This is a genomic window from Nonomuraea typhae, assembly GCF_009760925.1.
Classification (GTDB): domain Bacteria; phylum Actinomycetota; class Actinomycetes; order Streptosporangiales; family Streptosporangiaceae; genus Nonomuraea; species Nonomuraea typhae.
Genome location: NZ_VRLV01000023.1, coordinates 57,348 through 111,942 on the forward strand (window position 1 = coordinate 57,348; position 54,595 = coordinate 111,942).

General features: G+C 70.3%; 59 protein-coding genes (1 of these 59 running past the window's edge). 20 read left to right on the top strand and 39 right to left on the bottom strand.

Annotation, left to right across the window (positions count from 1 at the left end; genetic code table 11):
• The 5 genes from FVE25_RS50400 to FVE25_RS50420 all read right to left on the bottom strand — a co-directional run.
• A protein-coding gene (locus FVE25_RS50400; protein ID WP_157254531.1) for a glycoside hydrolase family 18 protein crosses the window boundary here: on the bottom strand, window positions 1–197 show its beginning. It extends 2,707 nt beyond the left edge of the window; 197 of the gene's 2,904 nt are visible here — the first part of the coding sequence; the start codon lies at window positions 195–197; its stop codon lies off the left edge, out of view.
• Window positions 198–776: 579 nt separating this feature from the next.
• Window positions 777–1,313: a hypothetical protein gene (locus tag FVE25_RS50405; RefSeq protein ID WP_157254532.1), complete on the bottom strand. Its 537-nt coding sequence runs from the start codon at window positions 1,311–1,313 to the stop codon at window positions 777–779.
• An 11-nt stretch (window positions 1,314–1,324) separates the two neighbouring features.
• Window positions 1,325–1,867, bottom strand: a complete 543-nt coding sequence (locus FVE25_RS50410; protein WP_157254533.1) for a hypothetical protein — start codon at window positions 1,865–1,867, stop codon at window positions 1,325–1,327.
• A 287-nt stretch (window positions 1,868–2,154) separates the two neighbouring features.
• A complete protein-coding gene (locus FVE25_RS50415; protein ID WP_157254534.1) occupies window positions 2,155–3,171 on the bottom strand; it encodes a toll/interleukin-1 receptor domain-containing protein in 1,017 nt (338 codons plus the stop codon).
• A gap of 29 nt (window positions 3,172–3,200) precedes the next feature.
• Complete coding sequence (locus FVE25_RS50420) at window positions 3,201–4,451, bottom strand: helix-turn-helix domain-containing protein (protein WP_157254535.1); 1,251 nt, start codon at window positions 4,449–4,451, stop codon at window positions 3,201–3,203.
• 308 nt (window positions 4,452–4,759) lie between these two features.
• Between FVE25_RS50420 and FVE25_RS50425 the strand changes: the two genes are divergently transcribed.
• The 3 genes from FVE25_RS50425 to FVE25_RS50435 all read left to right on the top strand — a co-directional run bounded on the left by FVE25_RS50425 (window position 4,760) and on the right by FVE25_RS50435 (window position 8,057).
• Window positions 4,760–5,620, top strand: a complete 861-nt coding sequence (locus FVE25_RS50425; RefSeq protein ID WP_157254536.1) for a G1 family glutamic endopeptidase — start codon at window positions 4,760–4,762, stop codon at window positions 5,618–5,620.
• A 597-nt stretch (window positions 5,621–6,217) separates the two neighbouring features.
• Window positions 6,218–6,541 (top strand): hypothetical protein, encoded by a 324-nt coding sequence (locus FVE25_RS50430; RefSeq protein WP_157254537.1) that lies wholly within the window; start codon window positions 6,218–6,220, stop codon window positions 6,539–6,541.
• Entirely contained in the window at window positions 6,519–8,057 is a 1,539-nt protein-coding gene (locus FVE25_RS50435; RefSeq protein ID WP_157254538.1) for a peroxiredoxin family protein, read from the top strand. The genes FVE25_RS50430 and FVE25_RS50435 overlap by 23 nt, the downstream gene beginning before the upstream one ends.
• A gap of 34 nt (window positions 8,058–8,091) precedes the next feature.
• Here FVE25_RS50435 and FVE25_RS50440 read toward each other — a convergent pair whose 3' ends face one another.
• On the bottom strand, window positions 8,092–8,922 hold the full coding sequence (locus FVE25_RS50440) for a S9 family peptidase (protein ID WP_157254539.1): 831 nt from the start codon (window positions 8,920–8,922) through the stop codon (window positions 8,092–8,094).
• Window positions 8,892–9,134 (bottom strand): hypothetical protein, encoded by a 243-nt coding sequence (locus FVE25_RS50445; RefSeq protein WP_157254540.1) that lies wholly within the window; start codon window positions 9,132–9,134, stop codon window positions 8,892–8,894. The genes FVE25_RS50440 and FVE25_RS50445 overlap by 31 nt, the downstream gene beginning before the upstream one ends.
• 131 nt (window positions 9,135–9,265) lie before the next feature.
• On the opposite strand from FVE25_RS50445, the gene FVE25_RS50450 reads away from it, so the two are divergent.
• Window positions 9,266–11,989 carry a helix-turn-helix transcriptional regulator gene (locus FVE25_RS50450; RefSeq protein WP_157254541.1) on the top strand — a complete coding sequence of 908 codons (2,724 nt, stop codon included), beginning with the start codon at window positions 9,266–9,268 and terminating at the stop codon, window positions 11,987–11,989.
• 175 nt (window positions 11,990–12,164) lie between these two features.
• Complete coding sequence (locus FVE25_RS50455) at window positions 12,165–12,533, top strand: YciI family protein (protein WP_157254542.1); 369 nt, start codon at window positions 12,165–12,167, stop codon at window positions 12,531–12,533.
• A gap of 200 nt (window positions 12,534–12,733) precedes the next feature.
• Here FVE25_RS50455 and FVE25_RS50460 read toward each other — a convergent pair whose 3' ends face one another.
• Genes FVE25_RS50460 through FVE25_RS50470 form a run of 3 tightly spaced genes read right to left on the bottom strand, consistent with a single transcriptional unit; the run spans window position 12,734 to window position 15,825 of the window.
• Window positions 12,734–13,987 carry an SGNH/GDSL hydrolase family protein gene (locus FVE25_RS50460; protein ID WP_157254543.1) on the bottom strand — a complete coding sequence of 418 codons (1,254 nt, stop codon included), beginning with the start codon at window positions 13,985–13,987 and terminating at the stop codon, window positions 12,734–12,736.
• A 15-nt stretch (window positions 13,988–14,002) separates the two neighbouring features.
• Window positions 14,003–14,839 carry an NAD(P)H-binding protein gene (locus FVE25_RS50465; protein WP_157254544.1) on the bottom strand — a complete coding sequence of 279 codons (837 nt, stop codon included), beginning with the start codon at window positions 14,837–14,839 and terminating at the stop codon, window positions 14,003–14,005.
• Between the two features lie 38 nt (window positions 14,840–14,877).
• Window positions 14,878–15,825, bottom strand: coding sequence for a DUF2218 domain-containing protein (locus tag FVE25_RS50470; protein ID WP_157254545.1), 948 nt, complete (start codon window positions 15,823–15,825; stop codon window positions 14,878–14,880).
• Between the two features lie 105 nt (window positions 15,826–15,930).
• Between FVE25_RS50470 and FVE25_RS50475 the strand changes: the two genes are divergently transcribed.
• Window positions 15,931–16,467: an ArsR/SmtB family transcription factor gene (locus FVE25_RS50475; RefSeq protein ID WP_157254546.1), complete on the top strand. Its 537-nt coding sequence runs from the start codon at window positions 15,931–15,933 to the stop codon at window positions 16,465–16,467.
• Here the strand turns inward: FVE25_RS50475 and FVE25_RS50480 are convergent.
• Window positions 16,464–16,850: a TetR/AcrR family transcriptional regulator gene (locus tag FVE25_RS50480; protein ID WP_157254547.1), complete on the bottom strand. Its 387-nt coding sequence runs from the start codon at window positions 16,848–16,850 to the stop codon at window positions 16,464–16,466. The genes FVE25_RS50475 and FVE25_RS50480 overlap by 4 nt on opposite strands.
• Between FVE25_RS50480 and FVE25_RS56720 the strand changes: the two genes are divergently transcribed.
• Window positions 16,803–17,294, top strand: coding sequence for an FAD-dependent monooxygenase (locus tag FVE25_RS56720; protein WP_219826009.1), 492 nt, complete (start codon window positions 16,803–16,805; stop codon window positions 17,292–17,294). The two genes, FVE25_RS50480 and FVE25_RS56720, sit on opposite strands and share 48 nt — an antisense overlap.
• On the top strand, window positions 17,209–18,081 hold the full coding sequence (locus tag FVE25_RS56725; protein ID WP_157254549.1) for an FAD-dependent monooxygenase: 873 nt from the start codon (window positions 17,209–17,211) through the stop codon (window positions 18,079–18,081). Before FVE25_RS56720 ends, FVE25_RS56725 begins: the two co-directional genes overlap by 86 nt.
• Here the strand turns inward: FVE25_RS56725 and FVE25_RS50495 are convergent.
• Both FVE25_RS50495 and FVE25_RS50500 read right to left on the bottom strand, forming a co-directional pair.
• Window positions 18,048–18,461 carry a hypothetical protein gene (locus tag FVE25_RS50495; protein ID WP_157254550.1) on the bottom strand — a complete coding sequence of 138 codons (414 nt, stop codon included), beginning with the start codon at window positions 18,459–18,461 and terminating at the stop codon, window positions 18,048–18,050. The two genes, FVE25_RS56725 and FVE25_RS50495, sit on opposite strands and share 34 nt — an antisense overlap.
• A 23-nt stretch (window positions 18,462–18,484) precedes the next feature.
• On the bottom strand, window positions 18,485–18,712 hold the full coding sequence (locus FVE25_RS50500; RefSeq protein ID WP_157254551.1) for a hypothetical protein: 228 nt from the start codon (window positions 18,710–18,712) through the stop codon (window positions 18,485–18,487).
• Window positions 18,713–18,875: 163 nt separating this feature from the next.
• On the opposite strand from FVE25_RS50500, the gene FVE25_RS50505 reads away from it, so the two are divergent.
• Together FVE25_RS50505 and FVE25_RS50510 are read left to right on the top strand one after the other, a co-directional pair.
• The gene (locus tag FVE25_RS50505) at window positions 18,876–20,585 is read left to right on the top strand and encodes a sensor histidine kinase (protein WP_157254552.1); all 1,710 of its coding nucleotides are present in this window, start codon (window positions 18,876–18,878) and stop codon (window positions 20,583–20,585) included.
• Complete coding sequence (locus FVE25_RS50510; protein ID WP_246268735.1) at window positions 20,582–21,235, top strand: response regulator transcription factor; 654 nt, start codon at window positions 20,582–20,584, stop codon at window positions 21,233–21,235. Before FVE25_RS50505 ends, FVE25_RS50510 begins: the two co-directional genes overlap by 4 nt.
• Before the next feature lie 678 nt (window positions 21,236–21,913).
• Here FVE25_RS50510 and FVE25_RS50515 read toward each other — a convergent pair.
• Both FVE25_RS50515 and FVE25_RS50520 read right to left on the bottom strand, forming a co-directional pair.
• Window positions 21,914–22,567, bottom strand: coding sequence for a TMEM175 family protein (locus tag FVE25_RS50515; protein ID WP_157254553.1), 654 nt, complete (start codon window positions 22,565–22,567; stop codon window positions 21,914–21,916).
• Window positions 22,564–22,740 (bottom strand): hypothetical protein, encoded by a 177-nt coding sequence (locus FVE25_RS50520; RefSeq protein WP_157254554.1) that lies wholly within the window; start codon window positions 22,738–22,740, stop codon window positions 22,564–22,566. The genes FVE25_RS50515 and FVE25_RS50520 overlap by 4 nt, the downstream gene beginning before the upstream one ends.
• A gap of 57 nt (window positions 22,741–22,797) precedes the next feature.
• Here FVE25_RS50520 and FVE25_RS50525 point away from each other — a divergent pair, with 57 nt between their 5' ends.
• Window positions 22,798–23,283, top strand: coding sequence for a MarR family winged helix-turn-helix transcriptional regulator (locus tag FVE25_RS50525; RefSeq protein WP_219826010.1), 486 nt, complete (start codon window positions 22,798–22,800; stop codon window positions 23,281–23,283).
• A gap of 170 nt (window positions 23,284–23,453) precedes the next feature.
• Here the strand turns inward: FVE25_RS50525 and FVE25_RS50530 are convergent, their stop codons facing one another.
• From FVE25_RS50530 to FVE25_RS50555, 6 genes are all read right to left on the bottom strand, one after another.
• The gene (locus tag FVE25_RS50530) at window positions 23,454–23,807 is read right to left on the bottom strand and encodes a hypothetical protein (RefSeq protein ID WP_157254555.1); all 354 of its coding nucleotides are present in this window, start codon (window positions 23,805–23,807) and stop codon (window positions 23,454–23,456) included.
• A 24-nt stretch (window positions 23,808–23,831) separates the two neighbouring features.
• Complete coding sequence (locus FVE25_RS50535) at window positions 23,832–24,236, bottom strand: hypothetical protein (RefSeq protein WP_157254556.1); 405 nt, start codon at window positions 24,234–24,236, stop codon at window positions 23,832–23,834.
• 167 nt (window positions 24,237–24,403) lie between these two features.
• The gene (locus tag FVE25_RS50540) at window positions 24,404–25,129 is read right to left on the bottom strand and encodes an AfsR/SARP family transcriptional regulator (protein WP_181019974.1); all 726 of its coding nucleotides are present in this window, start codon (window positions 25,127–25,129) and stop codon (window positions 24,404–24,406) included.
• Window positions 25,130–25,667: 538 nt separating this feature from the next.
• A complete protein-coding gene (locus FVE25_RS50545) occupies window positions 25,668–28,502 on the bottom strand; it encodes an AfsR/SARP family transcriptional regulator (protein WP_219826011.1) in 2,835 nt (944 codons plus the stop codon).
• Window positions 28,503–28,714: 212 nt separating this feature from the next.
• Window positions 28,715–29,572 carry a phosphotransferase gene (locus tag FVE25_RS50550; protein WP_157254559.1) on the bottom strand — a complete coding sequence of 286 codons (858 nt, stop codon included), beginning with the start codon at window positions 29,570–29,572 and terminating at the stop codon, window positions 28,715–28,717.
• Window positions 29,573–29,920: 348 nt separating this feature from the next.
• On the bottom strand, window positions 29,921–31,084 hold the full coding sequence (locus FVE25_RS50555; RefSeq protein ID WP_157254560.1) for an NAD(P)/FAD-dependent oxidoreductase: 1,164 nt from the start codon (window positions 31,082–31,084) through the stop codon (window positions 29,921–29,923).
• A gap of 77 nt (window positions 31,085–31,161) precedes the next feature.
• Between FVE25_RS50555 and FVE25_RS50560 the strand changes: the two genes are divergently transcribed.
• The 6 genes from FVE25_RS50560 (at window position 31,162) to FVE25_RS50585 (ending at window position 35,464) form a co-directional block, all read left to right on the top strand.
• Complete coding sequence (locus FVE25_RS50560) at window positions 31,162–31,734, top strand: TetR/AcrR family transcriptional regulator (protein ID WP_157254561.1); 573 nt, start codon at window positions 31,162–31,164, stop codon at window positions 31,732–31,734.
• Between the two features lie 12 nt (window positions 31,735–31,746).
• Window positions 31,747–32,298, top strand: a complete 552-nt coding sequence (locus FVE25_RS50565; protein ID WP_157254562.1) for a pyridoxamine 5'-phosphate oxidase family protein — start codon at window positions 31,747–31,749, stop codon at window positions 32,296–32,298.
• Window positions 32,298–32,627 carry a 2Fe-2S iron-sulfur cluster-binding protein gene (locus tag FVE25_RS50570; RefSeq protein ID WP_157254638.1) on the top strand — a complete coding sequence of 110 codons (330 nt, stop codon included), beginning with the start codon at window positions 32,298–32,300 and terminating at the stop codon, window positions 32,625–32,627. Before FVE25_RS50565 ends, FVE25_RS50570 begins: the two co-directional genes overlap by 1 nt.
• A gap of 220 nt (window positions 32,628–32,847) precedes the next feature.
• On the top strand, window positions 32,848–33,210 hold the full coding sequence (locus FVE25_RS50575) for a nuclear transport factor 2 family protein (RefSeq protein WP_246268736.1): 363 nt from the start codon (window positions 32,848–32,850) through the stop codon (window positions 33,208–33,210).
• A 533-nt stretch (window positions 33,211–33,743) separates the two neighbouring features.
• Complete coding sequence (fabG, locus tag FVE25_RS50580; RefSeq protein WP_157254563.1) at window positions 33,744–34,514, top strand: 3-oxoacyl-ACP reductase FabG; 771 nt, start codon at window positions 33,744–33,746, stop codon at window positions 34,512–34,514.
• A 14-nt stretch (window positions 34,515–34,528) separates the two neighbouring features.
• Window positions 34,529–35,464: an aromatase/cyclase gene (locus FVE25_RS50585; RefSeq protein WP_157254564.1), complete on the top strand. Its 936-nt coding sequence runs from the start codon at window positions 34,529–34,531 to the stop codon at window positions 35,462–35,464.
• Here the strand turns inward: FVE25_RS50585 and FVE25_RS50590 are convergent.
• From FVE25_RS50590 to FVE25_RS50635, 11 genes are all read right to left on the bottom strand, one after another.
• Window positions 35,421–36,221 (bottom strand): AfsR/SARP family transcriptional regulator, encoded by an 801-nt coding sequence (locus FVE25_RS50590; RefSeq protein ID WP_157254566.1) that lies wholly within the window; start codon window positions 36,219–36,221, stop codon window positions 35,421–35,423. The two genes, FVE25_RS50585 and FVE25_RS50590, sit on opposite strands and share 44 nt — an antisense overlap.
• 465 nt (window positions 36,222–36,686) lie before the next feature.
• Window positions 36,687–37,064 (bottom strand): EboA domain-containing protein, encoded by a 378-nt coding sequence (locus FVE25_RS57285; protein WP_181019975.1) that lies wholly within the window; start codon window positions 37,062–37,064, stop codon window positions 36,687–36,689.
• The gene (locus tag FVE25_RS56730) at window positions 37,061–37,192 is read right to left on the bottom strand and encodes a hypothetical protein (RefSeq protein ID WP_281367990.1); all 132 of its coding nucleotides are present in this window, start codon (window positions 37,190–37,192) and stop codon (window positions 37,061–37,063) included. The genes FVE25_RS57285 and FVE25_RS56730 overlap by 4 nt, the downstream gene beginning before the upstream one ends.
• A 366-nt stretch (window positions 37,193–37,558) precedes the next feature.
• A complete protein-coding gene (locus tag FVE25_RS56735; RefSeq protein WP_281367992.1) occupies window positions 37,559–37,693 on the bottom strand; it encodes a hypothetical protein in 135 nt (44 codons plus the stop codon).
• A 375-nt stretch (window positions 37,694–38,068) separates the two neighbouring features.
• On the bottom strand, window positions 38,069–39,412 hold the full coding sequence (gene accC, locus FVE25_RS50605; RefSeq protein WP_157254567.1) for an acetyl-CoA carboxylase biotin carboxylase subunit: 1,344 nt from the start codon (window positions 39,410–39,412) through the stop codon (window positions 38,069–38,071).
• Window positions 39,413–39,414: 2 nt separating this feature from the next.
• A complete protein-coding gene (locus tag FVE25_RS50610) occupies window positions 39,415–39,966 on the bottom strand; it encodes an acetyl-CoA carboxylase biotin carboxyl carrier protein (protein WP_157254568.1) in 552 nt (183 codons plus the stop codon).
• On the bottom strand, window positions 39,963–41,645 hold the full coding sequence (accA, locus tag FVE25_RS50615; protein ID WP_157254569.1) for an acetyl-CoA carboxylase carboxyl transferase subunit alpha: 1,683 nt from the start codon (window positions 41,643–41,645) through the stop codon (window positions 39,963–39,965). Before accA ends, FVE25_RS50610 begins: the two co-directional genes overlap by 4 nt.
• Window positions 41,642–41,899: an acyl carrier protein gene (locus FVE25_RS50620; protein ID WP_157254570.1), complete on the bottom strand. Its 258-nt coding sequence runs from the start codon at window positions 41,897–41,899 to the stop codon at window positions 41,642–41,644. The genes accA and FVE25_RS50620 overlap by 4 nt, the downstream gene beginning before the upstream one ends.
• Before the next feature lie 52 nt (window positions 41,900–41,951).
• Window positions 41,952–43,190, bottom strand: a complete 1,239-nt coding sequence (locus tag FVE25_RS50625) for a ketosynthase chain-length factor (RefSeq protein WP_157254640.1) — start codon at window positions 43,188–43,190, stop codon at window positions 41,952–41,954.
• Between the two features lie 8 nt (window positions 43,191–43,198).
• Complete coding sequence (locus FVE25_RS50630; protein ID WP_157254571.1) at window positions 43,199–44,467, bottom strand: beta-ketoacyl-[acyl-carrier-protein] synthase family protein; 1,269 nt, start codon at window positions 44,465–44,467, stop codon at window positions 43,199–43,201.
• Between the two features lie 514 nt (window positions 44,468–44,981).
• Complete coding sequence (locus FVE25_RS50635; protein ID WP_157254572.1) at window positions 44,982–45,893, bottom strand: MBL fold metallo-hydrolase; 912 nt, start codon at window positions 45,891–45,893, stop codon at window positions 44,982–44,984.
• A gap of 163 nt (window positions 45,894–46,056) precedes the next feature.
• On the opposite strand from FVE25_RS50635, the gene FVE25_RS50640 reads away from it, so the two are divergent.
• Window positions 46,057–47,625, top strand: coding sequence for an alpha/beta hydrolase (locus FVE25_RS50640; protein WP_157254573.1), 1,569 nt, complete (start codon window positions 46,057–46,059; stop codon window positions 47,623–47,625).
• 91 nt (window positions 47,626–47,716) lie between these two features.
• Here the strand turns inward: FVE25_RS50640 and FVE25_RS50645 are convergent, their stop codons facing one another.
• The 6 genes from FVE25_RS50645 to FVE25_RS50670 form a co-directional block, all read right to left on the bottom strand.
• The gene (locus FVE25_RS50645) at window positions 47,717–48,415 is read right to left on the bottom strand and encodes a sensor histidine kinase (protein WP_157254574.1); all 699 of its coding nucleotides are present in this window, start codon (window positions 48,413–48,415) and stop codon (window positions 47,717–47,719) included.
• A 161-nt stretch (window positions 48,416–48,576) separates the two neighbouring features.
• A complete protein-coding gene (locus FVE25_RS50650; protein WP_157254575.1) occupies window positions 48,577–50,112 on the bottom strand; it encodes a phytoene desaturase family protein in 1,536 nt (511 codons plus the stop codon).
• Between the two features lie 13 nt (window positions 50,113–50,125).
• On the bottom strand, window positions 50,126–50,881 hold the full coding sequence (locus FVE25_RS50655; protein ID WP_157254576.1) for an SDR family NAD(P)-dependent oxidoreductase: 756 nt from the start codon (window positions 50,879–50,881) through the stop codon (window positions 50,126–50,128).
• An 11-nt stretch (window positions 50,882–50,892) separates the two neighbouring features.
• Window positions 50,893–51,369: a hypothetical protein gene (locus tag FVE25_RS50660; protein WP_157254577.1), complete on the bottom strand. Its 477-nt coding sequence runs from the start codon at window positions 51,367–51,369 to the stop codon at window positions 50,893–50,895.
• Window positions 51,369–51,827 (bottom strand): MarR family winged helix-turn-helix transcriptional regulator, encoded by a 459-nt coding sequence (locus FVE25_RS50665; protein WP_157254578.1) that lies wholly within the window; start codon window positions 51,825–51,827, stop codon window positions 51,369–51,371. Before FVE25_RS50665 ends, FVE25_RS50660 begins: the two co-directional genes overlap by 1 nt.
• A gap of 388 nt (window positions 51,828–52,215) precedes the next feature.
• Window positions 52,216–52,800 (bottom strand): CGNR zinc finger domain-containing protein, encoded by a 585-nt coding sequence (locus FVE25_RS50670; RefSeq protein ID WP_157254579.1) that lies wholly within the window; start codon window positions 52,798–52,800, stop codon window positions 52,216–52,218.
• Between the two features lie 260 nt (window positions 52,801–53,060).
• On the opposite strand from FVE25_RS50670, the gene FVE25_RS50675 reads away from it, so the two are divergent.
• Complete coding sequence (locus tag FVE25_RS50675; protein ID WP_157254580.1) at window positions 53,061–53,294, top strand: hypothetical protein; 234 nt, start codon at window positions 53,061–53,063, stop codon at window positions 53,292–53,294.
• 69 nt (window positions 53,295–53,363) lie between these two features.
• Here FVE25_RS50675 and FVE25_RS50680 read toward each other — a convergent pair whose 3' ends face one another.
• Window positions 53,364–53,822 carry a hypothetical protein gene (locus FVE25_RS50680; protein ID WP_157254581.1) on the bottom strand — a complete coding sequence of 153 codons (459 nt, stop codon included), beginning with the start codon at window positions 53,820–53,822 and terminating at the stop codon, window positions 53,364–53,366.
• An 89-nt stretch (window positions 53,823–53,911) separates the two neighbouring features.
• Here FVE25_RS50680 and FVE25_RS50685 point away from each other — a divergent pair, with 89 nt between their 5' ends.
• Window positions 53,912–54,583 (top strand): TetR/AcrR family transcriptional regulator, encoded by a 672-nt coding sequence (locus FVE25_RS50685; RefSeq protein ID WP_157254582.1) that lies wholly within the window; start codon window positions 53,912–53,914, stop codon window positions 54,581–54,583.
• Window positions 54,584–54,595: the final 12 nt, after the last annotated feature.

Below are 54,595 nucleotides of genomic sequence, written 5' to 3' on the forward strand. Positions count from 1 at the left end.
TCGGGCATGACGTCGTGCAGTTCGCCCTTGGTGCGCTCCCGCAACGCGTCATCGAGTCGCATTCCCGCCTGGTCGATCTCTGTGAACGCCTGGCGGAACTGGTCGGCCAATTGCGGGTCCCCGAAGTCGTGGATGACGACCTGGTCCCCCGCCGTCGACCGAGCCTGCGCCGGAAGCGGGCCGGTGCTCCAGAGCACAACAGCAACAGCTGTGATACTCGCGATAAGAACGGTAAATAATCGAACCTGTCGTGCTCTGATGGGGTGGGCGAGACGCATCTTCCGTCCTTAATACAGCGGATCGGCGGATAGGATCCCACGCATCACAAACACACCGCAGGCATCTCAGCAGCCCGTGAGAGTTTGCAGGGAGCGCGGCCGGACGAGGGTAACATGAGGGCGAAGCCGCCATAATTCCCAACGTGCCCATATATCCAGCATTCTGAATACAGCACCCGAGCCCGAATCCCTGCGTCATCCGGCGCCGAAGCCTCTTCGAGTTGCCAGACGCCCCCCGAGGGGCTTGTCCAGATAACGGTGTTTCTCGATCTTTGATTAGTTATCGGGCGGTCGGGGTCAATCGGCCTTCAAAGGTGATGGCGAAGGCGTTCAGAGCCCGAAGGTCAGCGCGGTGTTCGCCGCCCGTGACCAGGCTCGCATGGTGACCATGTCCGTCAACGCCACGGAGCGGACCGGCCTGCCCCGGCCATCATGGCCGCCCTGTCCTGAACAGCCCTGTGCGGGGCGGCTCCGATGGCGCCGCCCCGCACAAGTCGATCACTCCTCGCAGCCGCCCTCGGTCTCGGCCTCGCAGAAGTCGCTGCCGGGACCGCCGAACGCCTGGTCGGATCCACCTTCGTTGCCGAGCAGGATGTCGGCGCCGCCGTTGCCGTTCAGAACGTCGTTGTCGGTGTTGCCCGAGACGAAGTCCTGAGCCGAGCCACCGAAGAAGGTGTCACGGCCGGGCCCGAGGAAGCCCCGTAACCTGAGCGAGGTGTTGTTGCGCACGGTGTCAGAGCCGCCCTGGCTGTTGACGAGGATGTTGGTGATCCCCGCGCTCGGGCACCTGACGGTGTGATCGTCCACCTTCGAGCAGACGGCGCTGCCCGCGAGCAAGGTATCCGCGGAGTTCCTGACGACCAGGAACCCGCCCTCCAGGTTGATGCTGATGTTGTCGGCCGCGTCCGCCGAGTTGACGGAGAGCTGCCCCGAGGAGGCGCCCACGTTGGTGAACGCCATCGCGGGGGAGGCCGTGAGGGCCACCAGGGGCATGGTGAACAGCGCCCCCATGAGTATCGCGTTTTTGATCTTCAATGCATTCTCCTTCAGGCTTGCTGTTCGCAGGAGTTCTCCGCCTCGGCGTCGCACAGGTCGATGCCTGCGCCGCCGAAGACCTGGTCGAAGCCCCCGCTGTCGCCGATGAGGATGTCGCTGCCGCCGTTGCCGTCGATGAGATCGTTGCCCTCGTCGCCGTTGACAAAGTCCCGGGCGCTGCCGCCGGAGTACTGATCGCCCTCCGGGCCGAGGAAGGCCCGAGTGGGCAGCGCCGTGTTGTTGCGGACGACGTCGGCGCCGCCCTGCGTCTGCACCTGGATCTTGGCGATCCCGGCGCTGGGGCAGCGGACGGTGCGGCTGTCGAGCCGCTGGCAGTTGAAGCTGGGCGTGTTCATGGTGTCCTTGAAGTTCCGGACGACCAGGAATCCGCCTTCGAGGCTGATGTTGATCTCGTCGCCGACGTTCCCCGAGTTGATCGTGAGCTGGCCACCGACGCCGCTCACGCTGGTGGCCGCCATCGCCGGGCTGGCGAACACGGCCATCAGGGGAAGGGCGAGCAGAGCCCCCGTGGTGAGTGCGCGCTTGAGTCTCATGGTTCTCCTTGATGAGTGATCGGCCCCCTGTCCGCAGGGAAGTACATCCCAATCACGCCGGAGAATGTGCGTCCAAAGACGCACTCGGAGACGGCCTTTTCCTGAGCCCGACGGGCCGGCCGCCCCGGAGCCGCTGCGGAGCATGGTCGGTGGCCGCGGGCGTCAGGACAGCTGGGTTCTGATCCACTTCTTGTGAAGCGATCACACGACGGAAGTGTCGGCAGGCGCACTGACCGGAGCCGCCGAGGACCGAGGCGGGCAGTGCGAGCAACGGGCACCGCCGTACGTCACGGCCGGCTCTGCCAGGTGACGAACTCGAGGGTGAGGCTTTGCGGGTTCGCCGGCCGGTAAGCCGCGATCTTGACCGACGCGATGTTCCCCTGCGCCGTACGCACACAGAACGACCCCCCGACGCCGACCGCGGCCAGATCGATCTGCCTGCTGGGCTTGGCGTCCAGCGCCCGGACGCAGGCCGCGCGGTCGTCCGCCGCGGCGGACGCGAAGACGGCCGGGTCGACCGCGCCGGCCGAGTGAGACGCCAAGGGCACGGTCTCCGTGGGAAAGTAAAGATCGAGGCCCTCGGCGGCGTCACCCGTGGTGCCACGCTCGAAGTCCAGATGGTCCTCCGGGCCCAGCTCCACCCGCCCCGTGCGCAGGGCCGTACCGCCGGCTCGGCCGCCGCTGTCGCGTTCGCGCGAGGTGGAGAACCAGATCGTCGCGCTCACGGCAACGACGACGATCACGGCGATGAGTGCCATGAGCCCCTTGGACGTCCACCGGGAACGTGAGCTCTCCGAACCGCCGGCACCCGTCAGGTCGGCACCCGATGCGCGGACGCCGGAGAGTTCGGGCACGAGGCGGCGGAGCTCGTCGGTCAGGCGAGCCATGTCGTAGTCGGCGTTGCGGTGGTGCAAGCGCAGGTACTGGCACCGGGCCAGCTGAGCTATCGCCTTGGGAAGCCGGTGGGCGACAAGCCGGGGCGCGTCGCCGACCAGGACGGGTATGACGGGGATCCCCACGGCGAGGGCCTCGGCGATCTCCCGGCGCACCCAGTCGGCCCGGTCGTCGAGGTAGCGCCGTCCATCGCCGCTTCCCGCGTCGAGCCATTCCGGTCCGACGACGGCGATCAGCACTGAGGATCGATGGATGGAATCCAGGATCTTCTCGATGAAGTCCTCGCTCGGTCTGATCGACCTGCTGGCCCGGAAGACCTTGTCCGGGCCGAATCGCTCCGACAGCACTCTGTCCAGGAGGACGGCCCAGGCGCTGTCGGTGCCCCGGTAGTTGATGAATATCCCGGCCATGGTGATCCTCCCGCGCCCGTGACGACGCCTCAGAGCCGGAAGTCCGGCAGCCGGAGAACCACGGAGAGCTGCGGTGAGACGGCACCCACCGCCGGATGCGTGGACCATCGCGTCAGCGTTCGGGCGAGGCCGCGGACGTCGGCGCGGATCGTGGCCGAATCGACGGCGGCCACCGTGGCGAGTGCTTCGACCGCGACGTGGCAAGAGCGTTCCACGTCGCCGGCCGCCGCGAGTGCCAGCGACAGCCGTACGGCATAGCGCGCCCAGGCCCGGCCGGCCGAGTCCGGAACGCGGGCCAGTTCCCGATCGAGCAGGTCGGCGGCCTGCCGGGGACGGCCGAGATCGTAGAGGCACCAGCCGTTCACCAATCCGGTGGTGTCCGGGATCGTGGACGGCCCGAGGACCGGCAACCCGGCCGGATCGCACTCCGTGCCGGCCAGGAGTTCACGCGCGCGTTCGAGCGCACGCTGGCAGCCGCCGTAGTCGCCCGCGAGGGCGTGGCCCTGAGCCTCGCGTTGCGCGGCCAGACCCAGGACACGCGGGCGCACCGACCGATGGGACTGCGCCTGTCGCGACAATTCGATCGTTCCAACGGCGTCGTGCCGGTAGAGGGAGATCAGCGCTTGCCGTACGAGTGCGTAGCACATCATGTCCCGGTCATCGGCCGCCTCCGCGAGCCGGACAGCCATGTCCGTCCACCGGACGGCGGCCCGGTCGTCCCCCGATTCCTGGGCCATCCAGCCCGCGTACTCGGCGTATCGCGCGGTGAGCAGCAGGATGCCTGTGCGCCGGCTTCCGGTCGCCGCCCGGGCCAGATTCCGCAACGCCTCGATGGGTCCTGTCAGGATCGGCAGCAACAGGGTGGGGCTGGTATACCGTCCAAGACGCCGCATATGGTCAAACATCCACCGGAACTCCCCGAGTGTCTCCGCTTCATGAGCGGCGAGCGTGGGCGCTGACGTCGGGACATCGGCGATGGCCGGCCTCTGTTCGCCGTCGTACGGCAGGGCGCGGGGAGCCGGGCGGTTCCCATCGCGAGCGGGAGCGCCGGCGCATGCCTCGGCGGACAGGCGGCGTCGTGGCGCGAGTGCCGCCAGCGCGCCTTCGGCGTGCAAAACCGCGTCACATTGGCGCGCGAGCGGCACACTCGGGAACTTGACGCCATTTTCGATCTTGCTTAAGTGGCTCTTGCTGTAGTGGACCATAGCCGACAGCTCGCCGAGGGAAAGCCGTGCGGCTATCCGGCGGCGGCGTAACTCCACCCCAAACTCTGCCCGCATGATGCAGAGTCTCCCATGTCCCACCAAAAAGACAACGGTCAACCCCTTCCTCCATTGCGGACATACTGCGATGGTCGGCACACGGGATTCGGAAACGGGTGTCAGGTCTCAGGGTGGATGGGGTTCCATGTAGCGCTGGCGTTTATGTGATGAACTGTGCATGATTTCACTCGCTGCGACTGCACTGTCTGCTTTGTGGTGATTTCCTGCTCGCGTCGGGACTGGTGCCGCGATAGATCACAGAACGCCGGAGGCCGTTTCCGGTCGTCATCTATACGAGACGGGTCGCACACTGGGAGGGCGGGCAAATGTCGGAAAGGCTCCACATTTCGAGGTGGATCAAGCGAAAAACCTCTACTTATCTCGCGATCACGATGCTACTCCCCCTGGGTTCCGGGCTCGCCGCCCCACAGGTTCGCGCTCAATCCGCCTCCGCTCCCTGGTATTACCGGTGGTCGGGTCTGGTCTTTCATGAGCTTCGAGATTCGTCCGACCCGGACCGGAGATCGACGACGTTCTATTCCGTCGAGGCGAATATCAAGATTCCCTGCCTGCCGGACGACGCGCCACCGGGAATCTACTATGCCTGGGTAGGTCTCGGCGGCATCAATTCCGGGCGCATCATCCGGGCCGGCCTGTCGGCGGAAATGCGGCGGGACGGGAACACCCGGATCAAGACCTACCGTCTGTGGGCCGAATCCAGGGCCGTCCGCTGGTCCTGGAACCCGCCGGCCGCATCGCTGCCGCCGGCGCCGGGCTTCACCCGGGAGCTCGGCGATCAACTGTGCGGTGACGATCCGGGCGTCTTCGTGAAAGTGGACGCCGACGGTTTCCTGAGTTGGGGCGGCGCCAGTCGCCGCAGAATAGGGCCGTCCGTCGCCCATGGCCGGATGCAGACCGCCGAATACATCGTCCAGGCGGCACCTGGTTTCGAAGGGCGCAGAACCGTCGCGTCCGGAAGAATCACCTTCGCCAATGCCTTCATGAACGCGCGCCGGAACACCGGCCACCTCGCCATCGGCAGAACGGGCTTCAACGCGGGCGGGACCGCATGCACCGACGAGATATGCAAGAGGCTGGTACCCGACGGTGGCCGCCTGCTGGGGCCGCCGGTCAGGGATGAGCAGGGGCAACTGCACGAATCGAGTTTCTCGGTGGTTATTCCGTAGTCCGCACGCCGGCCGTACCGCTCGGGAACGCCCGCCCGCGCGTCAAATCCAGGCCACTTCGTCACCGTCATTTCGGAGCTGGTACGCAATGAGGCGACGCCAACTGCTGGGAATGCTCGCCGGATGCGCGACCCTACTCGTCACGGGCTGCTCCCCGGCGGCCCGGGCGGCGGCCTCGAAGTATCTGAAAGGAACAGTAAGAGGGACCGGCGAGGTGATAGCCGACCTGGGGAAGGAACTGGCGAAAGACGCGGCGATCGAGGCCCTCGAGTCCGGCCTGAAATCAGCGCCGAACACCCAAGATATCTGTCCCTACGACTTCCCTCTCGATTGCGGCGGATACTGCTGCCCGCCGGGAACCGTATGCTGCGGTGGGCGATACTGCGGAATCGCGTGCGGAAAAGGGCGATGCTGCCCGCGGGAAAGCAGATGTTGCGGCGGCCGTTGCTGCGGCATCGATGGAGTTTGCTGCAACGGCCGCTGCTGTCCCGCCGGGAGTTCGTGTTGCGGCAAGAGCTGCTGTCCCTACCAGATCGGCAGCACCTGTTGTAAGGGCGGCGGCTGCTGTCCCCGCGGGGAAACCTGTTGCGGCAGGGGATGCTGTCCCAGCGGCCAAATCTGCTGCCGCGGCGGTTGCTGCCCCTCCATCGCCATGTGTTGCGGCGGGCGCTGTTGCGAAGGGGTCTGCTGCCGGGGCGTCTGCTGCGCTGCGGGGAGTTCGTGCTGCGGCTCCAGTTGCTGCTCCTACGGACGGAACGCCACCTGTTGCAAGGGCGGCGGCTGCTGCCCACCGGGGAGAGCGTGCTGCGCGGGCGGCTGCTGCCCGCCCGGAACCGTCTGCTGTGGCACCCGATGCTGCTACACCTGACCGGTGCGTTCGAGATGAGGAGAAGCGGCTGTGGACATCATCCTTTTGCTTGATCGTCTGCTACTGGCCACGATCTTCGCCTGGTCGGGGCTGGCCAAGCTGGCCGATCGCCCCGGCACGCGCCGGGCGATGCTCGATTTCGGAACCCCCGCCGTTCTGGCCGCCCCGTCCGCCCTTCTCCTTCCGGTGATCGAGCTCGCCGTCGCCGGATCGCTCATTCCGGCGGCCTCGGCACGGGCGGGCGCGACCGCCGCGCTCACGCTGCTGGTGGTCTTCACCGTCGTGGTGGGCTACCACGTGGTCCGCGGGCATCCACTCAGCTGCCGATGCTTCGGGCAGTCCGCCTCCGCGCCCGTCGGCTGGCCGACGATCGCCAGGAATCTCACGCTTTCCGCCATGGCCGGGATCATCGTCGGCTTCGGCACACCCGGCGCGGGCGCCGACGTCTTCGCCTGGATGACGGCGGCCACCGTCGTCGATCGCGTCGAGCTGGGTACAGGCGGGCTCACCGCCGTACTCTTGGTGCTGGGCGGGGCGATTCTGCTGCGCCAGAACGCGCGTCTGCTCCGGCGCCTGCACGAGATCGAGGCAAGGCTCGGGACCGAAGGCGCGACGGCGGTGAACACACCGGCCGCGGCCGACTTCCGTATGCGCGCTCCGGCTCTTCGCCTTCCCGATCTGTCCGGCGACCAGGTCACCCTGGACGACCTCCTCGCCGCCGGCAGCCCCGTCCTGCTCGTCTTCTACGACCCTGAATGCGCGCCCTGCAACGCGCTCCTGCCGGAGGTCGGCCGCTGGCAGCGCGACCACGCGGATCAGCTGACGCTCGCGGTGATCAGCCGAGGCACACCGGAGGTCAACCGCGACAAGGCCGACGAGCATGGAATCGTGCGCCTCCTGCTCCAGCGGGACCAGGAGGCGGCGGAGCCGTACCAGGTGCACGGAACGCCCTGCGCGGTCCTGATCCGCGCCGATGGAATCATGCACGAGCCCCCCGCCTGCGGCGAGAAGCACATCCGGGAACTCGTGGCACGAGCAGCCGGCGCGGCGAGCGGCAGCTTCCTCCCGGTGACCGCCGACGGAAGCGGCGGCCACGCCCTGCCGATGGCGGACGCGCACACGGAACATCTCGCTCCCGAACCGTCAGCCGAACCCCGGGGGCTCCCGATCGGTGATCCCGCCCCCGCGTTCGCCCTGCCCGATCTCAACGGGCGATCCGTCGACCTCGCCGATCTTCATGGGCGATCGGCACTCCTTCTGTTCTGGAACCCGGCCTGCGGCTTCTGCGAGCAGATGCTTCCCGATCTCCGAGCCTGGGAGGCGAACGGGGCGCAGGAAGGGCCGGCTCTGGTCGTCATCTCCACGGGAACCGTCGAGGAGAACCGGGCCATGGGACTGTCCTCGGCCATCCTCCACGATGAGACCTTCGCCGTGGGGCCGCTGTTCGGAGCTCAGGGCACGCCGATGGCCGTCGTGGTGGACGCGGAGGGCCGCATCGCCTCCGAGGCCGTGGCAGGAGCGCCTGGCGTCCTGACGTTGCTGACTCGCCCGAACCCGGTCCCGGCCTGAGGAGGGCGACCTCGCGGGAAGCAGGGGCGGGTGGTCAGAGGAAGAGTTCGGCGATGGCTTCGGGATCCAGGACGCGGGGGGCGAACCGGTACGCCGGTGGTTCCAGGTCCAGCAGGTGACGGACGAGGTAGTCGAACTGCTTCCTGAACGTGTAGTGCTCGTATCCGATGTACATGTGCTCGGCGCCGGTGACGATCTGCAGGTCGAAGTCCTTGCCGTGGGCGATGAGCCGGTCGGCGAAGCGCAGCGTCTGCTCCATCAGGGCCCTGGGGTCGTAGCCGCCGGCGATGAACAGCAGCTTGCCCTGGAGCTTGTGGGCGGAGCGGGCGTTGGACGCCAGCGCGTAGTCCACCTCGCCCACCGGCCCGTCGATCATCTCCACACAGCCCTGCAGGTGCGCGTAGTCCACCTCGCCCACCGGCCCGTCGATCATCTCCACACAGCCCTGCAGGTAGGTCGGGTTGTCGTGGTTGCCGGTACGTGAGACGCCGACCTTGTAGAACTCGGGGTGGTCGGAGGTGACCTGGTTGCGAAGCTCCCCGGTCTTGGTGTCGTACAGGCACAGGTGGCCCCAGCCATCGCGCTGGGAGTACCACAGCACCTCCGCCCCGCCGTTGACGACCTTGACGATGGGGAAGGAGTTGATCCGGACCTGGGTGGGATCCACCCGGGTGGGGCCACTCTCGCTCACCAGCGTCGTCACCTCGCCGGTGACCGGATCCATCCGACGCAGGCTCAGGGTGCGCAGGTCACGGGGCTGGCTCAGGTAGTAGACGGCCGAGCTGTCGTCGGCCCACCACAACCAGCGCAGTGTCATCGGCGACAGGACCGTCATCAGCTCCGGCTCGGCCTGCGCCTTGACCACCTGGCCGCCTGGTCGGTGCGGTGGGTCAGCACCTTGGCGCCGTCGGGCGACCATGCGGCGCAGATCGGGTATTCGTTCAGCCCGACCGTCTTCAGCAGGGTGTCGTAGTGGTAGTAGTCCAGGCCCACGCCGTACTCGCGGTCGGCTTCACCGCCGGCAGCGCCCTGACGTCCTTGAGCGCGGCCAGCGATCGCAACGAAGCGATACGCCACCCACCAGGGACGAGCACACTCAGCTGACTGCCTTCCTGGACTAGGCTCATGACACGGCACCTCGCCCGCATCGTCTGCAACGCCCTCCAGCCCGACATGCTCGCGGCAGCGGCTCGACATAGGAGCGACACATGTCACTGGTGGGCAGGGAGATCGAGCAAGCACGGATTCAACGCCTGCTGACCGATGCACGCGACGACCGCAGCGGCGTCCTGGGCCTGCGGGGCGCGGCGGGCATCGGGAAATCGGTTCTCCTCGACCACGCCGTGTCGATAGCCGAAGAGGCCGACATGCACGTGGTCCGCGGGGCAGGGGTCGAGTCCGACTCCGAGCTCGCGTACGGCGGCCTGCACCAGCTCTTGTTCCCTCACTTGGACAGGTTGGACGCCCTCCCCGCTCCCCAGGCCAGGGCACTGCGTTGCGCCTTCGGCCTGTCCGAGGGAGACGAAGCCAACCGGTTCCTGATCTCCGCCGGCACCCTGTCGTTGCTCGCCGATCTGGCCGAGAAGGCCCCGCTGCTGTGCGTGGTCGATGACCTGCAGTGGCTCGACCAGGGTTCGGTGGAGGCGCTGCTGTTCGCGGCCCGCCGCTTCGTGGCCGATCCGATCGCGGTGCTGTTCGCGGTGCGCGAGACGTCGATGCCGTTCGACATCGCGGGTGTCGAGGTCGTGGATCTGCCCGGCCTCGCCGCGCCCGATGCCGCCCGGCTGCTCGACGAGCACGCACCGGAACTCATCGAACCGGTGCGGGCCAGGGTCCTCGCAGAGTCCGGCGGCAATCCCCTGGCGATCATCGAGCTCGGGTCGTCACGGCTCGCGGCAGAGGATGCGGACGAGTCCGACCCCGCCGAGCAGGTCGGCCCGCTGCCGGTGACCCGCCGCGTGCAGGAGGCGTTCCGCCACCAGATCGTGGGGCTTCCCGACCCCGCCCAACGCGCGCTTCTGGTGGCGGCCGCCGACCTGGCGGCGCCTCTGGCGACGATCCTGCACGTGATCGAATCCCTCGGTGGCACCGCCGGCGACCTGGCGCCCGCCGAACGCGACCGGCTGGTCTGGGTCGGCAGCCGGGTCACGTTCCGCCACCCTTTGGTACGGGCGGCGGCCTACCAGGACGCGCCGCTGCACCGGCGGATCGAGGTACATCGCGCGTACGCCGAGGCGCTGCGCGCGGACGCCGATGCCGACCGCCGGGCCTGGCACCTCGCTGCCGCCACCATCACTCCCGACGAAGCTGTGGCCGCCGAACTGGAAGGCGCGGCGGAGCGGGCCTGGCATCGAGGCGGCGCGATGGCGGTGTCCGCCGCCTACGACCGCGCCGGTCGGCTCAGTGCCGACCGGGAGCTGAAGGCCCGCCGCATCGCCCGGGCCAGCCAGGCCGCGTTCGATGCCGGCAAGGCCGACCGCGCCGCCCGACTGGCGGCCGAAGCGCTCTCGCTCACCACCGACCCCGGCGTCCGGGCCGCGGCCATCTATACCCGTGGCGCCGTGGAGTACGAACGCACCTCGCCGCGAGCCGATGCGGAGCTGACGCTCGAAGCCGCCGCGCTGGTGCGCGACACCGATCCGGAGCACGCCGCGCTCACCCTGTACGAGGCCGCGCACGCCGCCCGGCACGGAGCGGCGCACGACCTCCTGCAGCGTACGGCGGAGCTGATGCGCGGGTTCACCCCGCCGGAGCACTGGGCACTCGTCGTCGCCGCCCTTCTCGGGTGGGCGGAGCTCTTCGCCGGACGCCCGGAGCTGGCCGTCGGCCCGATGCGCGCTCTCCACACCGCCATCCGCGGCGGCGGAGACGACCTGACGCATCAGATCACGGCAGGGTTCGGCGGGCTCATGATCGCCGACGACGACGGCGTCGCCGCCGGGATCGAGGACATGCTGGCCGAGGTGCGGGCCAACGGGGCGCTGGGCTGGGTCCCGTACACCCTGAACGTGCTCGCGGTGGCGCGGCTGTTGCGCGGCGAGTTCGCCGACGCCCGCGCGTGTGTGGCGGAAGGCGTATCCGTGAGCGACGAGCTCGGGAACACGACCGAGAGCCTGGCACACCGGTCGGTGGAGGTGTGGTTGCACGCCGTGTCGGGTGACGAGGCACGCTGCCGAGCTCTTGCCGAGGAGGTGCTCCCGCGAGCCCGAGCCCGGCACCGGGTCAACGCCGAGATCGCGGCCTGGGGTCTCGGCATGCTCGACCTTTCCGCCCGGCGGTTCGGAGAGGCATGCGACCGGCTCGAGCGGGTGTCCCGGGGACCCGCAAGCCGCGACCTCCTGGTCCGGGCGGTGCCGGACCTGGTGGAAGCGGCCGTGCGCGCCGGCATGCCGGATCGCGCCCACGAACCCCTGGCAACGTTCCGCCACTGGGCTGACTGCGTCGACCGCCCGGTCGCCACCGGCCTCGTCCTGCGCTGCCGGGCCTTGCTGGCCGACGACGGCGACGCCGATGCGCTGTACGCCGGGGCGCTGCGACTCCACGAGCGGCACGGCGGCCCCTACGAGCACGCCCGTACCCAGCTGGTCTACGGCGAGTGGCTGCGCCGACGGCGCCGCCGTACCGAGGCCCGCGCCCATCTCTCGGCGGCGGTGTCCGCGTTCGAGCGCCTCGGCGCGCGGCTCTGGGCCGAACGTGCGCGCGGTGAGCTCGCCGCCTTCGGCGAGCGGGGCGACGAGCCTCAGCGCAGCGGCCCGCTCACCCTGCTGACCCCGCAGGAACTGCAGGTCGTACGGCTGGCCGCCACCGGCCACACGAACAAGGAGATCGCCGCACAGCTGTTCCTCAGCCCACGGACCGTCGGCCACCACCTCTACAAGGCGTATCCGAAACTCGGCGTCACCGGTCGCGCCGAGCTGACTGACCTCGTCTAATTAGCCCGCCGATGACCGTCATCCGCTGGAGGTTGCCGGCAAAGATCCCGAGTCCGACCTAGGTAATGTCAGTCATCGGTTCCCGGACACCGGTCACGATGACCGATGCGTCACGGGGGAGCTCCCGCCTAGCGTTCAGACAGCGGCCATTGGCCACAACGACGAGGAGACGACAATGACGAAGTACTTTCTGAGCCTCCCCCACGACTCCGCCGAGGAGCCGACGATGGAGAGCATGGACCCCGCGGAGCTGCAGCAGGTGATAGCCGCGGTCGGTGCGTTCAACACCGCCCTTCAGGAGGCGGGCGCGTTCGTGTCCGCCGGGGGCCTGCAGCCGCCGTCGAACGCGACCACGGTGGATTACACCGGTGACAGCCCCGTACTCACACCGGGCCCCTTCGTCGAGGCCGAGGAGTACCTCGGCGGCTTCTGGATCATCGAGGCCGAAAACGACGACGTCGCGATCGAATGGACCAAGCAGGCCTCGCGAGCGCTGCGAAGCAAGATCGAGGTGCGTGCCCTCCAGGAGGGACCCGCCGCCTGACGACGGTCCGGCCCGGCGACACGTCAATGGCCCGAAGGCCGATGCCACGGGAACCGTGCCCGCCGAGCCGCTTACTCCGCGTCCGCGGCCATTCGAGCACTGATCCTGGGTACCGCGGCCGCCTCCTCCCTGATCCGCGCCGTCGGCGCAGGTACGGCCGGCCGCCACGGTGTCCGTCATGGTCACGACACCGCTGGTCCCTACAGACCACTCAGGTCGATGGCCGCCGCCATGGCGTTCAGGCCGGCGTCGTTGGGGTGGAGCCAGTCGCCCTGCTGCCCGTCGCGGACGTTGAACTCCGGCCGCAACCGGTCCGGGTCGGCCGGCGAGCGCAGGGCCTGTTCGAAGTCGGCCACCGCGTCGTACTCGCCGCCGGTCCTGATCCAGGCGTTCACCTGGTCGCGGACCTGCTCCAAGGCGAACGGCTCCGGGGTGCCGTCCGGGTACAGCCAGGGGTTGCCCTTGAACGGCATGATCGTGCCGCCCACGACCCGGATCCCGCGTGCGCGGGCGAGCCGGATCAGCTCGCGGTGTCCCGCGATGATCTGCTGGGCGGTGACCGCCGGTCCGGGGTAGGTGATGTCGTTGATGCCTTCCATCACGATCACCGTGCGCACGCCCGGCTTGTCGAGCACGTCCCGCTGAAAGCGGGCCAGTCCGCTTTCGCCGAAGAGCGGGTGATCGGCGAGCACCTGGTTGCCCGAGATGCCGCTGTTCAGCACGGTCAGCGGCCTGCCCGCCGCGACCAGTCGCTCGGCGAGCTGGTCGGGGTAGCGGTTGTCGGCGTCGGGGGTGGAGCCGGTCCCGTCGGTGACCGAGTCGCCGAAGGTCACCACCGCGCCGCGAGCGGAGCTGAGCACGTCCACCCCGCTCAGGAAGTACCACGAGGTCGAGGTGCCGGTGAAGGCGGTGCCGCGCGGATCGAACCGGTGGTCACCGGAGGCCCGGTAGCTGGTGGCCGAGGAGATGTCGTGGAAGGTGGCCGGCCCGGTCGTCCCCTGGAAGTACAAGGTGACGGCCAGCCGGTCCAGCGCGCGGATGGGCAGCGGGATGGGGTCGCTGAGCAGTTCCCGCCCGGCCGGGATCACCGTGGAGGGCCGCTGCGAGAAGGTCACCGGGCGCAGGGTCGCCGGGCGGATGGCCGCCCCGGCCGCGGCCTTGGCCACCGTCGCGCCGCTCACGGTGAGGGGCGCCGTGCCGTACAGGTTGGAGAGCTTGATGCGGACGGCGACGCCGGAGCCCGTGAGCCGGACCACCTGGCGCACCGACTGCCGGGCGAAGCCCGCCTGTGACCAGTTGGACGAGCCCGGCAGCCCGCCGGGCGAGGGCCGCTGCACGGCTGCCGACCAGGCGCCCGTCCAGCGAGGCCCCGCCGTACCGGCCTGAGCTGGGACGGCGGGGGCGACGAGCGCCGCGGCGGAGACCAGCGCGGCGAGAGTCTTGGCGAAATGCATCAGGAGATCCTTCGATCAGAAGTCGGCGGCGTGGTCGGCGGCCCACTGCGCGTAGGAACGCGGAGGGTGGCCGGTGATCCGTTCCACGGTGTCGTTGACCTCGGCCGGCTTGCCGACGGTGGCCGCCATGAGGCCGAACAGCGCGTCCAGGAAGGCGGGATCCATGAAGGCGCTCATCTGCTGGAGCACCGGTCCCGGGTCGAGGTCCTCGGTGCTGAGCGGGCGCCCGAGCACCTGGCCGAGGATGCGGACCTGGTCGGCCTGCGTGAGCGACTCGGGCCCCGTCAGGCTGTAGGTCTGTCCGGTGTGGCCGTCGCCGGTCAGCGTTGCGACCGCCACGTCCGCGACGTCCAGCTCGTGGATCGCGCTGAAGGCGGCGTCGATGTACGGCGCGCGGATCACATCGCCGCCGGCCAGCTGCATCGCGAACGTCAACGAGTTGATCGCCGGGAACAGCAACCGCAGCACCGTCCATTCCAGGCCCGACTCGCGCACGGCCCGTTCCACGTCACCGTGGTACTGGGCGATCACATCCGGCTGCACGTCGGCACGATCCACGACCGCGCCGGAGGACAGGAAGACGACCCGCCCGACTCCAGCCTGTCGGGCGGCGGCCAGGAGCGGCGCCGGGTCCATGCCGTACTGCAGGATCAGCAGGATCGCGCGCACGTCGTGGAGGGCGGCGGGGAGGGTTTCCGGCTTGGTGAGGTCGGCCTGGGCCAGCTCGACACCCTGCGGCAGACCGGCCTGCTCGGGGGTGCGAGTCAAGGCCCTGACGGGATGGCCGGCGGCGTGCAGGGCTTCGACGGCCTGTCGGCCGAAGTGGGCGGTGGCACCGGTGACCAGATACATGAGAACTCCTCTTCAAGGGTGATCGACAGGGGGGCTGATCAGCGCTTTCTGGCCAGGGTCACGCCGTCGCGGACGGGCAGCATGACCACGTCGAGCCGCTCGTCGTGGGCAAGGGCATCGTTCACGCGCCGCATCGCCCGGTGGTCGTCGCCCTGGAAGGCCGGGTCGAGGACCCTGCCGCCCAAAAACACGTTGTCAAGGACGAGCAGGCCGCCGGGGACGAGCCGCGGCACGATCTCCTCGTAGTAGGCGGGATAGCCGGCCTTGTCCGCGTCGACGAAGGCGAAGTCGAAGTCCGGCGTTTCGGGCAGCGCCCGGAGCGTGTCGAGGGCCGGGCCGATCCGCAGGTCGATGCGGTCATCGACGCCCGCGCGCCGCCAGTACGGCCGGGCGATGGCGGTCCATTCGCTGCTCACGTCGCAGGCGAGCAGGTAACCGTCGGACGGCAGAGCGCGGGCGATGCACAGCGCCGAGTAGCCGGTGAACACGCCGACCTCGATGGCCCGGCGGGCGCCCGAGAGGCGGACCAGCATCTCCAGCAGCGCCCCCTCCGCCGCCGAGACCTGCATCCCGGCGGCGCGCCCTGTCGCCTCTCGCGTCGTTTCGGCCAGTTCGGTCAGCAGGTCGTCGGCCGGGGTGCAGTGCGCCCGCAGGTAGTCCTCGACGGCCGGGGGGACGATCTGGATGGCGTCGCCGGAGTCCGCCTCGCACCAGTCGACGCGGATCTCCTCCTGGGTGGCGAAGCGCAGGAGGTGCCGGGTGATGACGTCCTGCACGCCGGTCAGCGAGTCGAGGTCCGCGGCGGCGGCGATCAGCACGAGTTCGCCCTGGGCGGAGAGCAGCGAGCAGGTGCCGGAGCGGAAGGTGATCGTTCCGCTGCCGACGCCGGTGTGCTCGGCGTCGGCCTTGTGGCCCATGTGCGAGATCAACTGCTTGGCGTAGCGCTCGGGGCGACTGGTTGCGACGTGTGCTGCTGACAGAGGCATACGAGGTCCAAGTATCTAGATTATTCGACGCTTTAGGCGCCGGGGCAGTCTGCCAACGGTGCGAGGGGTTTGTCAAAAGCGTCGAAGATCCTGGACACTTACTTCATGACCGATGAGCAGCTCCTCGCCCTGCGCTCATCCGCGCAGTACAAAGCACTCGGCCACCCACTCCGCCACCGCATGGTGAACCTGCTACGCCAGCGCCCCGCTACCCTGAGCGAGCTGACCACGGCACTCGACTCCACCAAGGGAACCATCGGCTACCACGTACGCATCCTGCGCGAAGCGGGCCTCGTGCGCCTCGCCGGCACCCGGCAGGTCCGCGGCGGCACCGAACAACGCTTCGAGCTGATCAGCAAGGGATTCCAGCTCGACGAGGAAACCGGGGCCAGGTTCCTGCACGACGCGGCCCTGGCGGAGATGTCGCCCGTCCGTCCCGGCGATCCCGGCCACACCGTGCTGCACCACCTCTGGCTCACCCCCGAACAGGCCCGCGCGCTGGCCAAACGGCTCGAAACCTTCGACCACGGACACGTCCCGCACAGCGGCGCAGGAGAGCAGGGAACCGAGGCATACGGGCTGCTCCTCAGCCTCTACCGTGCCGACATCCCCCACCTGCCTCCCGACGACCACCCGAGCTAGCGCCCTTCGGGCATCGCCTGCGGCGGGGGCCAGGCCCGGGGCAGCCTGAGCGGGCACCAGAACCGCTGGCTGGCCGGGCCGGCGAGTACGGCTCCCAGTTCGGTGAGCACGGCCAGCATGTCCGCACGCAGCTCGCTGTGATCGGGAACGGTGATCGCCTGGGGGATCGTGTGGTTGAGCGCGTCGAGCACGAGGTCCTCGGGTGAGTTCCACCGGCGGTAGAGCGACGATCGTGCCGCTGTGGCGCGGGTGGCGATGCCGTCCATGGTCAGCCCACTGACGCCGACGGCGGCAACCTCCGCCCGGGAGGCAGCCTCAGTGGCCTGTCGGCCTCGGTGTTCCTCACCCAGCACGGTGTCGACCACCTGGTGGTCGAACGTCACCCGGGCACCGCCGTACACCCTCGCATCAACGGAGTGAGTCCGCGCTCCATGGAGTTGTTCGACGCAGTGGGGCTGGGAGCGCGGATCCGTACGGCGGGCCGCGTCGGCGACCAACTCGGGAAGTTCTACGCGGCCGAGTCGCTCGCCGCGGACGACTACCAGCCCTTCGGCGGGCCGGAGGACCCGATTCCCGATCACCTCAGCCCGACCGGCATGTGCGCATGCGACCAGGACGTCCTGGAACCGATCCTGCGTGACCACCTGGAACGGCGTGGTGCGGACCTGCGGTTCGGCACCGAGTTGGTCGAGTTCGAGCAGTCGGCCGACGAGGTCGTCGCGACCCTGCGCGAGCGCCGGCGTGATCGAGCACGGGATCAGCATCGTGTTCCGCGCCGACCTCGAACCCGCCTTACGCGGTCGCCTGGTGTATGCCGTGTTCGGTGAGTTCGGCACCTTCGTCCGGCGCCGCGAGGACCTGTGGCAGCTGGTTGTCCCGTACGACCCGGCGACACGGCCTCCGGACACCTGCACCGAACAGCGTTGTCTCGACCTGATCCGGGCCGCGAGCGGGCTGCCCGACATCAACGCCGCCATCGTCACCGTGCTGCCCCTGGAGATGCGCGCCGAGGTCGCGGACCGGTTCCACCGCGGCCGGGTGTTCCTCTTCGGCGACGCGGCGCACCCCTCCCCACCGGCCGGCGGCCTCGGCGGCAACCTGTGCATCCAGGACGCCCACGTCGTCCTCGAGCAGGAGGGCCGGCGGCTGTCCACTCTCGACCTAGTCGGGCGGGGGTTCACCGTGCTCGGCACGCCGACCGCGCTGACCACGACCTCGAGCAGGCCCTCACCCACATACTCAGCCGGTCAACGACCATCTGACGCGCAGCCGCCCGGCAGCGGCCCGTCCGAGTCTGCGGCAGCCCCGGCGCGATCCTGCTCGCTCAGCCACGCGTGCTGGACGGGCGCGGTTCACTGCCCTCACCGGTATCCGATGATCTGGCGAATCCTCCGAGCGAGCATGGGAAACGTATGGAAACGGCGAGTCGCGTCAGGGGCGGGGCGTCGGCCGGGATTGAACCCGGCCGACGATGCGGACCGTCGCGTCCTTGCCAGAGGAGTGGTCCGTCGTGCGCTCGAGATGGAGGTTGAGAGCCGCGACGGCTGGTGTGGTGGTCCCGCGGAGCGCCAGGTGCTGGGTCAGATCTCGTCGCCCACGATGTGCACGGTGTAGGCGAGTCGCAGGATCCAGCCGTCCGCGTCGCGCACAGCGAGGTTCGCCCAGACGTCGACGAACGTCGTAGGTCCGTTCGCGTTCGACAGCCCGAATTCGTCGACGGCCCATCCGGCGTTGCTGGCGACGTTGTCGTTCGCGAACGAGCTGAGCGTTACGAACGGCGCCCAGTACACCGGTCGCAACCGCTTCCCCGGCCCCAGCGGCAGGTTGCGGCTCCAGTTGACCCGGAACCGAGTCCATCCCTGGCCTTCGGCGTGGGCGTTGCCGATGCCCACCGCACCTGTCAGCACGATGGCGAGCCGGCCAGGCTCCGGTCTCGTGACAACATGATGCAGGGCTGCTTGCTCGCCGGCGATCGGCACGAACTGGTCGGACATGACGACCTCCAGTGGGGAGCGGCTCAGAAGCCGACCTGAGCGAGGATCGCGAGCACGAACGGCCCGGCGAGGACGAGGACCGCGACGACGATCAGCAGCGCGATCACGTTGCCGACGCCGCTCGACCCGCCGGACCGGCGTGCCGCGTCGCCTGAATACTGAGCGGCCTGTCGTGCCCGCTCGGCCGCCGAGGCCGCGTTCTGGTTGGCGTTGTGCTGGGCCTGCCACGAGGAGAGTCCCGGAGTGGTCATGACAATCTCCCTTCGTTCGGATGAGGTCGGATGAGGTTCGAGGCTGCGTGCCGTCCCGTCCAGGATGGTTCTGCGGCCGGCCCCGGCACCTCCGAGGTAGCCCCAACAGGTTTCCGGGTTTTCCCCCTTCCGCAGCCCGGCAGGGCTGGCGACACTGCTCGACGTGGAGGCACGCCTGACGAAGGAGATCGGCATGCGCACGTCGGCGATCGCCCTGGCCGTGTTCGGATACGGGCTGTGGGCGGTGTGGCCGGACCTCGCCTCCGGCGCCGTCGTCGCGGCCCTGCTGCTGACCGGTCAGGTGGCGCTGGCCGTCACTGGTGGGTTGTTCATCGCGGAGGGGCAGCGCCTGGTCGGGACCCTGTTCGTCGCGGCGGCGTTCGCCGAGCTGACCGCCGATCTGAGCAACCGGGACTGGGGCTGGTACGGCTTCGTGGCAACCATGGCGCGGCCGGTTGGGGCGCTGCTGCTCATGACGGTTTTGCTGAGCTACCCTGCCCGGCGCGTCGGCTACCGGGGGTTCGTCTTCGGCGCGAGCGTGCTGATCCTGGTAGCCAACGTCGCTGACGCGGTCACCTGGAACCCCACGCCGTCCGGCAAGCCGCCGGTGGCCTTCTCCTGGGTGACGCTCTACGACGGTGGGCTGGAGCAGCGCACCGCCTATGGCGCGTACTGGACGCTGGTGATCGCCGTCGCCGTGGCCGCGCTGGCGCTCGTTGTGCACCGTGCCGTCACCGCGCGCGGGCTGGAGCGGCGGGAGCTCGTGCCGGTCTTCGTCGCCTCGGCCGTGTACGGCTTCGCGATCCTCTCGAACGCCATCTGGATGGTGCTGCCGTATTTCACCGGCGATGGCGATCCGCTCGCCCCCGCCTACGTGCCCGAGGTGGTATGGATCTCCGCGGTGGCCGCGCCGCTGCTTATTCCCGCCGCCTTCCTCGCCGCGGCGATCCGCCGCCGGCTCGACCGGGCCGCTGTCGCGGACTTGGTGAGCGGCATCGCCCAGCCCGCCACCGTGGAATCGGTGCGCGAGTCCTTGCGCCGGGCCCTGGCTGATCCGGGCCTGGACCTGTTCACCGGGGATCCGCCCCCCGACGACGGCAGGCTCGGGCTGGAGATCGCCGACAGCGCCGGCCGGCCGCTGGCCCACGTACGGACCGTGCCCGAGTTGCGCAGGCGCGGCGACGTGGTGACGGCCGCGCTCGGCGCGGCGGCGCTCAGCCTGGAGAACGCCCGCCTCCACAGCGATCTGCAGGAGCAACTGCGCCACGTCGAGGATTCCCGCGCCAGGATTGTCGAGGCCGGTGTGGCCGAGCGCAGGCGGGTCGAGCGCGACCTGCACGACGGTGCCCAGCAGCGGCTGCTGGCGCTGGCCGCGACGCTGGGCCGGCTCAAGACCGTCAGCGGCGACCCCACGGTGCGCGAACTCGTCGACGAGGCACGCGCCGACCTGCGCAACGCCCTGTCGGAGCTGCGTGACCTGGCCAGGGGCATCCACCCGGCCGTCTTGGAGCAGATCGGCCTGACGGGAGCCATCGAGAGCATCACCGAGGCGCTGCCCGTCCCCACCGAGATCCGCATCGCGCCCCTGTCCAGCAGCCCGGCGATCGAGACCACGCTCTACTTCGTCATCTGCGAGGCGCTCACCAACGCGATCAAGCACGCCGAGGCCCGCCGTATCGCCGTTTCGGTCACCCAGGAGGACGGCGAGATCGTCGCGGCCGTCACCGACGACGGCCGCGGCGGCGCCACTATGCGGCCGGGCGGCGGCCTGGCCGGCCTGGCCGACCGCGTCGCCGCTCTGGGGGGAACGCTGCACCTCCAGAGCCCGCCACAGGGCGGCACCCGGCTGGAAGCCCGGCTGGTGAGCGCATGATGCGGGTGATGTTGTGTGACGACTCCACGCTGTTCCGGCGCGGGGTGGCGCTCCTGCTCAAGGGCGTCGGCGTCGAGGTCACCGGACAGGCCAGAGACGTCGCCGAGCTGACGACCCTGATGCGCGGCCAGGTGCCCGACGCGGTCATCCTCGACATCCGCATGCCGCCGACCTTCACCGACGAGGGCCTGACGGGCGCGGCCCAGCTGCGCGCCGCCCACCCGCAGCTGGGCGTGCTGGTGCTGTCCACCTACGCGGAGACCGCCTACGCGCAGCGGCTGCTGGAGATTGGGCCGCACGGAGTCGGCTACCTGCTCAAGGACCGGGTGGACGACGCCGCCGCGATCCGCGACGCCCTCACCCGGGTGATCGACGGCGAGTCGGTCATCGACGGCGAGATCGTCGGCCGGCTGTTCGCCCGCCGCAAGGCCGCCTTCCCGCTCGAACGGCTGACCGAGCGAGAGCGGTCCGTCCTGACTCTGATGGCCGAAGGCCGATCCAATCAGGCGATCGGCCGACAACTGCACCTCGGCATCAAGACGATCGAAGGCCATATCGCGGCGATCTTCGCGAAACTGGATCTGGAGTCCGCCCCCGACGACAACAGGCGCGTCCTGGCCGTTCTGGCGTGGATCCGGTCGGTGGCCTAACCCCGGCCCGACGCTGCGCCGGCCGGTCGATCATCGCGAGGTGGATCGCCGCTTCGGAGCGGTCGTGCCCGGTCTAACAGGCCGCCCATTCATCACGGGCCGCTTCGTTGCCGAGGCCGGCGTCAGGGAGACTGCAATTCGAGGAGCGGGTTTGATAGGTGTGGCCGATGAGAAAACCGACCGGGCAGTTCGCGTAGGACCGTGTCCCGTAGTTTTTCCAGGGCCCGTAGGCGGTTTGACGGACGGGCCCGGTCCCGCAGGTGATCTGGACTCTGTGCTGCGAGAGGATAACGAACGGCGTGCACAGCGCATACGCTGAGCTTCGGTTCACGGCGGTTGAGCTGCACGTAGCCGCAGCGGCGGCCGAAGCGGATTGGGTAATGCCCGTAAGCAGGGCACTCACGGGTAAGGAAGCCACGAGAACACGGCTTACTATCCTCATCATGGACGGTTCCCCTTTCGGATCCAGCTCCTGGACATGCATCCAATGAATCGCGCGACCTGCCATCAGACCAGCGGTCCCGCCGGACGGGACAGTCCCGGACACGACATCGTGCTCATAACCTCAGCCCTGCAGCATCGCGATCGGGTCGGCATGAGCAGGCGAACCTCTTCTTGAGGCGCGCGCTGGGCACCTGCTGGGGCATTGCCTTACCCGGTCCGGCCGGGCGATCCCGATCAGTCGCCGGAGGCGTATGTGCGCTGGATGCCGCGGGCGGCGGCGAGCACGATCGGCGCGGCGAGCCAGCACAAGTACGCGCCGGTGCTCGTGGTCACGAACGAGATGGGAACGGACACCCCGAAAACTGCGGCCAGGCAGATGCTGCGCAGCAGGCTCTGGGCGAACACCCGGGGCGGGACCTCCGTGCGGTACAGGTGACGGCGTCGGATCTCCCAGATGATCAGCGCGAACGACGCGGACGCCAGGACCTGCACGATCGCGTACAGACTGAACCGGGGCGGGAAGGCGCCTTCGGCGGTGATCACCCGGGTCGCGAACGGCATCAGGACCTGCATGAACAGCCAGGCCAGGGTGAGGGTGGTCAGGCGGCCACCCAACGAGCGGACATACCGGAAGATCTCGTGGTGGGCGCGCCAGTGGGCGGAGATCACCACGAAGCTGAGTGCGAAGGCCAGGTATTCGTTGCCGTGGGCCCGCACCGAGCTCAGCATGGCGCCGGTGGTGTCGCCGGCGGGAACGGGCAGATCCAGCGCCAGCAAGGTGAGTGCGATCGCGATCACAGCGTCAACGAACATGGTGAGCCGTTCGGCGGCGACCGCTCGCGTCTGGCCGATCTCGGCGTCGGGGTTGTGGGCGGCCTGAGTCGTCATGGTGAGGACAGCTCCCGAAGTGTCACAGGGCGGTTTTCGCGGCCGCCCGTCGCCGGGATCGCATGGCCAGGATGATCATGACCGCCGGGATCAGCAGGTCGCGCGCCGATGGCCGGCACCAGGGTCCAGCCCAGCGGGAAGGCTGACTGGGCGATGGAGGAGAGGTTGTCCATGACTTTCAGTCTTACCTGATTAATATTAACCAAGCAACAATGGGGTAGGCTGGTGCCGTGGATGACGGACTCGCAGATCTGCTGCACCGCGTGGTCATGCTGCTGGGCGAGGCGGCCCGGCGGCGCGCCGATGACTCCGAGGCTCTGACCTACAGCCAGATACGGCTTCTGGGGACGTTGGAGGACATCGAGCCGGTCACGCAGCATCGGCTCGCGCAGGCGCTGTCGGTGTCCGACCCGGCCATCAGCCGGGCGCTACGGCCGCTCGAAGCGGATGGCCTGGTGCAGATCACCATCGACCCCGAACACGCGCGCAGGCGGCTGGTCCGCCTCACCGTGGAAGGCCGGAAAGCCTTCCACGCGGCCGGAAAGCCGCTCTACGACGAGCTACGCGCCGGGCTCGTCGCGGCCGGCTTCCCCTACGAACGCTACCTCGAGGACACCCTTCGGCTGGCCGAGCTCCTCGCATCCGACCGAGAACACCGCGACGAGCGGCGAAAGGGTCCTGACCGCGAGCGCACAACGGTGACCGGGCCGGGGTAATGCCTGGGCACGGGTGCACACCGGCGATCAGAACCCTCGGCATCAGCTCGACGCGCTACCTCACCGTCACGAACCCCGCCGCCTATGGGCGATCGGGACAAGGATGTGTGCTGCACCCGCCGAAGGTGTACGGCCTTGCGAAGACCTGCGCAAGTCCTCGCCCTCCAGCGTCAGTATCCGCGCACCCACAACTCGTGGGTGCGCCATTCGCCGGGGCCGGCGACGGTGGTCCAGCAGGTGAAACCGCGCCATGCTCCGCCGTGGACACCGTCCCATCCCTCGGCAATGCATTGACCGCAGGAGTCGGTGCCGACGAACGCGCGGATGCGAACGAATCCGCTCCTCGGCGGCGTCGCCGTACAACCAAGGCGGTTGACGGTTACGGTGCTCGCGGGGCGAGACGATGAGTCCAGAGCTGATGCGTTTTCCCGCGCCTGCGCCGGCACCGCGGCGGCGCCCAGTCCGGCGAGCGTGAGCATGGCCATTGCCAGGATCCGGAAGCCGGCCAAGCGTGTTGTGCGCATGGGTTCCTCCCTCACTGTGTGGGTTTAGCGAACGTCTTTGCAGGCCAGCCCGACCGACGCTCCCGTCGGCGGCTGCCGCAGGTCCCAGCCCTCCGCGCAGGCTTTGCCGGCGCCTCGTCCGAGCAGGGTGATGGACGGGTTGGGTTCAATGTCGGAGTAACGATTGACGCCGGGCCCCCAGATATGGACGTGGCCGAAGAATCCGTGTCCGCTGCCGGTGATGTAGTACTTGGAGGCATTACCCGTCAGCGTGACGCAGGTCTTGAAGTTGCATCCGTGAGCGTCCTTCAGGGCCGCCTTTTCATCGGCGACAACACGGATACACACCTCGCCGCCGCAGGTGTATTCCGCGGCGGCGGCCGGCGGGCTGATCGGCGCCATCGTGGCGGCGGTGATCCCGCCCGCGAGTACCATTGCGGCTATGTTCATCGCGTCCCCTCCTTGTGTCGCGGCCGCGCCGGCCGACTGAGACCAGCGCACCCCCTGTGTATCGGGCGCCGCATTCACCATGGATTCACAACGCATTCGACGCGATGTGTGTCCGTGACCGACGCCCGGCCTGTAACGCTGAGGGACACCTTGCGCGGCCACGGGTCTTACTCTCGGAGCAGGCCGAGATGGATCCGGCGGAGTTCGGGGCCAGGCTCTACGCCGAGTTCGTCGGCCAGGCGCCGACGCAGGTGCGCGTAGCAGGCGAGTGCTTCGGCACGCCGGCCGTACTGGGCCAGCAGGAGGAGGAAGCGGGCCTGCAGCGGCTCGCGCAGCGGATGACGCTCCGCCAGCTCCGCCACACGCGCCATCATGTCCCAGGAATCTGCGGCACGGTCACCGGCCAAGGCGAGGTCGATCCATCGCTCGACCGCGGCCAGGTATGCCTCATGCAAGTACGCCGCCACCGGCCCGCGCAGCCATGCAGAGGGGATCCCTTCCAGCGGCGGGCCGCGCCATAACGCCAAAGCCGCCTCCAGCAGCGCCGACTCCCTCGACCTGTCCTGTGCGCTCGCCGCCGTGGCGAGCAACTGCCGGAACCGCATCGTGTCCACCCGGGCCAGATCGATGTCGAGCTGATAGCCGCCGGGCACGGTGCGGATAACCGCCGAACCGAGCACGCGGCGCAGCCTGGTGACATAGGTCTGCACATCGCGCCGCACGTTCACTGGGAGATCCTCCCCCCACAAAGCGCGGGCCAGCCGTTCCACCGGTACCGGCTCGCCCGGCCATACGGCCAGCGCGGCCAGCAGTGTGCGCTGCCGACCGGAGGTCACCTCGACCGCGGTGCTGTCCCGCCGCACCTGAAGCGGCCCCAGAATCGCGACGTGCACCTTTCCCCCGTGCATACCGGCTACGGTCCCGCACCAGCCCGGCCGGCACATCCGCCCACCGGCTAGCCGGCCTGTGGATCCCCTGGCGTACCCCAGCGTCTGCGAGCAAGGGAGCAGCGGGATTCCGCGGTAGTCGGTCATACGCCAGCCGGCTTACCGGAGCCAGATATCTCACCTGAAGCACTTACCGGTCCGGCCTGCCATGGAGATCGGCTGCCGGTCAATGAAACCCGCGCTCCGCTTGGATCACTCGTTGGATGCGGGCGTGGGGGGTTGGCGCCGATGCCGGCCGCTCAATCGTCGCCGATGTTCCTGTCATGCGGCCCTCCTCGGCTGGCCCACGTTGAACGTTCGGCCTCCCATGCGGAGTTCCGGTGACGGAGTCGTCCCCATGACGCCTCGGTGCAGAGCCGGCCTGCAGGGCGCGCTCGGCTGGGGCTGGTGTCCTCCGCGATCGGTATCGGCCTGGCGTGTGGTTCGCTCGCCTCCTGCTGCTCCCGCCGACCTGGCTGACGGCCGGCCCGCCTTGGAAACAGGGCTAGGCGTTCAGCTTCGTCAGGAGGGCACGGACGTCGGCCGCCTCGGATAGCGAGAGCCGCTCGAAGATGGACAGGGCCTCCGCCAGGCAGGCTTGGGAGCGGCCCGGCTGCCCCAGGTCCCACAGCGCCTGACCCAGCACGGTCAGCGCCATGCCCTGCCCCCACTCGTCGCCCGACTCCACGAGCATCGTCAGCGCCTCTTCCGCGCGCTCCAGTGCCCGCTCGGCCATCCCCGCCGCCAGGTACGCCTCCCCCGCCCGGAAAAGCGCGCTTCCCTGCCAGCCGCGCATCTTCATCCGCGCATACTCGGTGACCGCCGTCTCCAGCTTGAGCACCGCCTCTTCCGGCCGCCCCGCCTCGCACAACACGATGCCGTACTGGTAGGTGGCGTCGGCGTCGTACTGTCCGTCCCTGAGGTCGAGCATGATCCGCTCAGCCTCGCCGGCGGCTTCGAGCGCCTCGTCGTGACGGCCCACGGCGGACAGAGCGCGGGCCAGATTGCCGAGCCCGGTGGCGAGGTAGGCCAGGTCGCCGATCGATCGCGAGGTCTCGACCGCCTGCAGGTAGCAGGCCACCGCGGTGGACCTCTCACGTCGTTCATTCGCGCAAAGCGCCAACAGGTTGAGCGCTTTCGCGTAGGTTGCCAGGTCGCCGTGCTCGAAGCTGAGGTCGCGGCCGGCCATGCCGTCGGCCGCGGCGGCGTCATGGCGGTTCCGGTCCACCCGGGTGAGGCCGCGCGTGACCCGGGCGCGAGCGAGCTGAACCTGGTCGCCGCGTTCCTCTGCCGCGCCGACGAGCAGATCGCCGATCCGTTCGATGCGGGCTGAGTCGGAGTCGAAGCCGAGGATGTCGATGCCCATGTCGAGCAGGACCACGGCCTGGTGCAGGTCGCACCCGGGGGTGCGGGCGGCCTGCTCGATGCAGCCGAGCAGGCCCTGTTCTTCCTCGTTGATCCAGTCGATGGCGGCGGTGGCGTCGGCGAAGGGCATTCCCGCCGAACGGGCGGCCGCCAGTGCCGGACGCCGGTCGCCGGGAGTGATCAGTCCCATCGCCGCGCCCGTCGAGGCCAGGTAGAAGTCGAGCAGCCGGTCGAGGGCGGCCCGCCGTACCTCTGGATCGTCACAGCGGGAACGGGCGTAGATCTTCAGCAGGTCGTGGAAGCGGTAGCGGCCGGGCGAGGGTGACTGGAGCATGCTGACGTCGACCAGCCCCTCGCAGATGTCCTCTGCGTCGTGCTCGGGCAGGTCGAGGAGCGCCGCGGCGGCCGCGAGCGGCAGATCCCCTCCATCCGGTACGGCCAGCAGCCGAAAGGCCCGCGCGTGGGTGTCGTCGAGCTGTTCGTATCCCAGTGTGAACGTGGCCTCGATCGCCAGGTCGCCCGCGCGCAGCTCGGCCAGCCTGCGCCGCTCGTCGGAGAGGCGGTCGCGCATGCCGGCCACGCTCCAGTTGGGCCGGGCGGCGAGTCTGGCGGCGGCGATCCTGATGGCCAGCGGCAGGAAGCCGCAGGCGGCGACCAGGTCCATGGCGGCGGGCCGCTCGGCCGCCACACGCGCTTCCCCGGCGATCCTGCCCAGCAGACGCAGCGCCTCGACGGGGCCGAGCACCTCCAGGTCCATCTGGCGGGCGCCGATGAGGTCGGTCAGCCTGGCCCGGCTGGTGACGATCACACCGCAGAGTGACGAGCCCGGCATCAGCGGCCGGACCTGTCCGGCGTCCGAGGCGTTGTCGAGCACGACCAGCACCCGCCGGTCGGCGAGCACTGAGCGGTAGAGCGCGGCCCGCTCGGCGAGGTCTTCCGGCGCCTCGTCCAGGCCGAGCGCGCGCAGGAACGAGCCGAGCACCGTTGCGGGTTCCAGCGGCTCGGCTCCCCATCCGCGCAGGTCCACGAAGAGCTGCCCGTCGGGGTAGGAGCCGGCGAGCTGGTGGGCGACGTGCACGGCCAGCGTGGTCTTGCCGACGCCGCCTGCCCCGGCGACCGCCGTGACGACCAGGGCGGAGGTCTCGCCGGAGCGCAGCGCGGTCACCATCTCCTCGATCTCGCGCTCGCGGCCGGTGAAGTCGGCCGAGTCGGCGGGTAGCTGCCGTGGCGCGTGCGTGACCGGCGCGTGGACGGAGCCGGGGCGGGCAGGGGCGCGGCCGAGCTCGGGGTCGGCGCTGATGATGCGCTGGTACAGCTCGGACAACTCCGGCGAGGGGTCCACGCCGAGTTCGCCGGCCAGCAGCCTGCGGGTGTCGGTGTAGACGCCGATCGCCTCGGCCTGCCGTCCGGCTCGATACAGCGCCAGCATGAGCAGGCCGCGCAGGCGCTCCCTGGTTGGATGTTCCGCGCACAGGGCGTTCAGCTCGCTGACGGCCTCGGCGTGCCTGCCTTCGTCGAGGTCGGCGTCGAGGCGGTGTTCGAGCGCGGCGAGCCGTTGCTCGCTCAGGCGGGCGCGCTGGGACTCGGCGAACAGTCCGGAGAGCCCTGCCAGCGGCTCGCCCTGCCACAGGGCCAGCGCCTCGGCGTAGCGGCCTTCGCCGTACAACTCGTGAAGCTCGGCGAGGTCGCTCGCACCGGCCCGCAGCGCGTAGCCGTCGCCGATGGACCGCAGCGCGTCCGTGCCGAGCACCGCGCGCAGCCGCGAGACGTAGGTGCGCAAGACCTGGGGCGCGGTACGCGGCCGCGTCTGGCCCCACACCGCGTCCATGACCTGCTCGCCGCTCACGGCCCTGCCCCCTGCTAGGAGAAGTACGGCCAGCACCAGGCGCTGTTGCGGTGAGCCGAGCTCCAGTTCCTGCCCGCCGCGCCAGGCCCGCACGGGGCCGAGCAACGAAAAACGCAGGTCTTCGGCCATGCCCATCCTTTTCCGGTCAATCCACAGCAGAGGCGATCACTCTACCCAGCTGAACAGCTCGGAAGAGTGATGAGCAGCGCGGCCAGCCGCTCGGATCGGCGGCGGGTAGCCCAGCATGAACGCCGACGACATGGGCGCCTCGGTGTGGCCGGAACCCTTCTCGTGCAGGAGCCGGTCGGCGAACTCGGTTTCGCGGGCCGCTTCTTGGCAATCTATGGGGCGGTCAAGGCCGCTTCGATCTCCGCGCCGTTGCGCTCCAACCACGCCTCTCGCCGCTTGATCTGATCGCCGACGCCCTCCTGCCACATCCGCGCCCAGCCCCCGCCCTGCACCTCGGCGATCTGCTTCATCGAGAACCACGCCCGCCTTGACCGCAGCACGGCCACCTCGACGAGCCGGCAACGATCCGTATCCGACATCCCGTAGGCGTCGGCGAGGATCCGGCAGCGGCGCGGCGCATCGACGTCCCGCAGCAGCGGATCGGCGTCGACGGGATCACCCAGCGGAGCCCAATAGAGCATCGCGTTGCACACCTCGTCGACCCTGGAGACCGGCTTGGCCATATCGAAGTCGATGAGCGCGGCCGCCTCGCCGTCCCGGAACACGATGTTGTCAGGCGTGAAGTCCATGTGCCCGACCAGCTCGGTCGGATAGGACGGTGCGGGCGGCATGTCCGGCGGCTCGCCGAGCTCGCCGAGCCCCGCGAAAGGCCGGACCCCCTCGGGAAGGACGAAACCGGCGGCCGCGTCGTCGTAGGCCCGGACGAGGCGGCCGACCGAAGCCAGCCGCGCCTCCTCGGCGATCCACGCGGGCCTCGGCCGTCCGGCGACCTCGCCGGCGACGAACGTCAGCACTTCACGCCCGGCCGCGTCCATACCGAGGAACCTGGGGGCACCCGCGAACCCCACCTCCTCCAGGTGGCGAAGCAAGGCATGGACGAGCGGAGCGTTGAAGCCGACCGGACGTCGCACTGTGTCGCCGACGCGTACGACCCCCTCGGTGACGTCACCGCCGACCAGCGCGATCTCGGGCTGGGATTCAGCAGGTTCGACGTAGGTGGCGGAGCTCATGGTGATTACCCCTCATTCGTTTCGGCAGGTGGAGGTGCCGGCGTACACCCCGGATGTGCACCCTTGCTTGGACTCGTTGGGGGCGTGCCGTCCAGAGCCTCTGCTCGAACGGCTGCAAACGCCCAGGCGGGAATGCTCGTAGGCGAGGTCTGCCGGACCTGCCCTACCGTCCTCGGCACGTGACCCACCCTGTCAGGATGACGGCTCGTTGCCGAGCGCACACCAATTGAAGGGCTCACATGCCGTCGTAGCCGTATTCTGACGCGATACAGGGTGCGGCCACGGCGACCACCGTGGCCGCTGTGACACCGATAAGAGTTCGCGAAACGAAGGCACATTACCAATAGGTCAGCGCCCAGGTAGAGCTGCTCTCCTGAACTCTGGCTGACATTCGGTCAGCCGGACGTGCTCACCGATCAGCCGCTTCCCCTCGGCGAACTCCCGCGCCGCGTTGACCGTCTCGACGGCCCGCACGATCCTGTCGCGCAGATGGAGGACGGCAAGCGCGTCGCCGTCCGCGCGGGTGACGATCTGGGTGCCGCCGGGCAACCCCGCCGTCCGGACCTTGAGCTCGTGCTGGTCCGACCAGAACCAGGGCACCTCGCCGGGCCGCTCCGGCAGCCCGCACAGGTCGGCCGCCACGGCGCGGGCCTGTTCCAGGGCGCTGGGCACGCTCTCCAGCCGCAACGCCTCGCCGTACCCCGTCACCGGCCTGCGCGTCACGTCACCGAGCGCGTGCACGGCCGGATCGCCTGTACGGCCCCGCCGGTCGACGAGGATGCCGTCCTCGCACCCCAGCCCGGCGGCGGCCGCCAGCTCGGCGCGGGGCGCCACTCCGGCTGCCACGAGCACCGCGTCGCAGCGCACGGGAGGGCGCCCGGCCAGTTCCACCCGCCCGGGCGGCAGGCCGATCACGCGGGCGCCGGTGAGGACGGTGATGCCCGCGGCCACGTGCCGTACGCGCAGGTGCTCGGCCAGCGCCTCGCCGGCGACCCGGGGCAGCAACCGGCGCTCCGCCTCGATCACCGTGACGTGGCAGCCAAGCCCCTGCGCGCGGGCGGCGACCTCCAGGCCGAGGTAGCCGCCGCCCACGACGGCCAGCCGCAGGCCGGGCCGCAGCCGCTGGCCGAGGAGCCGGGCGTCGGCCAGGCTGCGCAGCTCCAGGACCTGGCCGAGTTCCTCGCCCGGGAGGCGGAGTCGCCGGGGCCGGGCGCCGGTGGCGAGGATCAGATTCCGGTACGGCAGGCGGGCGCCGCCGGCCAGCCGCAGCTCACGGCCAGACCGGTCGATCCGCACGACTCGGGCACCGAGGACCACCTCGATGGCGTGCCGCCGGTAGAAGGCGTCGGGCCGGAGGGGCACGCACCGGCCGGTCTTGGACAGGGGCGGGCGTTCGTAGGGCGGCTCCGCCTCCTCCCCCAGCAGCGTGATGGAGCCGTCGAAGCCCGCGGCGCGCAGCTCGGCGGCGACCGCCACCCCGGCATGTCCAGTTCCGATCACCACGACCGACATATACGAGACAGTATCGTATCGATACTGACTTTCAAGTCTGGAAATATGGCTATCGATACGGTACAGTCTCGTTCAGCATGAACAGTACGCGAGGCGAGGCCCGGACGAGGGACATCCTGGAAGCGGTGCTCGAACTGCTCGACGAGGTGGGCTACGAGCACCTGACCATCGACGCCCTCGCCGCCCGGATGGGCGCGAGCAAGATGACGATCTACCGGCGCTGGCGTGACAAGCGGGAGTTGGTCGCGCAGGCGCTCGCCTCACGCGCCGCCGACCACCCCGAGCTGCCCGCCGACGCTCCGAGCCTCCGCGACGACCTGCTGGCGCTGGTAAAGCTGGTCGCCGTGATCGTGTCGGCGGAAAGCGTGCGGGGCTTCGCCAGCCTGGTGGCCGCCGCCCAGCGCGACCCGGTCATCGCCGAGGCGATGCGGGGCGGGGCGCTGGCGCGCCGTCGTGCCGACTGCCGCGACGTCATCCAGCGGGCGATCGGCCGCGGCGAGCTGCGCGATCCCGGCCTGGCCGCGGTGCTGTTCGAGCTGATCTTCGGCCACTACCTGGTCAAACACCTGATCGAGGGCGACGCGGGCGACGATCATGAGCGGTTCGTCGACACGGTGCTGTTGCCCGTCCTGCTGTCCGGACGACCGTAGAGGAGGCCCGGGATGGGCTGGAGCGAGCCGACCGTCGACGAGGTCGAGAAAGCGATCGTGGAACTGCTGGAGCAGGAGAGCGTGGGCGCGCTGGCGACGGTGTCGCCCACGGGTGCCCCGCTGGCCGCGGCGATGCACTTCGCCGCCGACGGGCTCAAGGTCTACCTGCACACCTACACCTACACCCGCAAGTACGCGGCCGTCCTGGCCGATCCCCGTGTCAGCTACACCCTGTCGTACCTGCCGCCCGACGGCTTCGCCGGGCGGCTGCTCACCCGCGGCGTCCAGGTGTCGGGCACCGCCACGGTGGTCACCGGGCAGGACGAGATCGAGCACGCCATCGAGCTCAGCCACCAGCAGTTCGACTGGCTGAAGGAGACCTCCATCTACGACAACTTCCGGCGGGCCGGCGTGGCGCACCGGCAGGTCTTCATCCGCGTGGACCCGGTGGAAGCGCTCTGGACCGACAACCGCGTCCGCATGTTGTGGCGCAAGATCGTGAAGTTCACCGCCGACGGGACGCATGTGGCCTCGCTCGAACCGTACGAGAACGCGGCGGCGTGATGACCCCCGAGGTCGAGGTGACGTTCATCGGACACGACGGCACCCGGCAGACCGGCCGGGTGCCGGAGGGCGAATCCCTCATGCGGGCGGCCCTGCTGCTCGACGTCCCGGGCATCCTGGCCGAGTGCGGCGGCATGTGCGCCTGCGCCACCTGCCACTGCTACATCGAGGACGGCTGGACCGAGCGGCTGGAGCCTCGCTCGGACATGGAGGAGGGCATGCTGCTGGCGGCTCTCGACACCACGCGGGCCAGCCGGCTGAGCTGCCAGGTCACCCTCACGCGGGAGTTGGCGGGGCTGGTGGTGCGAGTCCCGCCGCGCCAAGCCTGAGAGGGCGTCGTCAATCCTCGACCGTCGCGCATCGCAGAAGACGCGAACTCGCGACGGTCTGATTTTCCGGCCGCCGCGCACCACGTCGACGGCCTGCCGGGGAGCCTTCTCAACCCGACACCCACTCACCGGCGATCGGAGTCCCCGGATCGGCTTGCGAAGATCAGCCGAGCGTGAACGTCCTGGCGCGGATACGGCGCCGGTTGGGAGGGTGGACCGCATGATGGAGGACTTGCGGGACGCCGAGCGCCGGCTCCAGGCCGCGCAGCTCGCTGGAGACGTCGAGGCGCTGGATCGGCTGCTGGATGACCGGCTGATCTTTACCTTCGGCGCGAACGTTGCGACCAAGGCGGACGACCTGGAGCTGCACCGCACCCGGACGCAGGTGCTGACGAAGGTGGCCGAGGAGGAGCTGACCGTGCTCGCCGATGGGCGCACCGGGGTGACGTGGTTTCTCGGCACCGTCGAAGGGACCCTCTCCGGTGCGCCGTTCGCGGCCAGGATGCGCTACACCCGTACTTGGCTATACGGCGAGACGCACGGCTGGCGAATCATCGCCGTGCACGCCAGCACGACCGATTGACCTAGCCGACACGTTGCCCGACGACCGGCCAGCCGGATGGTCGCCGGCCAGGTTCGACCGCCCCCCGGGGCGGGCCGACGCCGGAAGCCAGGCTATCCCGGCAAGATCAAAGACCGGATCTTGGTATCCCGGCTCCGGCCCATGCACGAAGCCAGAGGGGTCAGAGACACCCTCTGACAGACGCCGGCCGAGCACGCGGGCGGCCTTCCCCGGCCAGGTCCGGTGAGGTGGTGCTGGGTCAGGATGCCCGCCCGCCTGGGCACAGGACCGCGGAAGCCGCGTGCGGCCCTCAGGGCGCTCTCGACCGCCTCCTCGTCGTGACCGTCGACCTGGCGCCCACCCGCTTCAGGCCGAGGTCCTCGGGGAGGGCCTGCGAGGCAGGCCGGGTCACCGTAAGGCGGTCCCGGTCCCGGTCCCGGTCCCGGTCCCGGTCGTGGCCGGGTCGTGGAGGGGCGGGGTTCTCGATCGGACATCGACCTCGCCTCGAGTCCAGGGGGTCACTCTCGCCGTAGCTTCGACGAGAGGAGAGGACTATGACGGTCGCACTGGTCACCGGCGCCACGAGCGGCATCGGCCTGGCCGTGACCTGGAAGCTGGCGGAGCAGGGGGCGCGCTTGTTCGTCTGCGCCCGCGGCAAGGACAGGGTGGAGGAGCTGGTCGAGCGGCTGCGCGCGGCCGGCCACGAGGCGGACGGCGCCTCCTGTGACGTGCGCTCGGCGCAGGAGATCAGTGCCCTGGTCTCCGCCGTGGCCGCCCGGTTCGGCGGGGTCGACGTGCTGGTCAACAACGCCGGGCGCAGCGGCGGCGGGCCTACGGCCGAGCTGACCGAGGAACTGTGGAACGACGTGATCGAAACCAACCTGACCAGCGTCTTCCTGCTCACCCGGCAGGTGCTCAGGGACGGTGGGATGCTCCAGCGCGGGTGGGGGCGGATCGTCAACATCGCCTCGACCGGCGGCAAGCAGGGAGTGGTGCTGGGGGCGCCCTACTCCGCCTCCAAGCACGGCGTCGTCGGCTTCACCAAGGCGCTCGGGCTGGAGCTGGCCAAGACCGGGGTCACCGTCAACGCGGTCTGCCCGGGCTATGTGGAGACGCCGATGGCCGAGCGGGTGCGCGATGCCTACGCCGGGATCTGGGATATCTCCTCGCAGGAGGTACTCGCCCGCTTCGAGGCGAAGATCCCGCTGGGCAGGTACGTCACCCCGCAGGAGGTGGCCGGCTTGGTCGGTTACCTGACATCGGAGGCGGCGGCGCCGATCACCGCGCAGGCGATCAACGTCTGCGGCGGCCTGGGCAACTACTGACGACGGAGACGACCATGACCACGACGCACACCGCCGAGCACGTCATCGCGATCGAGGCCGAGCCGGGCGAGGTCTACCGGCTCATCGCCGACGTCACCGGCTGGCACCTGCTGTTCGAGCCGACGATCCACGTGGAGCACCTGGGCCGCACCGGCCAGGAGGAGCGCTTCCGCATCTGGGCCACCGCCAACGACGGCGTGCTGAGCTGGACCTCCCGCCGGGAGCTGGATGAGGAGGCCGGGCGCATCCGGTTCTGGCAGGAGGTCTCCCAGCATCCGGTGGAGTCGATGTGGGGCGAGTGGCACTTCGAGCCCGTCGGCGGGGGTACCCGCGTCCGGCTCCTGCACCACTACCGCGTCGCCGGGGACGACCCGGAGGCCGGCACGTGGGTGGAGCAGGCCGTCGACCGCAACAGCACCAAGGAGCTGAACGCGCTGCGCGAGGCGGCCGAGCAGGGCGTGGAGCGCACCAGGCTCGGGCTCACCTTCGAGGACACCCTGCGGATCCAGGCGCCCGCCGATCAGGTCTACGACTTCCTCTACCGGGCCCAGGACTGGCCGCTGCTGCTGCCGCACGTGGCCACCGTCTCGCTGCGCGAGGAGACCCCCGGCCTGCAGGTGCTGGAGATGGAGACCCTCTCCCCCGACGGCCACCGGCACGCCACCAAGTCGATCCGCGTCTGCTCGCCCAGCGAGTCGATCGTCTACAAGCAGATCCGGGTCCCCGCCCTGCTGACCCTGCACACCGGCCGCTGGACCGTGCGCGAGGAGGAGCCGGGAACGGTGGCGGTCACCTCACAGCACTCCGTCATGGTCGATCCGGCGGCGATCAGCAGGGTGCTCGGCGAGTCGGCGGGCGTGGCGGAGGCCCTGGCCTACGCCCGGCGGGCGCTGAGCACCAACAGCCTCACCACCCTGCGGCACGCGAAGGAGACGCTGGAGCGCCGGTGAGCTCGGGGACCAGCTCCTCGTGGGGCCGGTCCCCGAGCATCCAGGCGTGCAGGCGCCGGATGTCGTCAGAGGGCTCCAGCCCCAGTTCCTCGCGGATGGTCAGGCGCAGTTGGCGATACCACTGCAGCGCGTCGTTGCGCCTGCCCGCCTTGTACAGGGCCAGCATGAGCTTGCCGTGCAGCGACTCGTTGAGCGGATAGCGCGTCGTGAGCCGCTTGAGCTCGCAGACCTGGGCGCCGTAGTCGCCGAGCCGGAGGGCCGCGTCGATGCGGAGCTCCTGCGCGTTCATCCGCACTTCCTCCAGGTGTACGGCTTCCGCCCGCAGCAGCGTGCCCTGAGGCGCCCCGGCCAGCGCGTGCTCGCCGATCCACAGGGCGAGGGCCTGGCCGAGCAGGTTGTGGGCGACCTGCGGCTCCGCGGCCGCCAGCGCGGCCCTGCCCTCCTGGACGAGCCGCTCGAAGCGGAAGGCGTCCACCGCCTGCTCGTCCAGCCGCAGGGCGTAACCGGCCGCGACCCGCACGATCATCTCCTCGGACAGCATCTTGCGCAGGTGGTAGACGTAGGTCTGCAGGGTCGTCATGGAGCTGACGGGCGGGGAGCCCGACCACAGCTCCTCGATGAGCGCCTCGTCCGACAGCGGCCGGTTGGCGGACAGGGCCAGCAGGCTGAGCACCTGCCGCATCTTGGGCGCGGTCGGCGTGCAGTCGGCGCCGTTCCACTCCACGTGGAGGCTTCCGAGCAGGCGAATCTCGATCACCAGGTTCTCCTCAGGCAAAGGTCGGCTCCAGCAGCCACGCCTTGACCTCGGTCACGGCGAGGGCCTCGCGGGCCACATCGGAGCGCGAGCACAGCGGGACCGGCGCGTCCAGCTCGCCCGCGGGCAGCCGGCCATGGCTGCCCGCGCACGTGCGACGGGGTCCAGCGGCACCACGCGCATGGCGTAGCGCAGGCCGAGCCGCTCGCGCGCCAGCGCGATCGCGGCATCAACCTTGACGAGCGGGTTGGTTGGGCTACCCGGTGGTCGGCGACGGCGCGCGAGGTCCACGGGACGGGATACTCCATGCCGGCCTGGGTGTAGACGTCGAGCGCCGCGGCGGCGGCCCGCGGCCTGGAGGAGCCGAAGCGCTGCGGCGTCATCGAGTCGTGGCCGGTCTCCCCCACCGCCACTACCCCGTCCTTGACGAGGTAGCGCGGGAGCACGTCGGCCAGGCGCGGGTCGTGGTCACGGGAATGTGTGGGTCGAAGATGCGCATGCGGCAGTTCCTCCGGGTGGCCGGCAGCTCGGCGATCTCAGGGATGTCCGGGAAGTCCTGGATGATGGACCAGACGTCGTCCGGGACGGGCGGCCCGCGGCGTAGTTGGCGGGCGTCGGCGCCGGCTCCCGGCCGGCCCGCTCGCCCGACCCGGCGACCTGGGCGAGCGGGACCTCGGTGAAAACGCGTGTGAGTACGGCGTGGCGGAAGGCCGGCGGGCTGAGGCGGCGCGCGCCGTACTCACCGAGAGCGGCGGTGATCAGCGTTGTGCCGTGGGTGCGGATCGCCTCCTCGAGCCGCTTGCGCGCCGCGGGCGGAAGGTGGGGGTCCAGATCTCTGCTGATCATGTGGAGGGGTTCCTCTTGCCGGGTAGTCGGGCGGCGGGGAAGGCGACGGCCAGTGCGGCGAGCCGTTCGCCCGCGCGGGCGGTCAGCGCCCCTGAAGCAGCGGGAAGGCCGTGGAGGCCGGTGTCCACCGCGCGCCGTACGTTGCGGGCGGACGGATCTGCGTGGCCTGGAGCTGCGCCCGCAGGCCGGTGCCCGCGTGGACGCCGGCCGGCGGCAGCGCCGCGGCCCTGTGCGCGGGCCGGGCCTCCCGCCGCGGTCGCGGTCACCGCTCCGGTCACCATGAGCGCCGTGCCCGGCACCGCCGTCGGTCTCCTGCCTGCTCAGCGGGGTGACGGCGGCGGTGTGCAGGGGTCGCCCCGGCCCGGACGTTCGAGAAGCCGGTCGGGGCCATCGACGGCGGGCCCGCCAAGGTGGCCTTCAGCGCAAGGTCGCAGGCGCGCACGGCGCCGCGGCCACGCCATAGGCCGCCCCGGCGGGCGCGAGAGCGGCGGCGGTCAACCCCGCAGCCAGGCCCGGGTCACCTCGCCGGACGAGGTGGGCCGCTCCGGGCGCTCGCGGGCGTCCAGTTCCCGGGCCGCGTAGTCGTCGAGCGCCATCCGGGCCCAGCGCAGGCAGGTCGCCGAGGCCATCCGCACCAGCAGGGCCGGACCCTGCCGGGAGGCGGCCCTTGGGTGCCGGGCGGATCACGCCAGCTCGGGGATGAGACCGCTGAGCCGGCGCGGTACGCGACGGCCGGCAGACGAGCCAGGTCGAGGACGAGCGGCGCGGCCGGCGAGGAGCCGCAGCCCAGCCGGGTGAACTGCGTCGTCATCGACCGCCGGGAAACCCTCGAAGGTCAGGTGGTCCCAGCCAGCCGCGTTGTGGCTGTGCACGCCCACTCGACCTGGTAGTTCAGGGTGGCCTTGCTGACCGCCGGCTCCGGGCCCGCCGGGTGCGCGCCGGGCTGAGGAGGTGGGTCAGGCCGAAACCGCCGGTGCCGCAACGGGGGACGTACTGGTGCACGCTCATGTCATCTCCTGCACCAGCGAGGTGGTGTGCGTGGCCGATCGGAACGCCGGCTCGTCGATCACCCGCGCCAGGAAGGACGCGGTGGTCGCCACGCCCGGCCCGGCCACGCGCAGCTCGGCGAGGGCTCGCCGCATCCTGGCCAGCGCCTGCTCCCGGTCGGGCGCCCAGACCAGCAGCTTGGCCAGGAGCGAGTCGTAGGTCGGCGGGATGCGGTAGCCGGGGTAGGCGTGGGTGTCCAGCCGGACGAACGGCCCGCCCGGGGCGGCGAACTCGGTCAGCGTGCCGGGGGCCGGGGCGAAGTCCCGTGCCGGATCCTCGGCGTTGATGCGGGCCTCCAGGCAGGCGCCGCGCAGCACGACGTCCTCCTGCTTGATGGCCAGCGGAAGCCCCCAGGCGACGCGCAGCTGTTCCTGCACCAGGTCCACCCCGGTGACCATCTCGGTGACCGGGTGCTCGACCTGGATGCGGGTGTTGACTTCCATGAAGTAGTAGCCCCCGTCGGGGTCGACGAGGAACTCGAAGGTGCCCGCCCCCACGTAGCCCGCCGCCATCGCCCCGGCGACGGCGCGTTCGCCCATCTCCCTGGCCACGCCCTCGGGCAGGCTCGGCGCGGGGCTCTCCTCCAGCAGCTTCTGGTGCCTTCGCTGCACGGTGCAGTCGCGCTCGCCCAGGTGGATGACGTTGCCGTGGCGGTCGGCCAGGATCTGGATCTCTACGTGCCGCGCCCTGGGCAGGTAGCGCTCGGCGTAGACGCGCGGGTCGCCGAAGAGGGCCTGGGCGGTCGCCCGGGTCTGGCGGTAGGCCCGTGCCAGCTCGTGCTCGCTCCGCACGATCTGCATGCCGCGGCCGCCGCCCCCTGCGGCGGCCTTCAGGATGAGCGGATAGCCGGTCCGCCTGGCCAGCCTCGCCGCCTCCTCGGCGCTGCCGAGCGGCTCCAGGCTCCCGGGCAGGAGAGGCAGGCCGGCCTCGGTCATCAGCGTCCTGGCCGAGACCTTGTCGCCGAGGCGTTCCATCACCTCGGGGGGCGGGCCGATGAAGACGATGCCGTTGTCGTGGCAGACCCGGGCCAGGTCCGGGTCCTCCGACAGGAAGCCGTAGCCGGGGTGGAGGGCGTCGGCGCCGGTGCGCAGTGCCGCCTCGATCACGGCGGGGATGTAGAGATAGCTCCGCCTGGCCGGAGCGGGACCGATGCGGACGGCCTCGTCGGCCATGCGCACCACGGCCGAGTCGCGGTCCACGTCGGAGTAGACCGCCACGACCCCGATTCCCAGCTCACGGCAGGCCCGCGCGACCCGCACCGCGATCTCGCCACGGTTGGCGATCAGTACCCTGTCGAACACGGCTACCCCACCGGTTCCAGGCTGAGCAGCTGCTCGTCGAACTCGACCGGGGCGGCGTCCGGCTTCATGACGCTGACCACCCGGCCGTGGCAGCCGGCTTCCACGGGGATCATCATCTTCATCACCTCGACGATGCCGACCTGCTGCCCGGGCGCCACCTGGTCGCCTTCCGCGACGAAGGGGGCCGCGCCGGGCTCGGGGGCGAGGTAGAAGACGCCGACCGTGGGCGAGCGCACGAACGTCAGCTCCCGCTCGGGTTCCGGCGTCGCCGTCAGGGCGGGCTCCTGCGGCATGGCCGGGGCGCCCGGCGGCGTGGCCGTCGGGGCGAGGGTCTGCGGCGCCGCCGGGGCGGGCGCCGCCACCGTGACCGGCTCCTCCCAGCGCAGTTCGACTGCGACCTCCCCGGCCCGCAGCCGCAGCATGGTCGGCGGCCGGCGCAGCTCGGACAGCAGGAGGGTGGCGCTGGCGCGCACCGACTCCAGGGCCCGCTCACGCTCCTCACCCCGCCCGTCCCGGGCGAACGCCTCCACCAGCGGGTCGGTGTCCGCGCTCATGAGACCAGCACCTCCTCCTGCGCGCCCACCCCGCCGAAGGCCCGATAGCGCCGGTATCGGCGGCGCAGCAGCTCGCCCTCGTCGAGCGAGGCGAGCGCGCGCAGAGCGCCGGCGCACACCATGCGCAGCCGCTCGGCCGCCGCCAGGTGGTCGGCCGCCGCCCCGCCCTCCGGCTCGCGGATCACGCCGTCCACGATTCCCAGCTCCAGCAGCGAGCGCGGGTCCACACGGAGCGCGGCAGCGGCCCTCGGAGCGGCGGCCGGGTCGTTCCAGAGAATGGCCGCGCAGCCCTCCGGGGTGATGACCGAGTAGACGGCGTTCTCCAGGATCAGCACCCGGTCGGCGACGGCCAGGGCCAGGGCGCCGCCGCTGCCGCCCTCGCCGGTGATGACGCAGACGACCGGAACGGAGACGCCGGCCAGCAGCCGCAGGTTCTCGGCGATCGCGACCGCCTGCCCGTTCTCCTCCGCGCTCTTACCCGGGTAGGCGCCCGGCGTGTCCACCAGCGTCAGCACGGGCAGGCCGAGCCGGTCGGCCAGGCGGATGAGCCGGGCGGCTTTGCGGTAGCCCGAGGGGCTGGCCATGCCGAAGTTGCGCCGCGACAGCTCGGCGGCGTCGTGTCCCTTCTGGTGGCCGATCACCACCAGGGGCAGGCCCTCCAGCCGCCCGATGCCGCCCACGATGGCCGGGCAGTCGGCCGCGATGCGGTCTCCGCGCAGCTCGTCGAAGTCGTCCAGCACGAGGTGGAAATAGTCGAGAGCCGTGGGCCGCCGCAGGTCCCTCGCCTGCCGTACGACTTCCCACGGCTCTCGGGCGGGCAGCCGCGCGGCTTCCTCGACCAGCACCTCGCCCGGTGTCGCGGCGGGCGCCTGCGCCGGGCCCGCGGGCGCGGCCGGCCGGGGCCGCCGGGTGCCCGCCGACAGGATCCTGGCCAGCGTCGGCCGAAGCTCGGAGCGCCGCCTGATCATGTCCACCATGCCGTGTTCCAGCAGGAATTCGGCGGTCTGGAAGTCGGCGGGAAGCTGTTCGCGGATGGTCTGCTCGATGACCCGGCGACCGGCGAAACCCAGCCGGGCCCGCGGCTCGCAGACGATCACATCGGTCAGCGTCGCGAAGGAGGCGGCCACCCCGCCGAAGGTGGGATCGGTGACCAGCGAGACGGTCATCAGCCCGGCCTGCTGGAGCGTGCCGAGGACCTGGCTGGTCTTGGCCATCTGCATGAGCGAGACGGGCCCCTCCTGCATCCGCGCGCCGCCCGAGGCCGTGACGATCAGCAGCGGGAGGTGCTCGTGGAGCGCGCGCTCGGCGGTCCTGGTGATCATCTCTCCCACTGCGGCGCCGAGGCTGCCGCCCAGGAAGGCGAAGTCCATGACCGCCACCGCCACGGGCTGGCCCTCGATCCGGCCCCTGGCGCAGAGCACCGCCTCCGTGAGGCCGGTGCGCCGCCGCGCGCGGGCGATCCGGTCGGGGTACGGCAGGCTGTCGACGAAGCCCAGGGGGTCGCGCGTCTCCACGGGGAAGTCGAGCAGCTCGGCATCGGGATCCAGCAGCTGCTCCAGGCGCCGGGAAGCGCTGAGCGGGAAGTGGTGTTCGCACTCCGGGCAGACCTCGAGGTTGCGCTCGATCTTCCTGCCGTACACCAGGTGCCGGCAGCCCGGGCACATGCGCCATTCGCTCATGCGGCTGCTCCTTGGGCTGCGGTTACCAGCTCGACCAGGCGGCGCGGGGTGTCGGCGGCCAGGAAGGTGTCGTCGGCCAGGATCACGGAGAACTCCTTCTCGATCCGGGCGGCCGTCTCCAGCAGCGCCAGCGAGTCGTAGCCCAGGTGGCCGAAGGACACGTCGGCGATGTCGGCCACGGAGGTGATCTCCGCGCTCTCCCCCGCCACCTGGCTCATGATCCGGACGAGATCGTCTTGGGTGAAGGTGGCCATGATCTTCTCCTTGTCGATGGGGTTCAGCCGGGTCCCGTCGGACCGGCGCGGATCAGCCGGGTGCTCGCAGGACCACCGCCGCGTTGAAGCCGCCGTGGCCGCGCGCCAGCACCAGGGCGGTGTCGACGCGCGTGGACCTGGCCTCGGTCACCAGGTCGAGCGCGTACTCCTCGAGCGGCTCGGCGACGTTGACGGTGGGCGGGACGAGGTCGTGCTTGATGCTCAGCAGCGCGGTCGCGAGGTCGAGCGCCGCGCCTCCGGAGTAGAGGCGGCCCGTCATGGTCTTGGGCGCGGTCACCGGTACGCCGCGCGGGCCGAACACCGCCCGCAGCGCCGCCGCCTCGGAGCTGTCCAGTTCGGGCACGCCGGCGGCGTCGGCGAAGACCACGTCCACCTCGCCTGGCCGTACCCCGGCGTCGGTGAGGGCCAGCTCGATCGCGCGGGACAGCCCGGGCGGGCGGCCGGCGCCGGGCTTGGGGTCGAAGGTCGCGGCGTATCCGGCGACCCGCCCGTACGGCCGGCGTCCGGGACGCGGCTCCCGCTCCAGGACGAGGATCGCCCCGCCCTCGCCCGGCACGAACCCGTGAGCCTGGCCGCTGAACGGCAGGAAGGCGGCACCCGGATCCTCGGCTGTGCTCACGTGGCCGGTGGTCAGCTGGGCCACCCACCCCCAGGGGCACAGCGAGCCGTCCACGCCCCCGGTCACGACCAGGGCGGCGCCCTTGCGGAACTGGCGGCGGGCCTGGGCCAGCGCGTCCAGCCCGCCCGCCTGGTCGGTGACCAGGACGCCGCTGGGTCCGCGCAGGTTGTGCCGGATGGAGATCTGGCCGCTGTTGACCGCGTAGAACCAGGCGAAGGACTGGTAGGCGCTGACGTGCTCGGGGCCCTTGCTCCAGAGCTTCTCCAGCTCCCGATGGGCGAACTCGAACCCGCCGGAACCCGCCGCCGTCACCACCCCCAGCTCCAGTTCGTCGAGGGCGGACAGGTCCGCGCCGGAGTCGGCCAGCGCCTCCTGTGCGGCGACGAGCGCCAGGCGGGTCATGTGGTCGGTCTGCGGCACCAGCCTGCTGGGCAGGTGCTCGGCGGGGCGGAAGTCCTTGACCTCCCCGGCCAGCCGGGCCGGGTACTGGGCGGGGTCGAAGCGGGTGATCCGCGCGATGCCCGACCGGCCTTGCACGGTCGCCTCCCAGAACGCCTCCGCGCCGAGCCCGTTGGGCGCCGCCACCCCCAGCCCGGTCACCACCGGGGTTATGGTGCCGGGCCCTGCCCCCGCCGCCGCACCGGCCCTCATCGGCGCGCTCACGCCGCCCGCCGATCCGGCCGGGTGAGCACCATGGCGCTCTGGAAGCCGCCGAAGCCGCTGCCCACGCTCAGCACCGTGTCCACCTGCCGCTCCCGGGCGACCAGCGGCACGTAGTCCAGATCACATTCGGGGTCCGGCTCGTGGAGGTTGGCGGTCGGCGGCACCAGGCAGTGCTCGATGGCCAGGGCACTGGCCGCGATCTCGATGGAGCCGATCGCCCCGAGCGAGTGCCCGACCATGGACTTGATGGAGCTGACGGGGGTCTCGTAGGCGTGGGCCCCGAGCGAGAGCTTGAACGCCGCGGTCTCGTGCCGGTCGTTCTGCTTGGTGCCCGAGCCGTGCGCGTTGATGTAGTCGACCGCCTCGGGGTTCAGCCGTGCCTCGTCGAGCGCGGCGGTGACGGCCGCGGCCATCTCCCGCCCGTCTGGCCGCAGCCCCGTCATGTGGTGGGCGTTGCACCGGGCGGCGAAGCCCGCCACCTCGGCGTAGATGTGGGCGCCCCGGCGCGTGGCCCGTCCCAGCTCCTCCAGGACGAAGACGGCCGCCCCCTCCCCCAGGACGAACCCGTTTCTGGTGCGGTCGAAGGGACGTGAGGCCGTCCGCGGATCGTCGTTGCGCGGGGTGGTGGCCTTGATGGCGTCGAAGCAAGCCAGGGTGATGGGGCTGATCGGCGCGTCGGTGGCGCCGGCGATCATCGCGTCGGCCGAGCCCTCCCTGATCAGCTCGATGGCGTGGCCCACCGCGTCGAGCCCGGAGGTGCAGCCGGTGGAGACCACCGCCACCGGCCCTTCCGCGCCGGCCGTCCAGGCGACCTCGGCCGCCAGCGAGCTGGGCACGAAGTAGTCGTAGAAATGGGGCACGCCGTAGCGGTGGTCGGTCAGCCAGGTGCGGCCCCCGTCACTGATGACCACGTACTCGCGCTCCAGGCTGCGGGTGCACCCGATCGCGCTGCCGATGCTCACGGCCAGCCGCTCGGGGGCGTACTCGCCCGCCTCCAGCCCGCTGTCCGCGATCGCCTCCCGCGCCGACACGACCGCGAACTGCGCCGCCCGGTCCATCCGCCTGATCTCCTGCGGAGTCAGGCCGTGCGCGACCGGATCGAAGTCGCACTCGGCGGCCACCTGGGAGCGGAACCTCCCGGGATCGCACTGTGTGATGGTGCGCGTCGCCGTACGCCCTGAGGAGAGCAGCTCCCAGAACGCCTTGGTGCCGATGCCCTCCGGCGCGACGACGCCGATTCCCGTGATCACCACCCGGCGGTTCATATGACGCCTCCCATCTCGCGAAATATCGGATTAGCCAGAATCCTTGGCGGATCTGCTCGATCAGGACTCGAGGCTGGCTCGAAAGTGGAAGGCCATGGATTTTCCCTGCCGATTTACCGCCAATTAGGCTGACTCGAAAGTGGAAGAGGTCGCGGATTTTCCTGCCGGTTTACCGCCCATTAGTTCCCCCGTCCCTATTCGGGACGGCGCTCCGGCGGGAAAATGGAGGCGGGTTACAAGCCGACGTCGGCTCATCTATGGCGCGGGTGAGGCCGTTAATTAGTTTGGTCGCCGGGCGCTGCTTCAAGGGCCGCACGGCGTTGCCCACAGCCCCACGAGACGGGCAGGGCGCAAGAAGGGCACGGGCCGCGGCAGGGGCAACCACCGGCCGGCCTGCACGCCGGCCCGCCGGCTACAGGCCCTGACCAGCCAGAAGGTCGTCATCCGCACCGGCCAGGCCGTCCTCGCCGAACCCGGGACGACCTGACACCGCAAACCCCTTCCGGCTCAGCCCTCACGCATGGCACTCGGGCAAGCGACCGTGGTACTCGACGAGTTCTCCAAATATCGCCACGACGTCGAGCGGGCTGCCAGGAGCCAGTCCGCGCTCTTCCGCATAGGCCCGATGAAGGTTGGCCACCAGCCGCTCCGCCTCGTTCAGCTCGCCGAAAGGCCCGGGACCGGCGCAACGGGCCAGTTCCAGCGGCGTCAGCCCGGCCGCCACCCCCTCCTTGGCCAGCCCCTGCAGCCATCGCAGGTAGGCGGCGTTGGCCTCGAGCACCTCCGGCCCGCTCACCGGCCCGTGCCCGGGCACCACCGTGACCGGATCCAGCGCGCGCAGCCGCTCCAGCGCCTCCAGGCTCCCCTGGACCGATCCCATGAGCACGAACGGCGTCGCGCCGGCGAAGACCAGGTCACCGGCGAACAGCACCCGCGAGCGCGGCAGCCAGGCCACGGTGTCGCCGACGGTGTGCGCCGGGCCCAGATGGTGCAGGCGGAGCTCGAGGTCGCCGACGTGGAGACCGGTCTCGCCCGACAACGCCACGGTCGGCGCCCGCAGTTCGATCCGCCCCCACTCCACCCCCGGCCAGAGCCCCTGCAGGGCCAGGCCGGTGGCGAGCACCTCGTCCCGTGTACGGCGGTGCGCGAGCACCGTGGCCTGCGGCCCGAAGACGAAGTTGCCGAAGACGTGGTCACCGTGGAAGTGGGTGTTGACGATGGTGTCCGGCACCGCGGGGGTGACCGAGGCGATCGCCGCGCGCAGGGCCTCGGCCCTGGCCTGCGTCGCCGCGGTGTCGATCACGGTCACGGTGTGCTCGCCAACGACGAATCCGGCGTTGTTGAGGCACCAGCCGCCGTCGGGCTGCTCGTAGGCGTAAACGTCGCCCGCCACCTCGATCAGGCGGGGCTCACCGGCGAATGACATGGGACCGACTGTCCCCCCGCCGTCTTGAGTCGTGCTCGAAGCGCGCCTGCCGTACCCGGAAGACGGACCCCGTCACCCCTTCGACCGGACCTCCAGAGGATCTCGAGTGGCGGCGCCGACACTGCGGCTGACAACCGACGCGTCCGAATTCGAGGTCCCATCCATGCACACTGTCGAGAACTCGATCGTCGTCAGGAGCCCGTCGGCTCGCGTGTACGAGGCCTGCACCGACCTGGACCGATGGCCGCGGATCTTCAGCTCCGTCCAGTCGATGACGCACACCACCGTCGGCGACGGCGAGGTCATCATGGAAATGCGGGTCATCAACGACCTGGGCGAGAACGTCGTGCGCTCGCACCGCTACTACAACGCGGCGCAGACCTACATCGGCTTCGAGATGCTCTCCCTGCCTCCCGCGATCGCGATGATGAACGGGAGCTGGCAGGTCAAGCCGGACGAGGCGGGCGCCCGGCTGGAGATCAAGCACCACTTCATCCCCGAGGAGGGCATCGAGGTCACCGCCCAGGAACTGGCCGCGACCATCCACAGCACCACCGAACGGGTGCTGGGAGAGCTGCGCGACTACCTGGAGCGCGGGGAGTCCGAGGATCTGCGCGACGCCTACGGCGCGCGGACCGAGGCCAACGGCATCACCGCGGAGACCTTCGAGAACTGCGAGCTGTTCTTCAGCCGGCTGGGCCTGACCGGGCTCGACTGGGGCGACATCACCCTGGTGCTGAAGGACCTGCGCAAGGTCAGCACCTTCGAGGACTGGGACGACTGGCACACCCGCTGGACCGCGCGAGGCGAGCATTACGAGCGCCGCGCGGACGAGGCGGTGGCCGGCGGCTTCCCGGAGACCGCCAGGTACGCCTTCCGCCGGGCCGCAGCCTGCCACCACTTCGCCGAGTTCATGTACTTCGACGCCCCGGAGAAGAAGAACGCCAGCCGGGCCAGGGTGACCGAGGTCTTCGAGCGTGGCCTGCCGTACCTGAAGGAGACCGTGCGGCCGTTCACCGTCCCCTACGGCGACCTGGAGCTGCCCGGCTATCTGCTGGCGCCGGAGGGTGCGGGGCCGTGGCCGACGGTCATCCTGATCAACGGCCTCGACGCGGCCAAGGAGGTCGAGCTCTACGCCTTCGCCCGGGAGTTCCTGGCCCGCGGCATGGCGGCCGTCGTGTTCGACGGGCCGGGGCAGGGGCTGCTGCTGGGCCACACCCCGATGGCCGTCGACTTCGAGCGTGTCGTGGCGGCGGTGCTGGAGGAGGTCAACAAGCAGCCGGAGGTGGACCGCGACCGGATGGGCATCTTCGGGGTGAGCTACGGCGGTTACCTCGCCGCGCGCGCCGCCGCGCTGGTGCCCGGTTTCAAAGCCTGCGTCAACCTCTCCGGCGGCTACGACCACGACACCTTCCACGACCTCAACGTCATGGTGCGCAAGGACTTCCGCTTCGTCTTCGAGATGCCCGATGACGACGCGATGGCCGAGCTCGCCAAGACCTCGCTGAACCTCAGGGACGTGCCACCGCTGAGCGTGCCGCTGCTGGCCATCCACGGCGAGCTCGACTCCATCATCCCGATGGAGTCGTGCGAGCGCATGCTGGAGTGGGCGGCCGGGCAGACCGAGCTCATCCGATACCCCGGGGAGCGGCACGTCGCCACCAACTACTTCAACGACTTCATCCCGCGCTTCTGCGACTGGATGGGCGCCAGGCTCGGGGCGACGGGCTGAGTCACGCCGCCCGCCCCCGGACGACGACGCCGGCGACCTGCCCCCGGTCGCCGGCGTCGTTCGTGTCATCCACCAGGAAGAACCCGGATGCTCATGCGGCCCTCCTGGGCAGGACGGCCCGCACGAGCGTGCCGGACTCGGGGGCGGGCAGCACCACGCAGTAGCCGCTGGCCTCCGCCGCCCGCTGCTCCATGGAGTCCAGGCCCATGCCGCGTCGCGCGCCGGGCAGGGAGGGCGGGCCGATGCCGTCGTCGTCCAGCTCCAGCACCAGGTGCTGCTCGTCGACGACCAGCCGGAGCCGGACGTGCTGGGCGGCGGCGTGCTTGAGCGCGTTGGTCAGGCCCTCCTTGGCGATGCGGTAGGCGGCCCGCTCGGTGGTCCACGGCAGGTCCAGCTGGTCGCTGGGCACATCGGCGGTGACCGCGACCCCCGTGCCGCTGAGCCCGGCGGCCAGGCGCACCAGCGCCCCGCCCAGCTTGCCCTGCTCCAGATCCCATGGGTGGGCGTCGTCGATGACCCGGCGGATCTCACCCATTAGGCGGCCGGCCTCGGCCGCCGCCTCCAAGACCAGCTGGCGGGCAGCCGGATGGTCGGCCACCCGCTCCGCCACCGTGAACAGGCGCAACCGCAGGCCGGCCAGGGTGGGACCCAGATCGTCGTGGAGATCACGGTGGAGGCGGCGCCGCTCCTCGCGCACGGCCTGCGCGCATTCGCACTCGCAGGCCGACGCGGCGGCGAGCTGTAGCGCGTCGGCGAACCTGCGCCACCAGCCCGCGATTCCCGGCCGCACAGGGGGTGTCCAGGTCTGGAGCTCCGCCCCCACTTTGCGCCCTTTCTCGTCGCACGTTTCCTGCTGCACTGAACAAGCTATTGGCGCCTGGCTTGACCTTGATAAGAGATAGAACTCAAGGGCGCACCTCAACATCGCGCCCGGTGAGTAACTCCGGAACATTAGTCCCCCATGCCGAGACCCAAATCGCTCAGAATGCATTGGGCCGCCGCTCTCCCGCCACCCGTGATTCCGGAACCCGGGTGCGTGGAAGGCCCCACGAGATACAGCGACTCCGCCGGCAACCGGTACCCCATATTCGGCAACGGCCGGTATCCCAGGAATTGGAAGATCTGGCTGCCGAAATGTCCCGGGTCGCCTTTCGGCCACGCGGCGTTGAAACGCTCGCTCTCGTCCGGGCCGTGCACGACGTGGTCCAGCACCTTCGACCAGCTCATGTTGGTGGTCAGCGCGCAGAAGGCCGTGAAGGACTCCTCGAAGACCTCCCGCCAGCTGCCCGAGGCAAGCTCGGCCGGGACGAAGCTGAGCAGGTAGAGGGTGTGCCTGCCCTCCGGCGCCCGCGACGGGTCCCACACGCTGGCCACCCCGATGCTCGGCATCATCGAGGCCGGCCGGCCGTACTTGAGCCCGTCGAAAGCCTGGCGCAGCTCCGGCAGAGGCAGGCAGACCTCCTGGAGCCCGGCGGAGGTGGCTTCGGGGCCGGCGCGGAAGATCGGCGCCTCGGCGAGCGCGAGGTGGCCGACCAGCAGCACGAAGCCGGCGGGCTTGAGCCGGTCGACCTTGCGCTGCCAGTCGGCGCCGAAGCGGTGCTCGACCAGCTCGGGGATCTGCGCGATGTTGAGGTTGGCCACCACCGCCTTGCGCGCCCGCAGCACCTCACCCGAGGCCAGCCGTACCCCGCCGGCCCGCTCCCCCTCGAACAGGATGCGCTCGACCGGCGCGTTGGTGCTGATCACACCGCCGTAAGAGGCCAGCGCCCGGGCGGTGGCCGCCGTGAGCGCCCCGGAGCCGCCCACGGCGAAGCCGAGCCCATAGCGGTGGATCAGCGGCACCATGATCATGAGGAAGGCGCCGGTGCCGCCTTCCTCGGGCGCGGCCAGGATCTCCGAGACCCAGCGCGCCAGCGCCGCCTTGACCTTGTCGTGCTCGAACCACTCCTGAGCCACCTCCAGGTGACTCATCAGCAGCACGCGCAGCACCTCCTGGCCGAGCTCGCTCTGGTCGAGCTGGGCGAACATGGCGCCCAGCGGCGGCGGAGGCGCGAAGAAGCCGCCCAGGAGCATGTCGAGCACGGGGTCGGCGAACTCGAAGAAGCGCAGGTAGTTGTCGGCGTCGCGCGGGCTGATCCGGGCGATGGACTCGGCCGTCTTGCGCACGTCGCGGTAGAAGCAGATGGAGTCCCCGTCCGGGAAGACGACGGAGATGCAGGGGTCGGGATAGACGTAGCGCAGCCCGTGCCTCGACAGCAGGCCCAGTTCGTCGTCGCGGACGAGCGGGCTGGCCTGGATGAAGATGTGCGCGATGGCGTGCAGGTCGTGGTGGAAGCCGGGCAGGGTCACCTCCTGGGTGACCGCGCCCCCGCCCACGTACTCCTTGGCCTCAAGGACCAGCACGTCCAGCCCGGCCTTGGCCAGGTAGGCGGCGGTCGTCAGCCCGTTGTGCCCGCCCCCGACCACGATGACGTCGTGCTCAGCCATGGCCCCGTCCACCTCAGCCCGCCCGGCCCAGCTGGTAGCCGCCGTCGACGTCCCAGACCGAGCCGGTCACATAAGGACTGGCCGCCGAGTCCAGGAGGGTGAGGATCGGCTCGGCGACCTCCTCGGGCTGCCCGAGCCGCTTGACCACATTGGTGGCGATCACCGACTCCTCCAGCCCGGTCACGATCTCGGCGGCCGCCCGCAGGCCGGGGGTGTCGACGATGCCCGCGCAGACGGCGTTGACCCGCACGCCCAGCGGGCCGAGCTCGGCGGCCCAGGTGGGGACCAGATAGTGCAGCGCCGCCTTGGTCGCGCCGTAGATGCCGAGCCCCGGCGCGGGCTTGCGGGCGATGGAGGAGGTCACCAGGACGGCGGCGGCCGACTCGCTCTTGGCCAGAACCGGCGCGGCCACGCTCATGAGCGCGATCGTCCCGCGCAGGTTGACCGCGAGCAGGCGATCGACCACCTCCAGCGGCTGGTCCGCCACCCCGCCGGGGATCAGGATCCCGGCGTTGCAGACCAGCAGGTCCAGGCTGCCGTGGGTGTCCACCGCACGCTCGACGGCGCGCCGGGCGGTCTCCTCCTCCGCCATGTCGCCGCTCACCCACGACACGCGCGGGCCGAGCCGTACCGCCGCGGACTGAAGCGGGAACGTGCGCCGCGCCGTGAGCACGACGTTGGCGCCCTGGACTGCCAGGGCCTTGGCCACGGCGTAGCCGATGCCCTCGCTGGCGCCGGTGACCAGCGCGGTCTTTCCCTCGAATCGCATCTCGTGTCCCCTCACTCGGCCCGGCCGGGAGCGCCGGCCAGGACGCGCGGCTTTCGGCGGATGCGGCCCGTCAGCCGCAAGCCGTCGCGGAAGTTAAGGCTGACCAGGGTGATGTTGACCCCGCCGCCGATGAACTCGACCATCTGGATCAGATAGAACGTGGTGCCGAAGGAGCCGTCGGCGGCCATGCGCTGCAGCACGATCGCGCATGGGACCAGGACGCCCAGGCCGATGACGGCGGTGACGGCGATGCGCTTCTGCTTGGTCTTGATCGCCGGCCCGCGGGCCTTGCCGGCGAGCACGCGGCCGGAGCCGCCGGTCGCCGCCATGCTGAGGACCAGCACGACGACGCCGATCAGGATCGCCGTCTTGACGGTCGAGATCAGCCGATGATCGCCGATGAGCTCGGCGACCACGGAGGAGAGCATGAACAGTGCGATGAGCGCCAGTGCCAGCGCCCCGAACGCGGCGTGCATCCGCCTTTTCACTACTGCCTCCCGAGGGCTCCGGTCATATCGAGGTTTCGGTCGATCTGACCGAGGATGCGTTTGAAGAGATTCAGGTCGTCTTCCACGAGCCCCTCCAGGACCCGCTCGAGCAGGGACTCCGCCAGCGGCACCAGCTGATCGCGGAGCTTGGCGCCTTCGGTCGTGGCGTAGATGCGGTAGGTCCGCCGGTCGTGCTCGTCCTGCCGCCGGTGGATGAGCCCGTCGCGTTCCAGCACCTCGATCATGCGGGTGACGTTGGTCTTGTCCTTGAAGGTCAGCTCGGCCAGCTGGACCTGTGACAGACCGCCCTGCTCCCACACCCTGTTGAGCAAAGCCCACTGCTCGGCGGTCACCGGGTGCCCGTGCAGGCGGAACTCCCGCTGCAGGGCGCGCTTGAGGTTCACCGCCGTGCGGTTGATGAGGAACCCGACCGACTCGTCCAGAACGAAGTGCGTCATCTAACCTTCACTAACTGGTGGTCATAGCAACCGTGGATATAGCAACTATTGGACCGTAGGCCGCCCGGACGCGTGACGTCAAGGCTTCACCGACGCGAGAAGCCATCGAGACGCCTCTGCTGATCCTCCGGCTGGCCGACACGGTGCCGGCCCGGCGGCCGATCACCGTCCGGGACCTGCTCAGCTCACGTGCCCGAGGGGAAGATCGGCCGGTTCCCCGCGCTGTATGCCCCCAACCCGCAGAGTGGCGAGTTCCACGTGTGGGACGAGCCGGTGGGCGGACGCTGGAGCTCGCCGCCGGCCTTCCAGGGCAGCGGCGGGGACCTCGTCTCCACCGCGGACGACTACCGCGCCTACTTCCAGATGCCTTGCCGTCCGGGGAACGCGGTTACGGGGTGTGCGCGGCGCGCCGGCGCTGTTTGTCGCGGTAGCGGCGGGCCTTCACGATGCTGCCGCAGCCGCGCATGCTGCACCAGCGCGCCGTGCGGTTGCGCGACTCGTCGTAGAACAGCCATCGGCACTCGGGGTTGTCGCACGACTTCAGCCGCGTCCACGTCTTCGTGAGCACGGCCTCGTGCACGGCGGCCGCGAGCGCGGCGATGACGCCCCCGGCCCCGTCCTCGCTTGGCCGGTTGGAGGCGACCAAAGAGCCATGCCGCACGTCGAGACGGACGGAGGCGGCGTGCGGCGCGGTGAGATCGTTGAACGCATCGACGACCTCGCGAGGCGGCTGCTCACCCATGGTGTTGGCCGCGGCCATCTCGCGCAGGGCATCACGGAGGTTCCGTAGCGCCGACAGGTCGCGTGCGGTTATCGGCCGGCCCTTGCTCAGCATCCCCTCAGCGGCCAGCCAGGCGGTGGCGGCTTCCACGTCGGCCAGGGCGTCGCGGCCGTTGTAGATGTCGTGGGTGTCCACGAACCGGCGTACCGATTCCAGCGCGCCGGGCGCCGCGTTGCCGGGATCGTCGTTCACGTTGAAGCCTCCTTGGCCGCGCCCTCATCACCATCGTATGCCACTTGACGGTAACGACCTCATGTGCTTAACGTCACCACTGTAGCTCTTTTGAAGGTGACGCCCGAGAGGGGCTGCGAACCCGGAAGGAAGAGGCGCCCACATGACGGGATTCACGACGGCACCGCTCACCCTCGAGACCAGGAAGGACTTCGAGCAGGTCATGGGCTCGAACGGGGGCGCGCGCGGATGCTGGTGCATGCACTCGGCTGCAGGCGAAGATGATCGGCGCCGCGTGCGATTTCGCCGCCGAGAACGGGCAGCACGTCGTCGAAGGCTTCCCCGTCGATCCCGGGCCAGGACAGGTCGCGGGCGCGGACAATGCGATGACCGGCATCGCATCGGCCTTCCGCGAAGCCGGGTTCACCGAGGTGGCCCGCCGCAAGAAGGACCGCCCGGCGATGCGCCGCATCGCCGCCGACGGCTCGATTCCTCGACGCGGTCCCGGTAGGTGATGCGAGGTCGCCGCGTCCGGTCCTTCACACCCAACTGCTCGATGTCTACGGCCACCGTACGGCAGGCCGTCATGCGCGCGAGCCCTGCCGCCAGAGCGAGACCACCGCGACGAGCCCGGCCAGGCAGGGCAGCAGGGTGAGCACCCCGAACGTGGGCGGTACGACGACGTCGTAGGGCGCCCCGCCCAGCGTGAGGGTCACCAGTGACATCAGGACGGCGAGGCCGAGGGCGGCGGTCGAGCCGATGCGGGCCCACCGCCTCCCCTTGCGGACGGCCCGGATGGTCACCAGCCAGCAGATGATGCCCAGCACCCCGGTGATGCCGAGGAAGAGCGCGATCGCGTTCCGGTCGCCCGCTATCTGGCCGGGACTCCACGCGGGGTAGGCGTCGCGCACGTGGCGAGTCAGCGTGTCGACGGTGAGAATGTCCGCCAGCGGCGCCAGCGTGGCGACGATCGTCAGCGCCAGCCCTGCGTACATCGCGGCCGGGCGGCGGGCTCCAGCCGGACGGTTCCTGATCGTGCTCATGACGTGCTCCCTTCCAAATCCTACGCTGTAGGTTTTCGTGGACACGCTAAATTCTACGGCGTAGGTTTGGCAAGCGAGAGGAGCGGACGATGGCCAGACGCTCGCAGGGCACCTCGGCAGGTCTCGACCGCGGCCGCATCGCCGCGGCGGCCCTCGCGCTCGTCGACCGCGACGGTCTCGAACGGTTCGGGGTACGGCGGCTCGCCGAGGAACTGGGCGTCGACCCGATGTCGATCTATCACCACATCAAAGGCAAGGCGGCGCTGCTGGACGCGGTGTCCGAGGCCGTTCTCTCCGAGGTCGACGGCGCCGCGGGCGGCACCCGAGGCGGCTGGGAGGAAGTCTCACGACGTACGGCACACGCCTACCGCGACATGGCCTACCGGCACCCCGAGGTGGTACCACTGCTGGCCACGCGCGCCCAGACCTCGGCGGCGGCGATCCGCTCCCTGGAGCGACTGGTCGCCGCGATGCGCGCGGACGGGCTGCCCGACCAGGTGGTCGCCGACGCGCCGCTCACCCTGTTCGGCTTCCTCAACGGATACCTGCTGGCGGTCCTCAACGGCGAGGCCGGAGCCGGCCCGCCGCCGCTGGACCCGGCCGACTACCCGACGATGAGCTCCCTGGCTTCCCTGCAGGCCGGCTTCGGCTCGGCGGAGGAGTTCGACCGGATGCTCGACACCGTCCTCGCCGGAATTCGGGACGGCGCCGGCCGGCAGCGAACCCGGCGAGAGCGACCGACGACGCGCGAGCCCGGCTGAGGGCGGTGACGG

Bases quoted from the DNA above. Each gene is read 5' to 3' on its own strand.
- FVE25_RS50570 (WP_157254638.1), top strand. From the start codon at position 32,298: ATGACCCCCGAGGTCGAGGTGACGTTCATCGGACACGACGGCACCCGG.
- FVE25_RS50655 (WP_157254576.1), bottom strand. From the start codon at position 50,881: ATGCGATTCGAGGGAAAGACCGCGCTGGTCACCGGCGCCAGCGAGGGC.
- FVE25_RS50585 (WP_157254564.1), top strand. From the start codon at position 34,529: ATGACCACGACGCACACCGCCGAGCACGTCATCGCGATCGAGGCCGAG.
- FVE25_RS50575 (WP_246268736.1), top strand. From the start codon at position 32,848: ATGATGGAGGACTTGCGGGACGCCGAGCGCCGGCTCCAGGCCGCGCAG.
- FVE25_RS50460 (WP_157254543.1), bottom strand. From the start codon at position 13,987: ATGCATTTCGCCAAGACTCTCGCCGCGCTGGTCTCCGCCGCGGCGCTC.
- FVE25_RS50465 (WP_157254544.1), bottom strand. From the start codon at position 14,839: ATGTATCTGGTCACCGGTGCCACCGCCCACTTCGGCCGACAGGCCGTC.
- FVE25_RS50550 (WP_157254559.1), bottom strand. From the start codon at position 29,572: ATGAGCTCCGCCACCTACGTCGAACCTGCTGAATCCCAGCCCGAGATC.
- FVE25_RS57285 (WP_181019975.1), bottom strand. From the start codon at position 37,064: ATGATCAGCAGAGATCTGGACCCCCACCTTCCGCCCGCGGCGCGCAAG.
- FVE25_RS50545 (WP_219826011.1), bottom strand. From the start codon at position 28,502: ATGGCCGAAGACCTGCGTTTTTCGTTGCTCGGCCCCGTGCGGGCCTGG.
- FVE25_RS50510 (WP_246268735.1), top strand. From the start codon at position 20,582: ATGATGCGGGTGATGTTGTGTGACGACTCCACGCTGTTCCGGCGCGGG.
- FVE25_RS50475 (WP_157254546.1), top strand. From the start codon at position 15,931: ATGACCGATGAGCAGCTCCTCGCCCTGCGCTCATCCGCGCAGTACAAA.
- FVE25_RS50495 (WP_157254550.1), bottom strand. From the start codon at position 18,461: ATGTCCGACCAGTTCGTGCCGATCGCCGGCGAGCAAGCAGCCCTGCAT.
- FVE25_RS50565 (WP_157254562.1), top strand. From the start codon at position 31,747: ATGGGCTGGAGCGAGCCGACCGTCGACGAGGTCGAGAAAGCGATCGTG.
- FVE25_RS50680 (WP_157254581.1), bottom strand. From the start codon at position 53,822: ATGAGCACGATCAGGAACCGTCCGGCTGGAGCCCGCCGCCCGGCCGCG.
- FVE25_RS50470 (WP_157254545.1), bottom strand. From the start codon at position 15,825: ATGCCTCTGTCAGCAGCACACGTCGCAACCAGTCGCCCCGAGCGCTAC.
- FVE25_RS50635 (WP_157254572.1), bottom strand. From the start codon at position 45,893: ATGTCATTCGCCGGTGAGCCCCGCCTGATCGAGGTGGCGGGCGACGTT.
- FVE25_RS50425 (WP_157254536.1), top strand. From the start codon at position 4,760: ATGTCGGAAAGGCTCCACATTTCGAGGTGGATCAAGCGAAAAACCTCT.
- FVE25_RS50665 (WP_157254578.1), bottom strand. From the start codon at position 51,827: ATGACGCACTTCGTTCTGGACGAGTCGGTCGGGTTCCTCATCAACCGC.
- FVE25_RS50410 (WP_157254533.1), bottom strand. From the start codon at position 1,867: ATGAGACTCAAGCGCGCACTCACCACGGGGGCTCTGCTCGCCCTTCCC.
- FVE25_RS50650 (WP_157254575.1), bottom strand. From the start codon at position 50,112: ATGGCTGAGCACGACGTCATCGTGGTCGGGGGCGGGCACAACGGGCTG.
- FVE25_RS50530 (WP_157254555.1), bottom strand. From the start codon at position 23,807: ATGCGCACAACACGCTTGGCCGGCTTCCGGATCCTGGCAATGGCCATG.
- FVE25_RS50625 (WP_157254640.1), bottom strand. From the start codon at position 43,190: ATGAGGGCCGGTGCGGCGGCGGGGGCAGGGCCCGGCACCATAACCCCG.
- FVE25_RS50520 (WP_157254554.1), bottom strand. From the start codon at position 22,740: ATGGACAACCTCTCCTCCATCGCCCAGTCAGCCTTCCCGCTGGGCTGG.
- FVE25_RS50420 (WP_157254535.1), bottom strand. From the start codon at position 4,451: ATGCGGGCAGAGTTTGGGGTGGAGTTACGCCGCCGCCGGATAGCCGCA.
- FVE25_RS50555 (WP_157254560.1), bottom strand. From the start codon at position 31,084: ATGTCGGTCGTGGTGATCGGAACTGGACATGCCGGGGTGGCGGTCGCC.
- FVE25_RS50500 (WP_157254551.1), bottom strand. From the start codon at position 18,712: ATGACCACTCCGGGACTCTCCTCGTGGCAGGCCCAGCACAACGCCAAC.
- FVE25_RS50535 (WP_157254556.1), bottom strand. From the start codon at position 24,236: ATGAACATAGCCGCAATGGTACTCGCGGGCGGGATCACCGCCGCCACG.
- FVE25_RS50450 (WP_157254541.1), top strand. From the start codon at position 9,266: ATGTCACTGGTGGGCAGGGAGATCGAGCAAGCACGGATTCAACGCCTG.
- FVE25_RS50455 (WP_157254542.1), top strand. From the start codon at position 12,165: ATGACGAAGTACTTTCTGAGCCTCCCCCACGACTCCGCCGAGGAGCCG.
- FVE25_RS50515 (WP_157254553.1), bottom strand. From the start codon at position 22,567: ATGACGACTCAGGCCGCCCACAACCCCGACGCCGAGATCGGCCAGACG.
- FVE25_RS50675 (WP_157254580.1), top strand. From the start codon at position 53,061: ATGATCGGCGCCGCGTGCGATTTCGCCGCCGAGAACGGGCAGCACGTC.
- FVE25_RS56735 (WP_281367992.1), bottom strand. From the start codon at position 37,693: ATGGCCTCGGCGACCTGCCTGCGCTGGGCCCGGATGGCGCTCGACGAC.
- FVE25_RS50640 (WP_157254573.1), top strand. From the start codon at position 46,057: ATGCACACTGTCGAGAACTCGATCGTCGTCAGGAGCCCGTCGGCTCGC.
- accA (WP_157254569.1), bottom strand. From the start codon at position 41,645: ATGAGCGAATGGCGCATGTGCCCGGGCTGCCGGCACCTGGTGTACGGC.
- fabG (WP_157254563.1), top strand. From the start codon at position 33,744: ATGACGGTCGCACTGGTCACCGGCGCCACGAGCGGCATCGGCCTGGCC.
- FVE25_RS50415 (WP_157254534.1), bottom strand. From the start codon at position 3,171: ATGGCCGGGATATTCATCAACTACCGGGGCACCGACAGCGCCTGGGCC.
- FVE25_RS50685 (WP_157254582.1), top strand. From the start codon at position 53,912: ATGGCCAGACGCTCGCAGGGCACCTCGGCAGGTCTCGACCGCGGCCGC.
- FVE25_RS50560 (WP_157254561.1), top strand. From the start codon at position 31,162: ATGAACAGTACGCGAGGCGAGGCCCGGACGAGGGACATCCTGGAAGCG.
- FVE25_RS50430 (WP_157254537.1), top strand. From the start codon at position 6,218: ATGCTGTCCCAGCGGCCAAATCTGCTGCCGCGGCGGTTGCTGCCCCTC.
- FVE25_RS50630 (WP_157254571.1), bottom strand. From the start codon at position 44,467: ATGAACCGCCGGGTGGTGATCACGGGAATCGGCGTCGTCGCGCCGGAG.
- FVE25_RS50610 (WP_157254568.1), bottom strand. From the start codon at position 39,966: ATGAGCGCGGACACCGACCCGCTGGTGGAGGCGTTCGCCCGGGACGGG.
- FVE25_RS50620 (WP_157254570.1), bottom strand. From the start codon at position 41,899: ATGGCCACCTTCACCCAAGACGATCTCGTCCGGATCATGAGCCAGGTG.